The 56175-nt window shown below is 48.1% G+C and carries 62 protein-coding genes (2 of these 62 cut by a window edge); 39 read left to right on the top strand and 23 right to left on the bottom strand.

Annotated elements, in window-relative coordinates; genetic code table 11:
- On the bottom strand, window positions 1-1047 hold the 5' portion of the coding sequence (locus ACNA6I_RS09350) for a cryptochrome/photolyase family protein (RefSeq protein WP_416313188.1). The gene continues 348 nt to the left of window position 1, outside the view; 1047 of the gene's 1395 nt are visible here — the first part of the coding sequence; its start codon is at window positions 1045-1047; the stop codon falls past the left edge of the window.
- Between the two features lie 130 nt (window positions 1048-1177).
- Window positions 1178-1702 carry a universal stress protein gene (locus ACNA6I_RS09345; RefSeq protein ID WP_048012917.1) on the bottom strand — a complete coding sequence of 175 codons (525 nt, stop codon included), beginning with the start codon at window positions 1700-1702 and terminating at the stop codon, window positions 1178-1180.
- 710 nt (window positions 1703-2412) lie between these two features.
- Between ACNA6I_RS09345 and ACNA6I_RS09340 the strand changes: the two genes are divergently transcribed.
- Both ACNA6I_RS09340 and ACNA6I_RS09335 read left to right on the top strand, forming a co-directional pair.
- Window positions 2413-4170 carry an ABC transporter ATP-binding protein gene (locus tag ACNA6I_RS09340; protein WP_252266347.1) on the top strand — a complete coding sequence of 586 codons (1758 nt, stop codon included), beginning with the start codon at window positions 2413-2415 and terminating at the stop codon, window positions 4168-4170.
- Complete coding sequence (locus tag ACNA6I_RS09335; RefSeq protein ID WP_251528720.1) at window positions 4167-6185, top strand: ABC transporter ATP-binding protein; 2019 nt, start codon at window positions 4167-4169, stop codon at window positions 6183-6185. Before ACNA6I_RS09340 ends, ACNA6I_RS09335 begins: the two co-directional genes overlap by 4 nt.
- Before the next feature lie 42 nt (window positions 6186-6227).
- On the opposite strand, the gene ACNA6I_RS09330 is transcribed toward ACNA6I_RS09335, so the two are convergent.
- Window positions 6228-6821, bottom strand: coding sequence for an NAD(P)-dependent oxidoreductase (locus ACNA6I_RS09330; RefSeq protein ID WP_048004431.1), 594 nt, complete (start codon window positions 6819-6821; stop codon window positions 6228-6230).
- Between the two features lie 171 nt (window positions 6822-6992).
- Here ACNA6I_RS09330 and ACNA6I_RS09325 point away from each other — a divergent pair, with 171 nt between their 5' ends.
- The 4 genes from ACNA6I_RS09325 (at window position 6993) to fumC (ending at window position 10769) form a co-directional block, all read left to right on the top strand.
- Window positions 6993-7799: an amino acid ABC transporter substrate-binding protein gene (locus ACNA6I_RS09325; RefSeq protein ID WP_048004430.1), complete on the top strand. Its 807-nt coding sequence runs from the start codon at window positions 6993-6995 to the stop codon at window positions 7797-7799.
- Window positions 7780-8478, top strand: a complete 699-nt coding sequence (locus ACNA6I_RS09320; protein ID WP_048004429.1) for an amino acid ABC transporter permease — start codon at window positions 7780-7782, stop codon at window positions 8476-8478. Before ACNA6I_RS09325 ends, ACNA6I_RS09320 begins: the two co-directional genes overlap by 20 nt.
- Window positions 8479-8501: 23 nt before the next feature.
- On the top strand, window positions 8502-9236 hold the full coding sequence (locus ACNA6I_RS09315) for an amino acid ABC transporter ATP-binding protein (protein WP_048012920.1): 735 nt from the start codon (window positions 8502-8504) through the stop codon (window positions 9234-9236).
- Between the two features lie 159 nt (window positions 9237-9395).
- Window positions 9396-10769: a class II fumarate hydratase gene (gene fumC / locus ACNA6I_RS09310; RefSeq protein WP_063191421.1), complete on the top strand. Its 1374-nt coding sequence runs from the start codon at window positions 9396-9398 to the stop codon at window positions 10767-10769.
- 33 nt (window positions 10770-10802) lie between these two features.
- Here fumC and ACNA6I_RS09305 read toward each other — a convergent pair whose 3' ends face one another.
- Window positions 10803-11012, bottom strand: a complete 210-nt coding sequence (locus tag ACNA6I_RS09305) for an alpha/beta-type small acid-soluble spore protein (RefSeq protein ID WP_142130215.1) — start codon at window positions 11010-11012, stop codon at window positions 10803-10805.
- Between the two features lie 340 nt (window positions 11013-11352).
- Here ACNA6I_RS09305 and ACNA6I_RS09300 point away from each other — a divergent pair, with 340 nt between their 5' ends.
- The gene (locus tag ACNA6I_RS09300; RefSeq protein ID WP_148794782.1) at window positions 11353-11532 is read left to right on the top strand and encodes a hypothetical protein; all 180 of its coding nucleotides are present in this window, start codon (window positions 11353-11355) and stop codon (window positions 11530-11532) included.
- Between the two features lie 48 nt (window positions 11533-11580).
- On the opposite strand, the gene ACNA6I_RS09295 is transcribed toward ACNA6I_RS09300, so the two are convergent.
- Both ACNA6I_RS09295 and ACNA6I_RS09290 read right to left on the bottom strand, forming a co-directional pair.
- Complete coding sequence (locus tag ACNA6I_RS09295; RefSeq protein ID WP_048004556.1) at window positions 11581-12678, bottom strand: ABC transporter ATP-binding protein; 1098 nt, start codon at window positions 12676-12678, stop codon at window positions 11581-11583.
- A gap of 93 nt (window positions 12679-12771) precedes the next feature.
- The gene (locus ACNA6I_RS09290; protein ID WP_063191419.1) at window positions 12772-13689 is read right to left on the bottom strand and encodes a PucR family transcriptional regulator; all 918 of its coding nucleotides are present in this window, start codon (window positions 13687-13689) and stop codon (window positions 12772-12774) included.
- 136 nt (window positions 13690-13825) lie between these two features.
- Here ACNA6I_RS09290 and ACNA6I_RS09285 point away from each other — a divergent pair, with 136 nt between their 5' ends.
- Window positions 13826-14086 (top strand): metal-sensitive transcriptional regulator, encoded by a 261-nt coding sequence (locus tag ACNA6I_RS09285; protein WP_048004425.1) that lies wholly within the window; start codon window positions 13826-13828, stop codon window positions 14084-14086.
- Window positions 14087-14126: 40 nt separating this feature from the next.
- Here the strand turns inward: ACNA6I_RS09285 and ACNA6I_RS09280 are convergent, their stop codons facing one another.
- Complete coding sequence (locus tag ACNA6I_RS09280; protein WP_416313187.1) at window positions 14127-14309, bottom strand: hypothetical protein; 183 nt, start codon at window positions 14307-14309, stop codon at window positions 14127-14129.
- A gap of 49 nt (window positions 14310-14358) precedes the next feature.
- Window positions 14359-14553: a DUF5342 family protein gene (locus tag ACNA6I_RS09275; protein WP_048004423.1), complete on the bottom strand. Its 195-nt coding sequence runs from the start codon at window positions 14551-14553 to the stop codon at window positions 14359-14361.
- A 207-nt stretch (window positions 14554-14760) separates the two neighbouring features.
- Between ACNA6I_RS09275 and ACNA6I_RS09270 the strand changes: the two genes are divergently transcribed.
- Window positions 14761-15159 carry a ferritin-like domain-containing protein gene (locus ACNA6I_RS09270; protein WP_048004422.1) on the top strand — a complete coding sequence of 133 codons (399 nt, stop codon included), beginning with the start codon at window positions 14761-14763 and terminating at the stop codon, window positions 15157-15159.
- Here ACNA6I_RS09270 and ACNA6I_RS09265 read toward each other — a convergent pair.
- From ACNA6I_RS09265 to ACNA6I_RS09250, 4 genes are read right to left on the bottom strand one after another with little or no spacing between them, the layout of a single operon-like run.
- Entirely contained in the window at window positions 15144-16337 is a 1194-nt protein-coding gene (locus ACNA6I_RS09265; RefSeq protein ID WP_048015440.1) for a YheC/YheD family protein, read from the bottom strand. The two genes, ACNA6I_RS09270 and ACNA6I_RS09265, sit on opposite strands and share 16 nt — an antisense overlap.
- Window positions 16334-17689 (bottom strand): YheC/YheD family protein, encoded by a 1356-nt coding sequence (locus ACNA6I_RS09260; RefSeq protein WP_048012926.1) that lies wholly within the window; start codon window positions 17687-17689, stop codon window positions 16334-16336. Before ACNA6I_RS09260 ends, ACNA6I_RS09265 begins: the two co-directional genes overlap by 4 nt.
- Window positions 17689-18762 carry a YheC/YheD family protein gene (locus tag ACNA6I_RS09255; RefSeq protein ID WP_063191417.1) on the bottom strand — a complete coding sequence of 358 codons (1074 nt, stop codon included), beginning with the start codon at window positions 18760-18762 and terminating at the stop codon, window positions 17689-17691. The genes ACNA6I_RS09260 and ACNA6I_RS09255 overlap by 1 nt, the downstream gene beginning before the upstream one ends.
- Window positions 18759-19976 (bottom strand): YheC/YheD family protein, encoded by a 1218-nt coding sequence (locus ACNA6I_RS09250; RefSeq protein ID WP_197470344.1) that lies wholly within the window; start codon window positions 19974-19976, stop codon window positions 18759-18761. Before ACNA6I_RS09250 ends, ACNA6I_RS09255 begins: the two co-directional genes overlap by 4 nt.
- Window positions 19977-20189: 213 nt before the next feature.
- Here ACNA6I_RS09250 and ACNA6I_RS09245 point away from each other — a divergent pair, with 213 nt between their 5' ends.
- From ACNA6I_RS09245 to ACNA6I_RS09220, 6 genes are all read left to right on the top strand, one after another.
- A complete protein-coding gene (locus tag ACNA6I_RS09245) occupies window positions 20190-21326 on the top strand; it encodes a DUF445 domain-containing protein (RefSeq protein ID WP_197470343.1) in 1137 nt (378 codons plus the stop codon).
- A gap of 90 nt (window positions 21327-21416) precedes the next feature.
- Entirely contained in the window at window positions 21417-21770 is a 354-nt protein-coding gene (locus tag ACNA6I_RS09240; protein WP_048004417.1) for a YlbF family regulator, read from the top strand.
- Window positions 21771-21914: 144 nt separating this feature from the next.
- Entirely contained in the window at window positions 21915-22787 is an 873-nt protein-coding gene (locus ACNA6I_RS09235; protein ID WP_249931580.1) for a Cof-type HAD-IIB family hydrolase, read from the top strand.
- A 119-nt stretch (window positions 22788-22906) separates the two neighbouring features.
- Window positions 22907-24394, top strand: a complete 1488-nt coding sequence (locus tag ACNA6I_RS09230) for a coproporphyrinogen III oxidase (protein WP_063191413.1) — start codon at window positions 22907-22909, stop codon at window positions 24392-24394.
- 404 nt (window positions 24395-24798) lie between these two features.
- Window positions 24799-26415: a long-chain fatty acid--CoA ligase gene (locus ACNA6I_RS09225; RefSeq protein ID WP_048012928.1), complete on the top strand. Its 1617-nt coding sequence runs from the start codon at window positions 24799-24801 to the stop codon at window positions 26413-26415.
- 2 nt (window positions 26416-26417) lie between these two features.
- Complete coding sequence (locus ACNA6I_RS09220; RefSeq protein ID WP_048004413.1) at window positions 26418-27212, top strand: enoyl-CoA hydratase; 795 nt, start codon at window positions 26418-26420, stop codon at window positions 27210-27212.
- A 35-nt stretch (window positions 27213-27247) separates the two neighbouring features.
- Here the strand turns inward: ACNA6I_RS09220 and ACNA6I_RS09215 are convergent, their stop codons facing one another.
- Window positions 27248-27433: a YhzD family protein gene (locus ACNA6I_RS09215; protein WP_048004412.1), complete on the bottom strand. Its 186-nt coding sequence runs from the start codon at window positions 27431-27433 to the stop codon at window positions 27248-27250.
- A gap of 167 nt (window positions 27434-27600) precedes the next feature.
- On the opposite strand from ACNA6I_RS09215, the gene ACNA6I_RS09210 reads away from it, so the two are divergent.
- The 4 genes from ACNA6I_RS09210 (at window position 27601) to ACNA6I_RS09195 (ending at window position 33026) form a co-directional block, all read left to right on the top strand.
- Entirely contained in the window at window positions 27601-28800 is a 1200-nt protein-coding gene (locus ACNA6I_RS09210; protein ID WP_048004411.1) for a metallophosphoesterase family protein, read from the top strand.
- On the top strand, window positions 28757-31750 hold the full coding sequence (locus ACNA6I_RS09205; RefSeq protein WP_063191412.1) for an ATP-binding protein: 2994 nt from the start codon (window positions 28757-28759) through the stop codon (window positions 31748-31750). Before ACNA6I_RS09210 ends, ACNA6I_RS09205 begins: the two co-directional genes overlap by 44 nt.
- A gap of 42 nt (window positions 31751-31792) precedes the next feature.
- Complete coding sequence (yhaM, locus tag ACNA6I_RS09200; RefSeq protein ID WP_048004409.1) at window positions 31793-32734, top strand: 3'-5' exoribonuclease YhaM; 942 nt, start codon at window positions 31793-31795, stop codon at window positions 32732-32734.
- Window positions 32735-32849: 115 nt separating this feature from the next.
- Window positions 32850-33026 carry a sporulation YhaL family protein gene (locus tag ACNA6I_RS09195; protein WP_082139209.1) on the top strand — a complete coding sequence of 59 codons (177 nt, stop codon included), beginning with the start codon at window positions 32850-32852 and terminating at the stop codon, window positions 33024-33026.
- Between the two features lie 57 nt (window positions 33027-33083).
- Here the strand turns inward: ACNA6I_RS09195 and ACNA6I_RS09190 are convergent, their stop codons facing one another.
- On the bottom strand, window positions 33084-34028 hold the full coding sequence (locus tag ACNA6I_RS09190; RefSeq protein ID WP_048012932.1) for a peptidylprolyl isomerase: 945 nt from the start codon (window positions 34026-34028) through the stop codon (window positions 33084-33086).
- Between the two features lie 185 nt (window positions 34029-34213).
- Between ACNA6I_RS09190 and ACNA6I_RS09185 the strand changes: the two genes are divergently transcribed.
- The 3 genes from ACNA6I_RS09185 (at window position 34214) to ACNA6I_RS09175 (ending at window position 34678) form a co-directional block, all read left to right on the top strand.
- A complete protein-coding gene (locus tag ACNA6I_RS09185) occupies window positions 34214-34300 on the top strand; it encodes a YjcZ family sporulation protein (protein WP_048004408.1) in 87 nt (28 codons plus the stop codon).
- An 81-nt stretch (window positions 34301-34381) separates the two neighbouring features.
- The gene (locus ACNA6I_RS09180; protein WP_032089274.1) at window positions 34382-34465 is read left to right on the top strand and encodes a YjcZ family sporulation protein; all 84 of its coding nucleotides are present in this window, start codon (window positions 34382-34384) and stop codon (window positions 34463-34465) included.
- Window positions 34466-34585: 120 nt separating this feature from the next.
- Window positions 34586-34678, top strand: coding sequence for a YjcZ family sporulation protein (locus ACNA6I_RS09175; protein ID WP_082139208.1), 93 nt, complete (start codon window positions 34586-34588; stop codon window positions 34676-34678).
- A gap of 590 nt (window positions 34679-35268) precedes the next feature.
- Here the strand turns inward: ACNA6I_RS09175 and ACNA6I_RS09170 are convergent.
- Window positions 35269-35457 (bottom strand): hypothetical protein, encoded by a 189-nt coding sequence (locus tag ACNA6I_RS09170; RefSeq protein WP_048004407.1) that lies wholly within the window; start codon window positions 35455-35457, stop codon window positions 35269-35271.
- 182 nt (window positions 35458-35639) lie between these two features.
- Window positions 35640-36176 carry a DUF3267 domain-containing protein gene (locus tag ACNA6I_RS09165; RefSeq protein ID WP_063191411.1) on the bottom strand — a complete coding sequence of 179 codons (537 nt, stop codon included), beginning with the start codon at window positions 36174-36176 and terminating at the stop codon, window positions 35640-35642.
- A gap of 224 nt (window positions 36177-36400) precedes the next feature.
- Here ACNA6I_RS09165 and ACNA6I_RS09160 point away from each other — a divergent pair, with 224 nt between their 5' ends.
- The gene (locus tag ACNA6I_RS09160) at window positions 36401-36730 is read left to right on the top strand and encodes a DUF1878 family protein (protein WP_048004553.1); all 330 of its coding nucleotides are present in this window, start codon (window positions 36401-36403) and stop codon (window positions 36728-36730) included.
- Here the strand turns inward: ACNA6I_RS09160 and ACNA6I_RS09155 are convergent.
- Both ACNA6I_RS09155 and ACNA6I_RS09150 read right to left on the bottom strand, forming a co-directional pair.
- On the bottom strand, window positions 36714-37307 hold the full coding sequence (locus tag ACNA6I_RS09155; protein WP_048004405.1) for an HTH-type transcriptional regulator Hpr: 594 nt from the start codon (window positions 37305-37307) through the stop codon (window positions 36714-36716). The genes ACNA6I_RS09160 and ACNA6I_RS09155 overlap by 17 nt on opposite strands.
- Window positions 37308-37535: 228 nt before the next feature.
- Window positions 37536-37910: a YtxH domain-containing protein gene (locus ACNA6I_RS09150; RefSeq protein ID WP_048004404.1), complete on the bottom strand. Its 375-nt coding sequence runs from the start codon at window positions 37908-37910 to the stop codon at window positions 37536-37538.
- A 141-nt stretch (window positions 37911-38051) separates the two neighbouring features.
- On the opposite strand from ACNA6I_RS09150, the gene ACNA6I_RS09145 reads away from it, so the two are divergent.
- Complete coding sequence (locus ACNA6I_RS09145; protein WP_048004403.1) at window positions 38052-38246, top strand: hypothetical protein; 195 nt, start codon at window positions 38052-38054, stop codon at window positions 38244-38246.
- Between the two features lie 26 nt (window positions 38247-38272).
- On the opposite strand, the gene ACNA6I_RS09140 is transcribed toward ACNA6I_RS09145, so the two are convergent.
- Entirely contained in the window at window positions 38273-38809 is a 537-nt protein-coding gene (locus ACNA6I_RS09140; protein ID WP_048004402.1) for a tryptophan transporter, read from the bottom strand.
- A gap of 122 nt (window positions 38810-38931) precedes the next feature.
- Entirely contained in the window at window positions 38932-39351 is a 420-nt protein-coding gene (locus ACNA6I_RS09135) for an HIT family protein (RefSeq protein ID WP_048004401.1), read from the bottom strand.
- Window positions 39352-39391: 40 nt separating this feature from the next.
- Here ACNA6I_RS09135 and ACNA6I_RS09130 point away from each other — a divergent pair, with 40 nt between their 5' ends.
- The 6 genes from ACNA6I_RS09130 to ACNA6I_RS09105 all read left to right on the top strand — a co-directional run bounded on the left by ACNA6I_RS09130 (window position 39392) and on the right by ACNA6I_RS09105 (window position 43677).
- Window positions 39392-39544, top strand: coding sequence for a hypothetical protein (locus ACNA6I_RS09130; RefSeq protein ID WP_156183352.1), 153 nt, complete (start codon window positions 39392-39394; stop codon window positions 39542-39544).
- A gap of 396 nt (window positions 39545-39940) precedes the next feature.
- A complete protein-coding gene (locus ACNA6I_RS09125; protein ID WP_048004400.1) occupies window positions 39941-40684 on the top strand; it encodes an ABC transporter ATP-binding protein in 744 nt (247 codons plus the stop codon).
- The gene (locus ACNA6I_RS09120) at window positions 40674-41906 is read left to right on the top strand and encodes an ABC transporter permease (protein ID WP_416313186.1); all 1233 of its coding nucleotides are present in this window, start codon (window positions 40674-40676) and stop codon (window positions 41904-41906) included. Before ACNA6I_RS09125 ends, ACNA6I_RS09120 begins: the two co-directional genes overlap by 11 nt.
- A gap of 46 nt (window positions 41907-41952) precedes the next feature.
- Window positions 41953-42669, top strand: coding sequence for an EcsC family protein (locus ACNA6I_RS09115; protein WP_048012933.1), 717 nt, complete (start codon window positions 41953-41955; stop codon window positions 42667-42669).
- Window positions 42670-42676: 7 nt separating this feature from the next.
- The gene (locus ACNA6I_RS09110) at window positions 42677-43192 is read left to right on the top strand and encodes a GNAT family N-acetyltransferase (protein WP_048012934.1); all 516 of its coding nucleotides are present in this window, start codon (window positions 42677-42679) and stop codon (window positions 43190-43192) included.
- A gap of 74 nt (window positions 43193-43266) precedes the next feature.
- Entirely contained in the window at window positions 43267-43677 is a 411-nt protein-coding gene (locus ACNA6I_RS09105; protein ID WP_416313185.1) for a DoxX family protein, read from the top strand.
- Window positions 43678-43734: 57 nt separating this feature from the next.
- Here the strand turns inward: ACNA6I_RS09105 and ACNA6I_RS09100 are convergent, their stop codons facing one another.
- A complete protein-coding gene (locus ACNA6I_RS09100) occupies window positions 43735-45123 on the bottom strand; it encodes a hypothetical protein (RefSeq protein WP_048012935.1) in 1389 nt (462 codons plus the stop codon).
- Window positions 45124-45301: 178 nt separating this feature from the next.
- Complete coding sequence (locus ACNA6I_RS09095; RefSeq protein WP_048004396.1) at window positions 45302-45805, bottom strand: antibiotic biosynthesis monooxygenase family protein; 504 nt, start codon at window positions 45803-45805, stop codon at window positions 45302-45304.
- Window positions 45806-46092: 287 nt separating this feature from the next.
- Between ACNA6I_RS09095 and hemE the strand changes: the two genes are divergently transcribed.
- The 6 genes from hemE (at window position 46093) to ACNA6I_RS09065 (ending at window position 53709) form a co-directional block, all read left to right on the top strand.
- Entirely contained in the window at window positions 46093-47124 is a 1032-nt protein-coding gene (gene hemE, locus ACNA6I_RS09090) for a uroporphyrinogen decarboxylase (protein ID WP_048004395.1), read from the top strand.
- 88 nt (window positions 47125-47212) lie between these two features.
- The gene (hemH, locus tag ACNA6I_RS09085) at window positions 47213-48142 is read left to right on the top strand and encodes a ferrochelatase (RefSeq protein ID WP_048004394.1); all 930 of its coding nucleotides are present in this window, start codon (window positions 47213-47215) and stop codon (window positions 48140-48142) included.
- Between the two features lie 94 nt (window positions 48143-48236).
- On the top strand, window positions 48237-49628 hold the full coding sequence (hemY, locus tag ACNA6I_RS09080) for a protoporphyrinogen oxidase (protein WP_048004393.1): 1392 nt from the start codon (window positions 48237-48239) through the stop codon (window positions 49626-49628).
- Between the two features lie 132 nt (window positions 49629-49760).
- On the top strand, window positions 49761-50342 hold the full coding sequence (locus ACNA6I_RS09075) for a TetR/AcrR family transcriptional regulator (RefSeq protein ID WP_048004392.1): 582 nt from the start codon (window positions 49761-49763) through the stop codon (window positions 50340-50342).
- 110 nt (window positions 50343-50452) lie between these two features.
- The gene (locus tag ACNA6I_RS09070) at window positions 50453-52648 is read left to right on the top strand and encodes a YhgE/Pip domain-containing protein (protein ID WP_251526471.1); all 2196 of its coding nucleotides are present in this window, start codon (window positions 50453-50455) and stop codon (window positions 52646-52648) included.
- 344 nt (window positions 52649-52992) lie between these two features.
- Window positions 52993-53709 carry a FixH family protein gene (locus ACNA6I_RS09065; RefSeq protein ID WP_148794797.1) on the top strand — a complete coding sequence of 239 codons (717 nt, stop codon included), beginning with the start codon at window positions 52993-52995 and terminating at the stop codon, window positions 53707-53709.
- A gap of 63 nt (window positions 53710-53772) precedes the next feature.
- Here the strand turns inward: ACNA6I_RS09065 and yhfH are convergent, their stop codons facing one another.
- Entirely contained in the window at window positions 53773-53907 is a 135-nt protein-coding gene (gene yhfH / locus ACNA6I_RS09060) for a protein YhfH (RefSeq protein WP_079515781.1), read from the bottom strand.
- A 185-nt stretch (window positions 53908-54092) separates the two neighbouring features.
- Here yhfH and ACNA6I_RS09055 point away from each other — a divergent pair, with 185 nt between their 5' ends.
- The 3 genes from ACNA6I_RS09055 to ACNA6I_RS09045 all read left to right on the top strand — a co-directional run.
- A complete protein-coding gene (locus tag ACNA6I_RS09055) occupies window positions 54093-54824 on the top strand; it encodes an MBL fold metallo-hydrolase (protein WP_159129538.1) in 732 nt (243 codons plus the stop codon).
- A 16-nt stretch (window positions 54825-54840) separates the two neighbouring features.
- Window positions 54841-55827: a lipoate--protein ligase gene (locus ACNA6I_RS09050; RefSeq protein ID WP_063191407.1), complete on the top strand. Its 987-nt coding sequence runs from the start codon at window positions 54841-54843 to the stop codon at window positions 55825-55827.
- A 191-nt stretch (window positions 55828-56018) separates the two neighbouring features.
- Window positions 56019-56175, top strand: partial view of a fatty acid--CoA ligase family protein gene (locus ACNA6I_RS09045; protein ID WP_416313184.1) — the beginning only. Its footprint extends 1400 nt past the window's final position; 157 of the gene's 1557 nt are visible here — the first part of the coding sequence; it begins with the start codon at window positions 56019-56021; its stop codon lies off the right edge, out of view.

The following is a 56175-nucleotide window of genomic DNA, read 5'->3' as shown; positions in this document are numbered from 1 at the left end:
TTGCCAAGGAATCAGAAGATGCTTGGTCAGGAAGGAGGCCGCCACCATACGTACCCGGTTATGCATAAAACCGGTTGCCCATAATTCCCTCATCCCGGCATCAATGATGGGATACCCGGTGACTCCCTTTGTCCATCGCTCAAACGCTTCCTGGTCCGACTCCCATCTGAACGATTCGAAACGGGAGTCGAGCGGTGTCGATGTGGAGTCAGGTAAATGGAGGAGGACGGAATAAGAGAATTCCCTCCAGACCATCTGCCTGATGAACGGCTCGGGTGATCCGGTATTTTTCAGAAGTGAATGATAGATACTACGGGCCGAGATCACACCGAGGGATAGATATGGGGAAAGGGTGGAATGGGAGCCGTTCGCAGGATAATCACGACGATCGGTATACGTCGGAAGCCTCTTCTGCGTAAATGACCGGAATCTCTTGATCGCAGCCTTTTCCCCCGGATCCCAGATGGATTCCATGACATGATACCACTTCAGCTCAGGGAGGAGACCCAATTCTTCCAGCGTAGAACCTGCGTCGAGGTCCGGTACGTTCAATTCCTTCACTTTCGGTAGCGGCTTTGGAATGCTGTTCGTTCGGAACGATTTATAGAATGATGTGAACACTTTATAAGGGGTGTCATCTTCCTTTTTGACCGTCCAGGGAGGGAGCATCAAGGTTCCTTCAAATGTTTTCACTTCGATTCCTTCAGCATCGAGCTTCTTGGCAAGCTCGAGATCCCGTTCATAGATGCCTGGCTCATACACCCTGTTCCAGTACACGGCATCGGCTTTACACTCTTTTATCCACTGGAACATTGTCTTTTCCATATCCCCTTTGTCATACCACAGACGTCCGCCTATCGCTGAAAGGGCCGATTCGAGGGCTTGCAGATTACGATGGAGCCACCACTGCTTCGCCCCACCGAATGGACGATCGTTATCAAGGATATAGAGGGGGAGGACGGTTCCAGCGGAGGAGGCTTCATGGAGTGCGGGATGGTCATGAAGCCTCAGGTCATCCCTGAAGAGGACGATGATGCGTTTGTTCATATATCAAAACCTCCTGTTGAATCTTAGGGGATCCATTTTTCATTCAGTATAGTGAAGAATTCATGTGTAGACAAAGAACAATGCGCTATAACAAAAAGGGAATGGGCCGAAGCCCATTCCCTGAATTAGCCTATTTCACGACCAGCACATTGGTTTCGCAGTTCTTAACAACCTTTTCACTGACGCTCCCCAGCATGAGCTTCTTCATTCCGCTTTTGCCACTCCTGCCCATTATGACAAGGTCCACTTCGTTCTCGGCTGCATACTCGCAAATCCGCTTCTCTTCTGAACCGGCGAGGTGGATATATTCCGCTTCGATTTTGTGGGGATCAAGTTTTTCCTGTACGTGCTGCAGTACCGGATGGATTTCTCCTATTTCATGTATCGATTGTCTTTCCTCGGCACCATCATACACGTGGGGATCCCGCTGCAGGGCGGTATCTCCTACGATCTGCTGATCCACGCCAGGGGAAGTGGCCGCCATGGCATGTGGAGGAGTGAAGTGATCAACTGCCTGATTTGGCATCTTCTCATCGGTTACATATAAGATGGTCATTTTTGTGTCGAGTGATTGATTTTTAAGCTTCAATGCTTCATCAAGCGCTTTCCTGCTTCCGTCTGTGTCGTCATATGCCACTAAGATATGTTGGTACATCGATAATCACCTCTAGTAATGGAATAGTACCCTTTACCCTTTTCAGAATATTTTAATCCTTTGGGTCAGGCAAAAAAAGAAGCAGGGTGAGTTTCACCTGCTTCTTCCTGAGACTTATAGAAGGCTGATGATCCAGCCGATTACGACGATTGCCCCGATGACCATTAAGATAGTACGTACCATGGATGTTCACCTCTTCATATGTGTTTTTATCCTATCGCTTACCGTTAAGATACCCCAACGTGTACAAATGAAACATAAAGGATACATCAAATAAGAACAAAAATAATATTGACATTATTCTGAAAATGGAGTAGTTTATAGTAAGGTTTGAAAATGAAGAGTATCTGTCTGTAAAGACTGAACTGAGAAGGGAGTGGCAGTGATGAAGAAGTATCCGATCGATTTCGTTAAGAACATGAGTAAGCGATCTTCATCACATATCTGCTGATCCCGTTTCCATAATACGAGAGAGGGCACAGGTGATGGTCGATCACCTGTGCTTTTTTGTCCCCGGATGGACGACTGAAAGGCGCATCGCCTTTTGTCGTCCATCTTTTTGTTGTTTTCAGGGTGAACCCTGTGACATAGATTCACATTTTAAAAAGGAGGAGATTGTAATGATTCATGATCACCAACCGGTAGTCCCATCCCTGGCGGAGACCGAAGGAGGCTAGATAGGGATTAAAAGCAAGAATGGAGGCAGGAGCATGTTCATCATTTTTAAGAAATTATCATGGTTTTTCAAAGAAAACTGGAAGAGATATACCGTCGCCATCATTTTATTAACCATTGTCGGTGTTTTAGATGTGATCCCGCCTAAGCTGGTGGGCGATGTCATCGATGAAATCCAGGTCGGTACACTCACGAGGGAAGTAATCGTGCATTATTTGTTGCTGTTGACAGGCACCACGGTTGTTTCGTATGGCATGACCTATATTTGGATGTATCAGCTCTTCGGAGGAGCGTTCCTTGTTGAACGGAAGCTCCGATCCCGTTTTGTCGGTCACCTTATGAAGATGACGCCCACTTTCTTCGAAAAGAATCGTACAGGTGATCTCATGGCCAGGGCAACGAACGATCTGCAGGCCATTTCGGTGACAGCGGGCTTCGGTGTATTGACGCTTATCGATTCGAGCATCTTCATGTTGACGATCCTTTTTACGATGGGCTTCCTCGTCAGCTGGAAGCTAACACTGGCTGCAATCGCACCCCTTCCCCTGATGGCCCTGCTTATGAAAATCTACGGGGCAAGGATCCATACGCGCTTCACGGAAGCACAGGATGCTTTCGGGGAGCTGAATGATAAAGTCCTTGAGTCGGTCTCAGGAGTACGGGTCATCAGGGCATATGTGCAGGAGAGGGCGGATGAGAAGCGATTCTCCGATATGACAGAGGATGTGTACAGCAAGAACATTGCCGTAGCGAGAATCGATTCATTGTTCGATCCCACCATCAAGGTGCTGGTGGGCTTGAGTTATCTGATCGGCCTTGGGTATGGCGCGTATCTTGTATTCCATCAATCCATCACCCTAGGTCAGCTTGTCTCATTCAATGTCTACCTCGGAATGTTGATCTGGCCGATGTTTGCCATCGGTGAGCTCATCAATATCATGCAACGTGGGAACGCTTCACTTGATCGCGTCCAGGAAACCCTTGCTTATGAGCAGGATGTGAAAGATGGAGATGTCGAAGAAGCGATCTCTGAGCCGGATGGGATCGGATTCCATCAACTTTCTTTCCGCTATCCATCTTCTGAAGGGATGAATCTTAAGAAGGTGGATGTACGGGTGCCCAAAGGGGCCACTCTCGGACTCGTTGGGAAAACGGGGAGTGGAAAGACGACGTTTATCAAACAGATTTTAAGGGAGTATCCAGTTGGGGAAGGAGTCCTGGAGATCGGGGGCCATCCGATCCAACACCTGCCGATGGACCGTGTAAGGGAATGGATCGGGTATGTCCCTCAGGATCATATCCTCTTCTCCAAGACGGTGAAGGAAAACATCCTTTATGGGAAAGAAGGAGCAACAGATGAAGAACTTGAAAGAGCGATGATCCAGGCAGATTTCATGAAGGATCTCAGCACCCTGCCACAAGGACTCGAAACGATTGTGGGTGAGAAGGGTGTGGCGCTCTCGGGAGGACAGAAACAAAGGATTTCCATCGCCCGGGCCCTGATCAAAGACCCCGACATCCTCCTTCTTGATGATGCTCTGTCGGCGGTGGATGCCAAGACGGAAGCGACCATCATACAGAACCTCAGGAATGAACGGGCCGGGAAGACGACCATTCTGGCAACCCACCGCATTTCAGCCGTTGAGGAAGCAGATTGGATCTTGGTGTTGGAAGGAGGGAAGGTCATCGAAGAGGGTACGCACTCGGACCTTCTCAGCACAAAAGGATGGTATAGACAGCAATATGATCGTCAGCAGGCTGCAGATCCTGCACGGAAGGAGGTGGGGGCATGAGCGTAGGGAGACGATTGGTTCAGTATGCCTTACTATATAAAAGCATGATCATTGCGGCCCTTCTCATGCTCACTGTTTCAGTAGGAGCAGAGCTGGCAGGTCCTTTCATCGCCAAGAAGATGATCGATGACCACATACTTGGAATCGAAGACCGGTGGGTGGAGACCGGCAAGCAGGAAAATGCCGTAGCATATAAGGGAAAGTGGTATATCCGTGAAGAATATCGGTCAGATGGAGCAAGCGGAGGGAATGAGGTAAGGGTCTTCCAGGTGGGGAGGTCTTTCTACTTCATCCCTGGAGATGTCCCGAGTGATGGGGAACGATCCATTAAGGAAGGAAAGCTTTCCATCCGTAAAAATGGAGAAACGTCCACATATGATGCCGAAAAATTATCCGGTTCCGAGCTGTTGGCATTCTATGAGCCGGAAATACCAAGGATCATCAAACTAATTGCCTTTTACTTCGGATTGCTGCTTTTCGCTTCATTTTTCCAATATGGGCAGCACTTCTACCTTCAGAAAGCGGCAAACCGGGTCATTCAGAAGATGAGGAATGACGTTTTCAACCATATTCAGCGTTTGCCCATCCAGTACTTCGATAATCTGCCTGCCGGGAAGGTCGTGGCACGGATCACCAACGATACGGAAGCGATCCGGAACCTGTATGTGACGGTTCTGTCGACCTTTTTCACCAGTGCCATTTATATTGTCGGGATTTATATCGCCCTTTTCATTCTGGATCCATCGCTCGCTGCGATGTGTCTTATCCTCATACCTCTCCTTGTCTTGTGGACTTACCTTTATAGAAGGTACGCCTCTTCCTATAATAAGGTGATCAGGAGCAAGGTGAGTGAGATCAATGCCATCATCAATGAATCGATTCAGGGTATGCCCATCATCCAGGCGTTCCGGAGGGAAAAGAAAACAAAAGAAGAATTCGAAGAACTGAATGAGATGCACTATCGTTATCAAAACAAGCTCCTCAGTTTGAATTCCCTTACGTCCCACAATCTTTCTGGTGTGCTGCGTAACATTGTATTCGTCGCTTTCATTTGGCATTTCGGCGGCGGGTCGCTCGAAGTGGGCTCGGTGATTTCCCTTGGTGTCCTCTATGCGTTTGTCGATTATATCAATCGGCTTTTCCAGCCTATCACAGGGATTGTCAATCAGCTGTCCAACCTGGAGCAGGCCCTGGTGGCAGGGGAGCGGGTATTCAAGCTCCTCGAAGAGCAAGGGACGGACGTTGAAGATGAACGGGTGGAGCGCTACCGGGGGGATGTGAGCTTCGAGCATGTGTCATTCGGGTACAAGAAGGATGAATATGTGCTGAAGGATATCCACTTCTCAGCAACACGCGGGGAGACAGTGGCCCTTGTCGGACATACGGGCTCCGGCAAGAGCTCCATCATGAATCTGCTATTCAGGTTCTACGATGTAGACGAAGGGTGTATCACGATCGATGGAAAGGATATCCGGGAGCTGCCGATTCAAGCAGTCCGGGAGCATATGGGGATCGTCCTTCAGGATCCATACCTTTTTACAGGGACCATCGCATCCAATGTCAGTCTTGGCCAAGAAGAGATATCACGTGAAAAGGTAGAGGCGTCACTCAAAGCCGTCGGAGCTGAAAAAGCATTCGCGGGGCTTCCGAAGGGATATGATGAGCCGGTGATCGAAAAGGGGAGCACCCTGTCCTCAGGTCAGAGGCAGCTCATCTCATTCGCGCGGGCCCTTGCCTTCGACCCTGCCATCCTGATTCTCGATGAAGCGACATCCAGTATCGATACCGAGACGGAATCAATCATTCAGGAAGCGATGGAAGTAGTGAAGAAAGGGAGAACCACATTCATCATTGCCCACCGGCTTTCTACTATAAAAAATGCAGATCAGATCCTGGTACTAGATCGCGGGTCCATTGCCGAAATGGGGAATCATGAGCAGTTGATGGAGCGGAAGGGTAAGTATTATCATATGTACCACCTTCAAACCGGCGCAGCCGGGGAGGAGGCTGGATAAGATAAAAAGGCATCTGGAATCCATCCAGGTGCCTTTTGGTCGTCAATAGCAGATCCCGACGCGCTTCCGTATATGGAGGCTTTCATCCAGGACTTTCAGGATGTAGTCTGCCGTGTCGTGTGTCGAGATGCTCCTGCCACCTTCCGGCAGGACCTGTTCTGACGTCCGGAAGACGCCGGTGCGCTCACCGTCGGGAAGGTACGTAGGGCAGACGATCGTCCATTCCATTTCAGAAGCTTTGAGCATGAGGTAAGCGGATAGGTGGTCCTCCGCAGCCGTCGTGCTCCTCCGCTTGGATTCATCAGATTGAAAGCGATAGAGCCCATTGGAATGTGAGGCATCCAGGATGCCTGCCGTTCCACATGTGATGATACGCTTGATGCCGTGTCTCCGCATCCCGTTCAGGATGAGGGGCATGCTTCTTGACAACACATCCGCCTTATCGGTGTTGAGCGTGCTGATGACCGCATCGCATCCCTCCAGTACGGAATCAATATCCTTTTGGTTCAAAACGTTTCCTGTGATTTCCAACCCGTTTCCCGTGGATGATCGTACAAGGAGCTTTGCTCGTTGCCCGAGCTGATCGGCAACGATGCTTCCGACTCTTCCGGTCGCTCCGAATAGTGCAGTAATCATTCCATCTCCTCCTGATCCTTCAATGTAAATATTGTTACATGATAAACCATGCCGCGTCCAATACTAAGAAGGGACGAATGCCTGAAACATTTCCGTTGACTTTTCTGTCAGAGCGTTTTATGATGACATTCGTACAGAAGTAAATCCGATAAGATTAGTGGGGGTTATCACATGAAAAAATGGAGAATTTCCATTGCCTTGATCGCCATGCTCAGCCTTGTGCTGACAGCGTGTTCAAGCGGTGGTTCGAACAGCGGTTCAGACGAAGAAGCGCTTTATAACAAAGTGAAGGAAGATGGGAAAATCCTCATCGGGACAGAGGGTACATATCCGCCGTTCACCTTCCATGATGATTCAGGCAAGCTGACAGGCTTCGACGTCGAACTGGCACGTGAAGTGGCAAAACGCCTTGGTGTAAAAGCAGAATTCCAGGAAACACAATGGGATGCCATGTTTGAAGGTCTCAACAGTAAACGTTTCGATATGATTGCGAACCAAGTGGGAGTCCGGGAAGATCGTCAGAAGAAATACGATTTCTCCACTCCGTACATCGAATCAAGTGCTGTAGTGGTTGCCAAAAAAGATAACAAAAACGTAAAGTCATTTGAAGATATCAAAGGGTTGAAATCGGCTCAGTCCCTTACAAGCAACTATCGTGACATTGCCGAGAAAAACGGTGCCGAGATCCAAGGGGTCGAAGGTCTTTCCCAATCCATCGAGTTGATCGAGCAGGGCCGGGTGGACGTAACAGTGAATGACAAAATCTCAGTTCTTGACTACTTGAATAAGAAGAAAGGCGCCAATGTGAAAATTGTTGCTGAAGCGGCAGAAGCAAGCGAAAGTGCCTTCATGTTCCGCAAAGGCGACGACAAATTGGTGAAAGAAGTAAATAAAGCGTTAGAGGATATGAAAGAAGACGGAACATACAAGAAAATCTCTGAGAAATGGTTCGGAGAAGATGTATCTCCTAAGCACTAGCATCTATCAGGATCCTCAGGCAATGATTGATATACTGCAAAGCTCCCTGCTTCCTTTGATCAAGGGAGCTTTGTATTATTCCATCCCTCTGACGCTCATATCATTTGCCGTGGGTATGATCCTGGCCATCTTGACTGCATTAGCGAGACTTTCAAAGTACAAAGTGCTCCAAATCATCGCAAGGATCTATGTATCTGCGATCCGGGGTACGCCTCTATTGGTGCAATTATTCATTATATTCTACGGGCTGCCGAACCTTGGAATCAGATTCCCTGCTTTCCTTGCTGCGGTCATCGCCTTTTCCCTGAATAAAGGGGCTTACTCATCGGAAATCATCCGTGCTGCCATCCAGTCGATTCCGAAGGGACAATGGGAAGCTGGGTCGTCCATCGGCATGACCTATGGTCAGACGTTGTGGCGCATCATTCTTCCACAGGCAGCGAGGGTTTCCATACCGCCGCTAGCCAATTCATTCATTTCCCTTGTGAAAGATACATCCCTTGCATCATTGATCCTCGTGACCGAGATGTTCAGGATCGCACAGCAGATTGCAGCCACGAACTATGAGTTCCTGCTGATTTATATGGAAGCGGCACTCCTATACTGGGTCATGTGCTTCATCCTGTCCATCATACAGGGCCGCATAGAGAATAGACTCGATCGATATATCGCGAAATAATTGTTAGATAAAGGAGATTTATCATGATTTCCATTAAAGGATTAACCAAACGATTCGATGATCTCGAGGTGCTGAAGGGCATGAGCGCCGAGATTAACAAGGGTGAAGTGGTCGTCCTGGTTGGCCCATCAGGGTCAGGGAAGACAACATTCCTACGCTGCCTCAATGCCCTTGAGATTCCGAACGAAGGAGTCGTCTCCATCGGGGAGACCACCATCGACTTCAAAGGTCGCGTGGCTAAAAACGAACTCCTTGAAATGAGAAGAAGGACCGGTATGGTCTTTCAGAGCTACAATCTTTTCCCTCATAAAACCGCCTTGGAAAACGTAATGGAAGGTCCGGTGGTCGTTCAGGGGAAAAGCCGTGAAGAAGCAAGAGCACAGGCTGTGAAGCTGCTTGAGAAGGTGGGCTTGGGGGATAAGGTCGACTTCTATCCTTACCAACTTTCTGGAGGTCAACAGCAGAGGGTCGGGATTGCAAGGGCCCTTGCGATTGAACCCGAGGTCATGCTTTTCGATGAACCGACATCGGCCCTCGATCCGGAGCTCGTAGCCGACGTTCTTGCTGTCATGAAGGAGCTTGCTGAAGAAGGGATGACCATGGTGGTCGTCACGCATGAAATGCGTTTTGCTAAAGATGTGGCTGACCGGGTCATCTTCATGGACGGTGGGCATATCCTTGAAGAAGGTCCTCCGGAGCAGGTACTCGACAATCCGAAGAACGAACGGACACGACAGTTCTTAAATTTGATACACTGACAATCATCCCCCTTCCCGCCGATATGGACCGGGAGGGGGATTTTTTTGTGGCATTTTTTATGACGGTCGGAATGAATTTTTATCATCCTTGCACTTAATAGGTTAGTTCGATGAATTTAGTGGAAATATGAAGGTATGACCAGAGAAGGAGGAATCATGATGGACTACCGGATCGAGAAGGATACAATCGGGGAAATGAAGGTGCCTGCTGATAAATACTGGGGGGCTCAAACCCAACGGAGCAAGGAGAACTTCCCTATCGGGGGAGAGAAGATGCCCCTTGAGGTTACATACGCATTCGCCCATCTGAAAAAAGCTGCTGCGAGGGCGAATCAGGCATTGGGGAAGCTATCGGCCACGAAGGCTGATGCCATTGCACGGGCATGCGAAGACATCCTTTCAGGGGATCTTGATGATCACTTCCCCCTTGTGGTTTGGCAGACGGGAAGCGGTACCCAGTCGAATATGAATGTCAATGAAGTGGTGGCATACAGGGCGAATGAAACCCTGGCAGGAGAAGAAAGGGTGCATCCCAATGATGATGTCAACATGTCTCAAAGTTCCAATGATACGTTCCCGACAGCCATGCATGTTGCTGCATTAAAGGAACTGGATAAACACCTCCTGCCATCCCTGGATGAATTGATTGCAATTCTTAGGGGAAAAGAAGAGAGGTTCCAGGATATCATCAAGATCGGGCGGACCCATCTCCAGGACGCGACTCCCCTGACCCTGGGACAGGAGATCAGCGGCTGGAGGGCCATGATGGAGAAATCCAGAGGGATGATTGTGGAGTCATCGCGTCATCTATTGCCCCTCGCAATAGGGGGGACCGCAGTTGGAACCGGCATCAATGCAGATCCGACATTCGGAAGCCGGGTCGCACAGGAACTTGAATCCCAAACAGGGTATGCCTTTCAGTCGTCGGATAATAAATTCCATGCCCTCACATCCCATGATGAGCTCGTCTTCGTGCACGGAGCATTGAAGGCACTCGCTGCAGATCTCATGAAAGTGGCCAATGATGTGCGGTGGCTTTCAAGCGGTCCGAGGAGCGGAATCGGGGAATTGACCATCCCTGCGAATGAACCGGGGAGTTCCATCATGCCTGGCAAGGTGAATCCGACTCAAAGTGAAGCCGTCACCATGGTGGCAACACAGGTATTCGGAAATGATGCGGCCATCGGCTTTGCCGCAAGTCAGGGAAACTTTGAGTTGAATGTATTCAAGCCGGTCATCATCTATAATGCACTGCAGTCCATCCGTCTATTGGGAGATGGGATCCGCTCGTTCAATGATCGGTGTGTCAAAGGGTTGGAGGCAAATCTTGATGTGATTGAAGGGTTCGTATCCCGTTCCCTGATGCTTGTGACCGCGCTCAACCCCCATATCGGATATGAGAAGGCGGCAGAGATCGCCAAAAAGGCCCACCAGGAAGGATGGACCTTGAAAGAATCGGCTCTTGAGAGCGGATATGTGACGGAAGAGCAGTATGATGAATGGATCAATCCTGAAGATATGGTGAACAAATAAAAAAACCCCCCGGAAAATCCGGGGGGCTGTGCATTATTTGTAGCTTCCGCCAAGTTGTTGTTCAGCCATTTGAACAAGGCGTTTCGTGATTTCTCCACCTACAGAACCGTTAGCGCGTGCAGTAGTGTCTGCTCCTAATTGTACGCCGAATTCTGAAGCGATTTCGTACTTCATTTGGTCGATTGCTTGCTGAGCTCCAGGAGCAACCAGTTGGTTAGATGAGTTGTTACGAGATTGTGCCATGTTGTTCATCTCCTTAAAGTATAAGAATTTTATTGGCTGGGTCAGCTGGGTTTGCACCAGCTCGCATTCCATGAGCGACCATCTTGTATGGTTTAACCCAATGAAGTAATTCATCCCGTTACTTGTATTATGGTTCAATCTGCATTTTCTATACGAAAAATATAAAAAGAAATCTTTTCCTTTTAAACTCCCTTTAATTTCTCCTCATAAAAGCATGCTTTTGTTTGAAGGCTAACAGTATACGAAGATTGAAAGTATGGTGAACCACATGAAAGCTTGTGCTTTATGTAATGGAATTGTCTCCTATAAGGGAATGTGTGCAAAATGCGGTGATACAACGGTGGATCAAGGCAGATATCATGACTACTATGATGAATACAGCCCTTATATGGACATTCATGAGATCCAGCTTGCTGACGGGATTCCGAATAGCAGCTGTACGGACACATGCCTGCATCTTTTCACTTGCAAAAGGTGCGGGGAAGAGGAAGGAAGAAGTATTGATATGGTGGAGTTTTGACCATTGAAAAAGGAGTCCCTGATAAAGGGGACTCCTTTTGTTTTGTCATTATCGAATGCGTTCTTCAGATTCTGCATCGAAGAAATGGGCTTTATTCATATCGAGTGCTAGGGTGATCGTTTCTCCAGCCTGGATATCGGTGCGTGAATCCACACGTGCAACAAAATCCTGTCCTTCAAGCTGGGAATAGAGCATCGTTTCGGCACCGGTCAGCTCCGATACTTCAATCTTGACTGAAATCTTTGCACCCTCTGCAGTATCGAGGAAAAGGGGCTCATCATGGATATCTTCAGGACGGACACCCAGGGTGATGGCCTTTCCTACTTGACCCTGTTCCCGGAGGACTTTCATTTTTCCTTCTGGCACGAGGACCTTTGTTTTGCCGCAAACGAAGTAGTTTTCTTCTAATGTCCCTTGGAAGAAGTTCATGGCCGGGGAGCCGATGAAGCCGCCTACGAATACGTTCTCCGGCTTGTCATACACTTCTTTAGGTGAACCGACCTGCTGGATTACCCCATCTTTCATGACAACGATCCGTGTCGCCATGGTCATGGCCTCTGTCTGATCATGCGTTACATAAATGGTAGTCGTTTGGAGACGCTGATGGAGCTTGGCGATTTCTGCACGCATCTGCACACGCAGTTTGGCATCAAGATTGGATAGCGGTTCATCCATGAGGAAGACCTTGGCATCACGGACGATGGCGCGACCCAATGCGACACGCTGACGCTGACCACCGGACAATGCCTTCGGCTTACGGTCGAGGAGGGCCTCGAGGCCGAGGATCTTGGCAGCTTCCTGGACGCGCCTGTCAATTTCTTTCTTGTCGAACTTCCTAAGTTTAAGGCCGAACGCCATATTATCATACACGCTCATATGAGGGTAGAGCGCATAGTTCTGGAATACCATGGCAATATCGCGATCCTTTGGTGCAACGTCATTCACCCGTTTCCCGTCAATGGAGAAATCTCCTTGAGAAATCTCCTCCAGACCTGCAATCATGCGCAGGGTCGTCGACTTTCCGCAGCCTGATGGTCCGACGAAAACGATGAACTCCTTATCCTTGATATGTAGATTGAAGTCTGTGACAGCGGTCACCTTTTTATCATAAATTTTATAGATATTGTCGAGTTTCAATTCAGCCATATTCAATCTCCCCTTTTCTTTGTAATCGTTTTCAACTTTATAATCATTGTAGAGGAATTGAAAAAGGACCGATATGGTCAATGTGCACAAAATTCACTCTTCTTCCTTGTTCACCTTGTCATGAAGATGGTCCAGACAGGCAAGATAGGCCAGGATGGCGCCCTGAAAGCTGCGTATATCGATACCTGTCTTATCAATAAAACGTTCGATCCGGTACTGAACTGAATTGCGGTGCATGAAGAGCTGCTTTGCAGTTTGACTTACATTGGCCTGATTTTCGAGAAAGACCTTGATGATCTGAGTCCAGTCGGGATCCTCTTCCAGTATGGTGATCACATGCCCGAGAAGATGTGTTTTCCACTCCGACGGAAGGCAGTGAAGCAGGAAAGATGGCAGGAGTGATTCAACCGAATGAATGGTGGAATGACTGAGGGATCCAGGCATGGAAAACAGCTTCCGTTCGAAGGAAAACGCTTCAGGAAGGTGTGGACCTAGCTTATGGAACTGCCCCGTGAAGAATAAGGTCGAAACGAAAAAATCCGACTCAATGACATGGGAAATCGTGAAGAGCTGCTCATGATCCAGCACTTCATTGCTTTTTCGTTCAATGAACAGACCCGTCCCGTCACTGAACAAGACAGACTGGACGTCTTCAGGGAGCAGGTGCTGAAACGCTTCCTTCATCATGGAGTGCTCGATCTCGCCGTTCATGGAAAATTGGATGATGCGGTATTCATCCTGAGCGATTTGAGGTTGGTGCCCCCCTTCATAGAGGAAGGAAAACCATTCCCGGGCTTCGAATGAGCCGTTCAGAATGGTAATGGGGGAACCGACTTCTATGAACAGACATTTCAGGAGCTCCACTTCTTCTTCTGTGATTTTATTTCGATCGATTCCGATGAAGGTGTCTTCCTCTTCATTTGTGAACCAGGCCTTCCCGAGATCGAGGGTACCCGGTCGGGAGGACCTGACAGAAGCTTCTGGATACTTTTTGAGCAGGGATGTCAGCATGGGGTATGTACCGTCCTTTATTCAGTATATTCCCATTGTACTGAATAAAGATGACGATGCAAAGAGTCGTGAATTGCAAATATTGTTTGATTGGAATACTATTGTAAGAGGAATTTATCGTGATGAGGTGTGCACAATGGAATATACAAAAGAAGTCACAAATCGAATGAAGCGCTTGGAAGGACAAGTACGTGGTGTATTGAAGATGATGGATGAAGGAAAGGATTGCAAAGAAGTCGTCACCCAGCTTTCCGCCGTCAGGACTGCCGTAGACCGTACGATCGGACTTGTCGTCGCGAAGAATCTTGAAGCATGCATCAAGGATTCAGAAGAGAAAGGCATGAACACTGAAGAGGCCATTCAGGAGGCAGTCAATCTTTTGGTGCGAAGCCGCTGATCATAATGAAAGCTGCCGGTAAGATACCGGCAGCTTTTCTTTATGGTCTCGGAGGTTCTTCATGGCTGGGCATATCGATTGCTTCTTCAATGTTTGCAATCTGATCGCGCAGGTGAACAAATCCTCCGGACATCCCCTCATTGATGAAGCGGTCCACATCTACGAATGCTTTATCGCGTCCTTCATTGGTGCTATCCGGAAGAAATTCGTATTTTTTATCCATTTGATCGCCTCCTATGGATAGTGTTCAAAAAACGACTGCGAATTATGCATCATTCATAGACATGGAAAAGCATGAGATCGTGGATCTGTTTGGCACTTTTTTCATCCAGAGCAGGCTTGCAGTCGATTCGGCCGTCTTTGTGGTAGATCCCTTCATGCTTGACACCGCCGTAGAAAAATGAAATATACCAGCCCGGTAACTCTTTGTTTTCATACATGCTCCTGTATTGAAAATGTTGAATCATGCAGTATCACTCCTTATGGATATTGTAAACGGTTTCTGTTATGTGCGAAAGAGCGAATTGAAAACACGTACAGTAAACACCCAATCAGGGAAAAGGGAGCCTGTCCCTACCATTTACAGCGGATTTGATGTCTTGAGGTTTACCCTACTCATAAATACCTCTGTGTCTTAATACACTTTATGGAATGGACAAAGGAGGTACGGAGGTATGAATGAATTTCTCCGGGATATACAAAAAGCCATAAGCGACGAATGGACAGCCTATCATTTCTATAAAGAATTGCAGAGTCGGACCAACAATCCATTATTTGTAGAGTTCATCAGCTCAGCCCGGCAAGATGAGAAAAAGCATTATGATCTATTCCAGTATCTGCATTACCTGCTCACAGGAGAATATTACGAACATAAAAAAGAAAAGGTCGAGTTCACAACCTTTAAAGAAGGAATCCTTCGTGCGCTGAAAGACGAGCTTGCCTGTGCCTCTTATTATCGGGATCTCCTGATGGATATACCGAACCAGCAGGCGTATAAACCGCTGTTTATAGCCATGACTGATGAGACGGCACATTCCACCCGTTTTCAAACGATCTATCAGTCCCTGCGCTGAGGACGGGAGGAGGCAAGGGAGAAAAATGTATCCACAAGCTTTTTGCGCCGGGTGGTCTCAATCTCTGATTCATCGAATATCATCGGCTTGGAGTTGATTTCGAATAAAACGAAGCCCTCTTCTTTTCTTGGAGCGATATCGACAGAAAACTCCCCTATGAACCCCAGTGAATCAGTGAGGGTTTCCCCGCAGATCTTCATGATGGAAGAAAGTATTTGCTTTGTATCCCCCTGGGCAACATCCTCCAGGGAAATGATCGTTCCGCCTGATGGGACGTGGGTGGTCACTTCCTGTCGTTGTGACATCCGTACTCCGATCCCCGTCACATTGAATTCATCCCCCGAGGTGAGGACAAGCACTCTGTAATCATATCGGTGTCCGTTCAAAGATCGGCATTGAATGGCTTCCTGGACGATCCAGTCTTTCTCTTGGAACCATTCGGGGTAAGCGTGTGCCAACCGCTCTGCAGAGGAGAAGTGCTCCATTTTTTTGATGCTGCGGCAACTTACTCTTCCGTCATCATGCACTTCGACCTTACGGATGCCTTTTCCCTTGGAAGAAAGGGAATGTTTAATATAGATCTGTTTATGTTGCATCAAAAATGTCTTCAGATGGGTGGGATCCTGGATCTGTTCGGTGACAGGGAGATGCGGCCGTAATTCCTCTCTCTCCCGTAATAGCCGATAAATGTCCCATTTATTGAAAAAATGCGGGTTGAAGAAGGGGATCTTGTGATTTTGACACCACGAGGTCAAGCGACGAAACGCTTCATTCTGTTCGCCTGCCGGGGTGGGGATCCTGTTGTAAATGACGTTTGGAAGGGGAAAGTGGCAGGTCACCCACCTGGAAAGAGTATCACTATAGACGATGCCTGCAACCGTGTTGCCCTCGATATCAACGGGTGAAAAAACAAAACAGATGCCGCCTGCATCCTGGATCATTCCCTGAAGGGCCCTAAAGAGTTCGAAGTTTCCCCGGTAACGATTCGCCCGGTCCTTATCCGCCAGGATGCCAATCAGTGGGATGATACCACCTGTGGGAGCGCTTATGGGAAAGGGGTAGGTATCTTCGGATTTTTCAGATTGCAGAAGAAAGGAATCAAGACCGAACGCATACGTGGATATACTCCTTTCATCGTGGCCGAAGATTCTTCTCCTCCGATCATACAGGATTCTCATGGCACCAATTCCTCAATCGTTTTGCGAGAGAGAAATACTCCAAATGAGAGGGCGAGCTTGCGTGTTAGGATATCTTCAGCTTTAAGGGACGGATGGGTGAAGATTGAGCGGCCTGGTTTTGAATTGGCTTCAAACATCCAGATCTTCCCGCTCTCGTCGGCTCCGAGGTCGAATCCGATTTCTCCGACATATCCCTCCATATTCGCCTCGATGGAATGCGACAGCAGTATTGCCGCTTCCTTGAGACGGGCCTCCATCACATGCCTGTCATCTTCCGAAAAGAGCTCGCTCAGTACCTTCACTTCGCCGCCTGCTTTTGCATGGGTGGTCACACTTCCTGAACCTGCGACTTTGGCAGCGATGGCTGATACGTGCCACCGGCCTTCTTCATCTTTATTCGTGTGGACCCTGAAGTCAAGTGGGCGATGGTCGTCTTCAATCAGATCGATTCCCTGCTGGATGATGAAGGTATCGAATTTGCGGCCTTTAAGTACGGACTGTACAAGGGATTCCAGGCTTTTAAACCTTAGGAGGCGGACCTTCTGATCGCCGTCCTTGAATCTGCAATAATATCCATCCTTCCCCCGGTCATACGTGATTTTATGAATCCCGTTCCCAAGGCTTCCATTGGCGGGCTTTACGTACACATGCCGATATGTTGCAAGCATCCGCTCAAGATCACTGATGGATTGGAACTGATGGGTTTCCGGGAGGAAGATGGCGGCTTCTTCATCTCCTGCCAATCGCTCGAACAGATCAAGCTTGTTGAAAAAACCTGGGTTATACCAGGGAATGCCGTACTCTCCCTGAAGCCGTTCCTTAAGTGAAAGGATGGAGCGTTTTTTTTCGCTCCTGCGATTCGGGAGGCGGTCATAGATGACGGTAGGAAACGGGATGAAGTGACGCTCCCACTGATCACCAAAGTGAAAAAGACCATGAATGAGTCCGTCCTCCCAATGGATGTCTTGCTCCCCGAACACAAACGGGATGACTCCGAGCGTCCCCTGTACGGCAAGTAAACGTTGGAACATCCGCGAGCGTTCGCCGACGGGATTCATCTTGAACTGAGTGAATCCGGACGTGAATATGCCGATCAATGCGCCAAGGTAAAGCTCCTCCTCCACTTGGTGAAGGTGGAGGCTGCCCACTCCGCGAGGAAGGTGCAGGCCATCGGAAAGAGAGGAGCTGATGCCGATTACATTTCTTCCATTGGGGTGTGTCCTGCACTCCGCTTCGACCTTGCGTGTTCCGAGCGTGATGATTCCCGGCAATGGACCCTTACTGAAGGAAGCTGGAAGGTAGAGGAGGGGACGTTCATCTTCAAAAACTTCAACTGCAAAAGGTTTCAACATCAGTGATCACTCCTCGTAGGTGCAGACTGTGATGATAGATTCATGCAGTGGTCCAGGGGGATACGGCATATGCCGGGGGAATCGATCCCTCCTGCCTGCAAGAGTTTATGTCCCGGCTTTGAGTTGATATCGAGAAGCCAAATGGAATGATCGGTACCGATTGTAATGTCGATGCCCAGTTCAAGCAGCGGGGAAAACCGGCTTTCCAGTTCCAACGGAAGAATCGACAGAATTTCTTTCAGCTCCTCTTCTATCACTGCCCAGGGAGCCCCGGGATGCGTGGCTTTCCACTCGTCATAGGGAATATACATGGCTCCGGACGATACGTTGGTCAGGATGCCATCTTGGTTGCCGTACCTGAAGGCGCGGTGATGCTCCTTCCAATTCCCTCTTGTATCTTTCGCCATGTGGATCCGAAGGTCATATGGACGGTCTTGAACTGTATTGTCCAAGCGCCTTTGGATAAGAAAGGTATGCTTCTTCATTAAACGAAGGGCGAACCGCTTAAATTCATCACGGTTGTGGAATGTATGGGAAAGGATCCCATCCTTTTTCGTCGTCCTGACGATAATCGAAGGCCCGTTTGTACGAAGATGATAGATACCGAATCCATGTGCACCGTCCACAGGCTTGATGATGGCTTCTTCTTCACGATTCAGGAAAGAGGTAAGGTCCTCTACTTTCTTTAGAAGACGGGTACCTGGGAGATAAGGTGCCAGAGGCCCTTTTAGAAGCTCTTCATAAAGTACCCATTTGTTTGGCAAACCGTAGCCGAGGAATGTAACATGAGGCTGCTGCTTCAACCATTGAACCACAGCCTTTGCCTGCTGCTGCTTTCCTGCCTGGTAGTAGGTGCGGTCATATAAGTAGTCCGGGATCCGAAAGGCATCTTCCTTCCATGTCCCGGATTCCCGGCAGTACGTATAGCCTTCAATTCCTTCTGTAAAAGGAGAGAGGTCCTCCGGGGAAAACAAGTGCAGGTGAATCGGATACGACAGGGACTCCTTGCCGAGCCCTGAATAAAATGGATTCGCGGGATCGGGGTTCAACGTCAGGATGCCAAGATGATTCATTTTTCTTCCTCCTCCTCTTTCCATACGGAAACGCTATGATGATACAACCCACGGACCGATGGTCTGATGGACTCAGAATGCTGGCTGGTGAGTTTACTTGGTTTGGAGTTCACTTCTATGATCCATGGTTTACCATCGGCATCGATCCCGAGATCAATGCCGAACTCGGAAAATCGGCCTTCGAGCACCTCGGAAAGATAGACAGCTGCACTCAGGCTGAGGGCCTTCATATTCTCATGAATGCCTTTAGAAACAGGCAGAATCTTGTTAAGGATGGTACGTGGTTTCGCCGTTTGTCCCCCACGATCGACATTTGAGACGAATTCGCCATCTCCGGCAATCCGTGCCACCGATGAGAGGACCGTCCACTCCTGACCGATGCGGTGACACAGGATCCGAAAGTCCAGGGGCCGGCCTTCATACAGACAGAAAGGAATCGTCTCCTGGATGAGGTAGGTGGAATCCCTGCACCATGCACGCACTTTCTTCTCCAGTGACCGGTAGTCCCTGAAGGTCTGGTGATCGTTTCCCGGAAATGAATTCTGTCGCACTTCCCACCGATCACCGGAGGTCGCCCTGATGATGTTCCTTCCTTTGCTGCCATGGATGTCCTTGATGAACACATCTTCAAATGATGAGAGCATCCCTTCCAGATGTTCGAGACCGCTGGCAGAGACGGGGATGTGTTCCTTTAGGAGCGGATGATTTTTCAGAGCTTGATCCACTTCGGACTTTGAGAGGAAACGGGTATTGAAAACAGTGGCCCCCGCTTCTTCCAAAAAAGTGACAGCGTGCTTGAAATGATCTGTCGTCTCCAGTTTCCTGGAGGGAATGCGATTGTATAGGACCCCTGGGGAAGGAACGGAACCAGCCTCCCATCTACCTTCTGAAAAGAGGAGTCCGGTCCCCTCCCTTTGGAAGAAAGAAGAAACAGGAAGCAAATAAAGCAAGCCTCCATTTTGATGGAAGAATTGGTGGCACTCATGGGCATAGTCACCGAGGGATCCTGGTGTCTTGTTGATGAGGATCGCCGTAATGGGGCCAATACAGATCTCGGCACGTAGCCGATCGACGTGGATATGAAAGTCCCGATCATGTAATGCCTGCAGCCAGGGCAAGAAAGTCGTCAGAATCAGGTCATCCGTCGGGGAGAGGAGGCACTCAACCCTTGCGGAAGTAGCACCAACCGACAGGGTGACACCCCCTTTGAGCATCCAGTCCTCCAAAAGGATGTCAGGGATGTATATATGAGGTTCCTTACTTTTTTCGCATGCAATGTGGCATTTCATCCATATCACCCATTCCTCGTTTGCATAACACGTCAAAATACCCCTATAATGACTTATTGGGCTATTGCTGATATAGCATACTATGTAGGCAGTCATAAAAGGTTCAAATGAACAGGAAAAGGCAGGTGCATGTATGAGATGAATGCGTTCATCCTCATTCTTTTCATGGTGGCAGTAGGGGCCCTGATTGGCGGAGTTACGAACCATCTGGCCATCAAGATGCTCTTCAGACCGTATCGGGCTTATTATATCGGGAAATTCCGTATTCCTTTTACTCCAGGTCTCATTCCCCGGAGAAGGGATGAACTGGCTGTATCAATGGGGAAAACCGTGGTGGATCATCTTCTCACACCGGATAGTCTACAAAAAAAGCTTCTCAATCCGGCTTTTAAGGGAGAAACGGTCAAGTGGTTGAAAGCTGAACTCACCCCGATCTTCCAATCGGAGACACCCATTGAAGAATGGCTTGAAGAATTGAATATTCCCGTGAACACGATGATGATCCATGATTACCTTGATAAATGGATTGAAACGAAAGTGATCGAAACCAGGCTAAGCTATGCAAACCGTTCCTTAGGGGAGACCATCCCCCTTGATTGGAAGGAGAAAGCAGAAGAGAAGATTCCTGAGATCGTGACGATGATCGCAGGAAAGGCCGAAGACTATTTTACGAGTCCAGAAGGAAAAGCAAAGGTCAAGGTGATGATCGATGACTTCCTGAAAGAAAGGGGAATGCTCGGGAATATGCTCGGGATGTTCCTTGGGAATACGTCGGTTGCAGATAAAGTGCAGCCTGAGATCGTGAAGTTCATCAAGCATCCGGGAACACAGGAAATCCTCTTGAATCTGATAAGAAGTGAATGGGAGAAGCTCCAGGAAAAAACCGTCGGTGAATTGACCGGAAGCTTCTCGGACGAGGCGCTGGTCTCATCGGTTCAAAGCTATGCAAAAAGGACCCTGAAGATAGGTGAGTTCTTTGCTCGCCCCCTTGGAAGCGTCCTGTCTCGTCATGAAGAGACATTTTTCAATAAGCTCCTTCCAGCATGGGTGGATCGTGGCACCGATCTTCTCGGACGCAAGCTCCCAGGGGTGATGGAGAAGATGAATCTTCAGGAGATTGTCCAGGAACAGGTGTCATCCTTCTCTGTGGGAAGGCTTGAGGAACTGGTCCTAGGCATTTCCAAGCGCGAGTTCAAGATGATCACGTACCTCGGTGCCCTGTTGGGTGGGATCATCGGGATCATCCAGGGGATCTTTGCTCTTATGATCGGTTGAGTAAAGAAAGGGTCATTCCTAGTATTCGGACACATAGTTTGTTATAGTGGGGATGAAGAAATACAGACAGATATTTTAGGAGGCTAAACCTTGGCTATCAACTTATATGATCAAGCAAACGAACTGGAGCGCGCACTCCGTCAAAGTGACGAGTTCCAACAGCTGAAAAACATGTATGATGAAGTGAACAATGACGAATCTGCCAGCAAGATGTTCGAGAACTTCCGCAACATCCAGATGCAGCTTCAACAAAAACAAATGAGCGGTGAAGAAATTACTCAGGAAGAAGTCGAGCAGGCTCAAAAGGCCGCCCAGCTTGTACAGCAACACGACAAAATCTCCAAACTCATGGAAGCAGAGCAGCGCATGAGCATGGTGATCACGGATTTGAATAAAGTCATCATGAAACCATTGGAAGAACTATACGGTTCCGTACAGCAATAACATACATGAGATCCCGCCGGCAGACCTGGCGGGATTTTTCTGTGAGTGGATGCAAATTTCTGGCCTCCTTGACCTCCTTGTCATAATTGTCTATTCCTTTTCATAAATGTAAAGAAAGCAGTAGACAACACTTAGGAGGACATCATGATGATCTATAGAATGCTTGCCCTGAATATCGACGGTACAATCGTGAATCGAAGCGGAAAGATTGCGAAGGAAACGAAGGAGGCAATTGAATACGTTCAACATAAAGGGGTTCCTGTCACACTCGTGACGAGCAGGAGCTTCAACTCTGCGAAGAAAGTGGCAAAATCTCTGAATCTAACTGGCCCCATCATCACTCATGGGGGTGCCTATATCGCCTCCGAACTCGAAAAGCCACTCTATGTCAAAAAGATATCCGAAACCATCACCTATGAAATCGCCCATTTCCTTGAAGGATTCCCCTGTCAAATCCAGATGGCCCACGAAAGGCAGTCCATCATCGGGAAAACCAATTCCCCGTCCAAGGAGCTTGCCCGCTTATCGTGGCAGCGGGAATCCCGTCTTCTCTACAGTAAACAATATGTCGACTCCATCAGTGAGCATCTCACAGCAAATCCGATGACCGTACCGAAAATTTCCGTGATCCTGGAGAGGAAGGAAGATGTGTGGGATATCATCGCAGCACTCACAGCCATGTACGATGAGGTAGATGCCATCCCGACTTCTGAAAACAGTCTGGACATCGTTCCGAAAGGCGTGTCAAAACTTCGCGGTCTCATGTATCTGACGGAACGCTATGCGTTGAAGAAGGAGCAGGTCGTCATGGTCGGGGCGGGAGTTGACGATATGGATGCCATGAGGTGCTGCGGTCTAGGTGTGGCCATGGGAGGGGCACCTGCAGAAGTGAGGAAGGCAGCGGACTGGGTGACGAGGAGCCAGCATGAAAAGGGGATCCCGTACTTCATCAGTGAAGTGTTCAGGAAACAGCATCCGATCCCTTTCCTTAAGAAGATGAACATCATTAAATCTTGATTGCCAAGGCCGGTTCCGATAGGGATCGGTCTTTTTCGTACCGTCATGGACATTGACCATTCCCATCCCGTTCTTGTACACTTATAAATGCTTATCCAATTGTGAAAGGTGATTACAACGTGAATGTGTTAATTAGAGGCATAGAAGACGAACGATTTGAACGACCTCTTCGCTTGATTGCCAATTTATTCTTTGAAGAAACCAAGATCCATTTTGGCGAGTGCGATAATGCCGATCTGGAAATCCATATACATGTATCCGACACCGAGTCAATCCAGGCCCGTGCGGAAATCAAATCAGAACAGTCTCAGAAAGCGTTTTATGAAAAAGACTGGTTACCGTATGAATCGGAGAAGGAGCGATTCAGACAGCTGAAGACCGCCGTTTCCCATGTGTACCTGAACGTCCTGCAGGAGCTGACGGGCATTCAACAGAAATGGGGGATCCTGACGGGAATCAGACCGACGAAATTGATTCACAAACAGAACATGCTCGGACTTCAGGCAGAAGAGATCCACCATAAGCTCAAAGAGGAGTATTTGATCACCGATGAAAAGATCGATCTCATGCAAAACATCGTGGATCGCCAGCTGTCCGTCGTGCCCGACCTGTACGATGTGAGGGATGAAGTAAGCATCTACATCGGGATTCCATTTTGTCCGACGAAATGCGCCTACTGTACTTTCCCTGCCTACGCCATCCAGGGCAAGCAGGGCAGGGTGGATTCGTTCCTCGCCGGCTTGCATTATGAAATCCGGGAAATGGGACGGTGGATGAAGGAAAAGGGCGTGAAAATTACGACCATTTACTTTGGAGGCGGCACTCCGACTTCGATCACAGCGGAAGAGATGGATGCCTTGTATGAAGAAATGTACGACTCCTTCCCGGATGTGGACAAGGTGAGGGAAGTGACGGTGGAAGCAGGAAGACCCGATACCATCACGCCTGATAAATTGAAGGTATTGAACAAATGGAATATCGACCGGATCTCCATCAACCCTCAATCCTACACGCAGGAAACGCTGAAGGCGATCGGAAGGCATCATACGGTGGAAGAGACGATCGATAAGTTCCATCTTGCCAGGGAAATGGGCATGAATAATATCAATATGGATCTCATCATCGGACTTCCGGGCGAAGAACTTCCTGAACTGCAGCATTCCCTTGATGAAACCGAGAAGCTGATGCCGGAATCCTTGACGGTCCACACCCTTTCATTCAAACGTGCATCAGAAATGACGAAGAATAAGGATAAATATAAGGTGGCCGATCGTCACGAGATCGGACGGATGATGAATCTTGCAGAGGAGTGGACTTCTGCTCACGGATACGAGCCCTATTACCTGTACCGCCAGAAGAACATCCTTGGAAACCTTGAGAACGTCGGTTATGCCCTGCCGGGTCAGGATAGTATCTATAACATCATGATCATGGAAGAAGTGCAGACCATCATCGGGATCGGCTGCGGGGCAGCAAGTAAATTCATCGACCCTGAAACGGGGAAGATCACCCACTTTGCCAATCCGAAGGAACCGAATGCGTATAATCTGACATTCAAAGAGTACACAGACAAAAAAATCGACATCCTCGATGGATTGTTTTCTTGAGAGGCTGTGACGAAAGTGAGTTAGTCATAGTAAAACCCGAATTCATTTGCCTACGATCAGGCAAAATGGTTCGGGTTTTAATTTGTTTCATGGCCATCATTGTTTCCAGCGGTTGCTTGGAGTGCAAGACGAAGGCTCCAGCGGGAAGAGTAGCTTATCACGGAAAGCGAACATCATGAGCGGTATAAAGAACCGATACTGAACGGGTTCGGCTACCTTTTCAGTTTTATCCCACCCTCTTTGATTTTTAGATGATTGTCGAAATCATGGGAGAGAAAGAGGATTCGGAATAAGAAAATCGAATAAGTAAGGAGGATGGTTTTGTAAGCGATTACTTCGTCGTGACAATCGTGCCTGCGCTTCACCTGTACCAGTCCATATAAAGACAAAGGGGAGATACGTTTATGATGCAGACGCCTTTACTTCTAACAGCGATGATGGAACGAGCAGAAAAGTTTTACCCTGAAAAGCACATCGTTTCAAGGACCGAATCCGGCATTCACCGCTTCACCTATAAAGAATGGGGAAAAAGGACGAGGAGACTCGGGAGCGTCCTGAAGGACCTCGGGGTCGAGGAAGGGGATAAGGTTGGGACCCTTGCGTGGAATCACCACCGTCACCTTGAAGCCTATTTCGCAATCCCATGCATCGGCGCAGTCCTTCATACCATCAATATCAGGCTGTCCCCTCAGCATATCGTGTATATCATCAATCATGCAAAAGACAGGGTGCTCCTCGTGGATCCCGATCTTCTACCACTGGTGGAAAAGATCAGGGATCAGATTCCCCATGTCGAGTCCATCATCGTCATGACGGACGGTGGAATGCCTGAATCGCCCATTGAAGGCCTGCATCATTATGAAGAGCTGCTGGAGAAAGGTGATCCGACCTTTTCCTTCAGACATGATCTCGACGAAAATGCCCCTGCCGGGATGTGCTATACTTCTGCGACAACAGGGAATCCGAAAGGGGTCGTATACTCCCATCGGGGCATCGTCCTCCATGCCATGGCCCTTGGGCTTGCCGATACAACCGGTCTCATGGAGAGGGATGTGGCCCTCCCTGTCGTACCGATGTTCCATGTGAACGCTTGGGGTCTCCCGTTCGCATCCGTCTGGTTCGGTACGACACAGGTACTGCCGGGACCTTATTTCACCCCTGGATTGCTCGCTCAACTGATGGAAAAGGAGAAGGTGACCGTGGCTGCCGGAGTACCGACCATTTGGCTTGGGCTCTTAAGGGAACTTGAAGAGAATACCTATGATTTATCTTCGGTCCGGTATCTCCTTTGCGGCGGATCTGCAGCTCCGAGGGGGATGATCAAAGCATTTGAAGAGAAGCACGGGATTCCTTTCATGCATGCCTACGGAATGACGGAAACAAGTCCCCTTGCCGTCGTGGCATCAATGAAGAGTCAGCACGACGTGTTATCAGACGAAGAAAGGTTTGACGTCAAAGCCAAACAAGGCATCCTTGTTCCGGGTCTTGAAATGAAGGTCATCGGGAAGGACGGGGAAGTGGAGTGGAATGGCAGGGAAATGGGCGAGCTTGCCTTAAGGGGACCATGGATTGCGTCAGAGTACTACCAGGATGACCGGACAGAGGATGCTTTCCGTGACGGCTGGCTCCACACCGGTGATGTGGTGACGATTGATGAGGAAGGGTATATCAAGATCGTGGATCGGACGAAGGACCTGATCAAGTCAGGAGGAGAGTGGATCTCATCTGTTGACCTGGAAAATGCCCTGATGTCCCACGAAGACGTCTTTGAAGCTGCAGTTGTTGCAGTGCCTCACGAGGAATGGCAGGAACGTCCTGTCGCATGTGTCGTTCTGAAAGATGCCGAGAAACGGGCGGTCACAGAGGACGAAATCATCGACTTCCTGCGTCCGCAGTTTGCGAAGTGGTGGTTGCCAGACAAGGTGATCTTCATGAAGGAGATTCCGAAGACATCGGTCGGTAAATTCCTGAAGATGGCCCTGAGAGATGAAATACACAATAAAATAAGCCAGGAGGACTAATCATGAGCGTACAAAAACAGGATGAATTAGTGAAGGTTCGAATAGAAGGGAAAGTGGCGAGGGTCGTATTGAATCGGCCGGAATCGTTGAATGCCCTCGACCTTGGCCTGATGAACGGGCTGTTGTCTGCACTTAAGGAGATCAGGAGGGACCCCGATTTGGCGATTGTCGTATTGACCGGGGAAGGAAAAGGCTTTTCATCTGGAGGAGACATCAAATCCATGCTGTCCTTGGGGAATGAGGGGGATTTCTCCGAGGTGATGGATGTGATCAATGAGCTTGCAATGACCCTCTACACGCTTCCTAAGATTGTCGTGGCGGGTATCCACGGTGCAGCCGCGGGCCTCGGGTTCAGCTTGGCGCTGACGGCCGATTATATCCTTTGCGAGGAAGACAGCAAGCTTGCCATGAATTTCATCGGGATCGGACTCATCCCCGATGGCGGCAGCCACTTCCTCCTTCAAGAGAGGCTCGGCACCCATAAAGCGAAAAGGATGATCTGGAATGGAAAAGTGATGCTCGGTCAAGAGGCCCTCATGAAAGGACTGGTAGACGAAGCACTTCCTTCAGGAAAACTGGCAGAAGGACTGGAACGATATATCGAACAGTGTCTTCAATCTCCTGTAAAGGCCCTACTGAAAACAAAAGAAATCTATACCGAGTTGAATAAAGATAGGCTTCAGGAAGCATTGCTCAAAGAAAAAGATGGTCAATGGCTTATGAGACAGACATCAGATCACCAAGAAGGAATCAAGGCATTCATCGAAAAGAGAAGGCCGTCATTCAAAGGGGAATAACGGAAAAGAGGGTGCCGCATGGCGCCCTCTTTTGTTTATACGTGGAATAATAGAAGCTTTCCCAGTGGGGAAGTGAAACGATGGGTGTGATCAAGATACCCCTTCTCTGCCAACATACTTTCCCCAACCTTCTTCGCTTCCTCGTCCGATGCAGCCTGAACACTCTCATCCAGAAGCTTTGACCCGTTCTTCTCGAATACCGTAAGCTTATACGTTTTCATCTCTCTACCCCTTTGCATCATGATCACTTTTTATTTTTTCATATTTTTCAAATAATGAAAAGTGGAATATTCCTATTCCTATAAATAATTCACAGATGAAATGATAGCGGCCGTTGGGGTATAATGGGTAGTATTAGAACATATATTCGTAATTTTGGAGGGGAACCATGAAGAAAATCCGGTTTCTGCACGCTGCCGATCTGCATCTGGACAGTCCGTTCAAAGGGCTGAAGAACTTGCCTGCAGCACGGTTCAAAAACATACAGGGAAGCACTTTTGCTTCTTTTGAAAGACTGATTGACGAAGCCCTAAAAAGGGAGGTCGACTTCGTGCTCATCAGCGGGGATCTCTTTGATGAAGAGGATCGAAGTATCCGGGCGCAGGCAAGGCTTGTGCAACAGTTCGATCGTCTGGAAGGGAAAGGGATCCCCGTTTTCATCATCCATGGGAATCATGATCACCTTGGGGGATTCAGGGTTCAGCTGGATATGCCACCCCATGTACATATCTTCTCAGATAAGCCCGAGTGGAAACACCTAAGGACGAAGGAGGGTGCCGATGTCTCCATTGCCGGGTTCAGCTATGGAAGCCGGCATATCCATGAGAGGATGATCCCCCATTACCCAACGGCTGTGGGCGACGGGTATAGGATCGCTCTGCTACATGGAAGTGAAGGGAGCATCGAAGCGGACCATGAACCCTATGCCCCCTTCACCATCAAGGAACTGCTCGGGAAGGGATATCATTACTGGGCGCTGGGTCATATACACAAGCGGCAGATCCTCCATAAGGACCCTTACATTGTATATCCGGGGAATATACAGGGAAGGCACAGGAAAGAAACCGGCCCTAAAGGCTGTTACGAAGTCGAGATGGAAGGGGACCGTACCGAGCTGACCTTCATACCCGTACAGGAAGTCGAATGGGTGCAAAAATCCGTATCACTCGATGGGGTCACCCGTTTTGGCGAACTGTACAATCGGATCAGGGAGGCTGTGGATTCGTGCGGGGAAGCCATGATTGAACTCCGTTTGGAAGGAAAGGGCAGCATGGGGGAAGAGGAATGGAGGAGGATCCAGAACGGTGAAGTTTTGGACACGATTCAATCGGCAATGGAAGATGAGCAGGGGATCAAGTGGGTGCATCGTGTGTCCTTTGAAGAAGAGAAACTAATTCTTGACGAGCACGATCCATTCAGCAAAGTCATGTTTGAAATGCTTGATGAGCTGGAGCAGGGGGACTGGTCATCATCCCTTTCAGAGCTGATGGACCATCCGCTGATCTATAAGCATGGTCTTCAGGTGGATCAAGAGGTCTTTCACGATGTCAGAAAGCTCCTCGGCACCCCGATCAAGGAAGGAAGGTGAGCGCATGAAAGTGACGGGAATCCATATCTATGCATATGGGAAACTGATAAATCGCCGCTATACCATGAAAGAATTGCAAGTGATCTTTGGAGAGAACGAGGCGGGTAAATCGACGATCATGTCGTTCATCCATAGCGTCCTCTTCGGCTTTCCCACCAAGCAGCAGTCACTCCCACGGTATGAACCGAAAACCTCCTCGGAATATGGAGGCTTTCTCCTGGTGAGCACTCCTTCCGAAGGGGAGATCCGGATTGAAAGGAAGAGGGGTGGGCCTGCCGCAGGAACCGTTACCCTTCAATATGAAGATGGAAGAGTAGAAGGGGAGGAAGGTCTTCACCGGTTACTCGGTACCATTGACCGAAGAACCTACGGAAACATTTTTTCTTTTGACCTCGAGGGTCTTCAGGGGATCCACCGATTGAAAAAGGAAGACCTTAACCGCTTCTTATTCTCTGCAGGATCCACCGGGACGGATTCACTCATGCAGATGGAGCAGGCCTGGAAGAAAGAACAGGAACAGCTTTTTAAACGATCCGGGCGCAAACCTGTGATCAACGCCCTCTTCGCTGAACTCACGTCACTCGAAAAAAAACTGAAGGAAGCGAAAGGGCGCAATGACCGCTATGCCCCCCTCCATGTGGAAAAAGAAGAAGCCGGCACAAGGATTGAACAACTTGATCAAAAGCTGAAGGTACTGCAGGAAAGAAAACATGCCCTTGTGCAGATCCGGGAAAACTGGGATGCCCTCAGCGAAAGAGTGTACACATCGGAGAGGCTCGAGCAAATTGATGACTTCCCATTCCCTGAAAAGGGTCTCCACCGCCTAGATGAGTGCAAGCGGGAGATCAGGAAGGTGGAAGCCCAGATTGAAACCCTGCAGCACAAGAGGGATATCTTCCTGGAAAGGCTGGAAGGAGACCCGATCGTCGGTGAGGGAGAAAGAAGCTTCCTGGAAGAGAAGGTGGCATCACAGACGAGTTTCCAAAAATGGATCCATGATCTTGAGGATCACCGAAGGGAAGTCGCGGCGATTGAAAGCGGGATCCGCGAAATCAGGAGGGAGCTCTCCTTGAGTATGGAAGTCGAGGAGGCTGCTTCCATCAACATCAGCTTCTCGATGAATGAGAGAATCAATGATGCAATCGAAGAAAAGACGGAGATCCTCCATGAACGGGAGCATAATCGGAAGAAAAGGGCGGAGGCACAAGCGATCAGAGAACGGATTGAGCGTGATTGCGACGCCGCAGAGAGTCGATTGATGGAGGAGGAGGCCTTTCAGGATCTCCAGCGGAAAATGAAGAAAGGGCTGTCCGAGGGGCAGAGAACTTGGCTCAGGGACCGATTGGGAGAAGAGGAGAGGATGCTGGCGGGCGATCGGAAGACATATGTGGGACAGAAAAAGATCACGTTTTCCCTTCTTTTCATCGGACTGATTCTGACGCTATGGGGGATGTGGTCGGGAAGCTGGATCATGTTCCTTGCCTTGCTGCCGGGCTTCATGAGCATGTTTTCCCTGAAGCAGTCCAGATCGCGCATCATTGCACGCGAAAAAAGGCTTCAGTCCATGGAACGACCCGAGGGAGAGGCATCTTCCGACTCGCAACGACTCTATGATGAACAGCTTGAGTACCGCAGTCAATGGAAGCAGCTCATACTGAAGCTTGAAGAGACGGAAGGTTCGCTTGCAGGCATCATGGAAGAAGAACGGTACCTGGAAGACAGGCTGAAGAAAGTCGATGACGGGCTTGCAGCTATCGTTTCGGAGCTTCGACTCCCTGTTGACTTTCAATGGAAATGGCTAAGGGAAGCTTATACAAGGCTGAAGGAACTTGTGACCCTCCATGACCGGATGACGATCCTCCATGACGAAATCCGAGGGGCTGAATCCAGAATAGAAGCTTATACAGGGGAATGCAGAGAGTGGTTCAACCGTCACGGAATCGAAGCTGTACCATTGGAAGAGATCCACGGGAAGATGAAGGAGCTCTTGAAGCAGATGGACAAAGAAGAGCTGAAGAGGAATCACGCCAAAGAAGAGATTGCCCAGATCCGGATGGATATGCAAAGCCTCGAAATCGAACGGAGCAAACTGGAAGAAGAAGTGCGGGATCTTTTCTCATATGCGGGAACTGAGACGGAGGAAGCCTACAGGAGGACCGGTCAGCTTGCCGAAGAAAAACGGGAACTGTTGCAGGCCTACAGATTTATGGAAAAACGATTCCAACCTGATATCCTGTCCGCTTTTACGGAATTCGCATCAAAAGACGTCGTCGAAAAAGAAATCCTGCTCGTTTCCAATGAGATCGACGAATGTTCCCGCAGCATTTCTACCCTGCAGGAGAAGGCAGCGACACTTGCATATGAACTTCAAGTTCTAGAGGAAGGAACCGAGTATTCCGTCCTCTTGCAACAGTTCGAAGGGAAAAAGGCCGAAATCCTAGAGAAGATCCAGAGATGGTCGGCTGTCACCTTGGCGAGGACGGCATTGGAAAATACGATGGAGCATTACCAGCAGACGAAGATGCCGAGGCTGATCGGGGAGGCAGAGCAATACTTCCTTAAGCTCACTAATGGACGATATAGGAAGATCCATGTGACCGATGAGGAAATGATTACGGTTGCCAGGGAAGACGGCCAGGTGTTTCAGGCCGTGGAACTCAGTCAGGGAACGAAGGAGCAACTGTATATCGCCATCCGTTTCGCGCTGATATCTTCCCTGAAAGAAATCTATGATCTTCCCGTCATCATCGATGATGCAGCAGTGAACTTTGACGAAGGCAGAACCACTGCATTCATTGAAGCGCTGGTCAAGCTGTCAAAGAACCATCAAGTACTGTATTTTACCTGTCATCAGGCAGTAGTGGAAACATTCGAGACGGCAGAAGTCATAAAATTGGATGAGAAGACAATTGAGGTGGGTCTCGACGAGTCAAGGCGGGTGCCACTGTGATATACTTGAAACAGTAGACTGAAAGAGAACGGGGGAACAACTATGTCTGGAATTACGACCTATGCAGTCGGTGAAACCATCGATTTGCATTTATTGATCAAACAGATGACAAAAGGCACAACAAATACAGGAAAGCCCTTCCTGACCATCATTCTGCAGGATAAGAGCGGAGATATCGAAGCGAAGCTGTGGGATGCCTCTGAACAGGATGAAAAAGCCTATCAGCCTGAGACGATTGTAAAGGTAGTCGGGGATATCCACAACTATCGAGGGAAGAACCAGCTGAAAATCAAACAGATTCGCCCGGTGTCACCGGGAGATGGTTTTTCCATTGCTGATTTCCTTGAGACTGCCCCGGTAAGCATTGATGAAATGAGCAGCAAGATCACCCAATACATCTTCGAAATGCGCAATCCAAATATTCAGCGGATCACCCGCCATCTCATCAAAAAATATCAGAAGGACTTCCTTGAATATCCTGCGGCAACGAAGAATCACCATGAGTTCGTATCAGGTCTTGCCTATCATGTGGTCTCCATGCTTGATCTGTCAAAAGCCATCGCAGGGTTATACCCGACGCTTGATTCCGACCTGTTATATGCAGGTGTGATCCTTCACGATCTTGGTAAGGTGATTGAACTGTCCGGCCCGACTTCAACCACCTACACAATCGAGGGGAACCTGATCGGGCATATCTCCATCATGGTGAATGAAATCGGCAAAGCGGCCGATGAGCTGGGCATAGAAGGAGAAGAGGTCATGATCCTTCAACATATGGTCCTCAGCCACCATGGTAAGGCAGAATGGGGCAGCCCGAAACCTCCATTGATCCGTGAAGCAGAAATCCTTCACTATATCGATAACGTGGATGCGAAGATGAACATGCTCGACAGGGTCCTATCAAGGACGAAACCAGGTGAGTATACGGAGAGGGTCTTTGCCCTAGACAACCGATCCTTCTATAAACCAACATTCCATGAATGAACATGAAGCCCGGTCCTGCGACCGGGCTTTTTGCTGTCTGAAAAATTTATCGTCATAAGCAGGCAATCCTCTTCATATGGTGAAGTAAGGACAAACCTATAAGGAGATGAAGCAGATGACATTACCGATTTGGATGTACTTCATTGTGGCAGGGATCTTCGTCAGTGCGTTCATGACCATCAGGTCGGCCAGGCAGGAAAAGGCCCAGGAGGATGAGTGGATCGCGAAAGAGGGCGAGGTGTACATCACCCGCATGGAAGAGGAAAAAGAGCGGAGGCGCATGTCCTCCTGATATGATATCAAAGAAAAAAGACAGTCGGAGAATCTCCTGACTGTCTTTTTTTGTAGGTTATTCTTTTGTATCGGAATCGGTCGTTCCATTGCCTTCAGGAGCGGCAGCGTCCGGTGCTGGAGTACCGTTCAGTACTTGTTCGAATGCATCTTTAAGATCTTTGTCTTTGATCTTAAGGTCTGCTTTTTCGATTTCGTCCTTCATGGATTCCTGAATTTTAGCCTGATCCACTTTTGAAAGTTTAAGCTCCTGTTCAAGATCTTTTTTCATATCGTTGAATGGTTTCTTTTCTTTCGTATCTGTCACTTCAATGATGTGGTAGCCATAATCTGTTTTCACAGGTTCACTGACCTCACCTTTTTTCAGGGAGTCAAGGGCTTTGGAGAACTCAGGTACAAAGCTTTGACGTCCTGCATTATCAACCCATCCGAGGCTGCCTCCGTTAGCGGCAGAAGCGGTGTCGGTTGAATACTCGCTTGCAAGGTCTTCGAATTTATCACCGTCGGCCAACTTCTTTTTGACTTCTTTCGCGGTCTTTTCGTCTTCCACGAGGATGTGTCTCACTTCGATCGGAGCTTTCCAGTTTTCGTAATATTCCTTGAGTTCTTTGTCAGTGACTTTGACATCTGAAGTAGCGGCCTTCTCTTGAAGGAGCTGAAGCTTCAAATACTCTTTAAAGGATTTCTCATCAAGATTGTACTGTTGAAGGAACATATCGAATTGGTCACCGAGTTGTTCTTTCGCTTCGTCCATTTTTTTGTTGATTTCATCTTTCGATACATCATACTTCTCATCGAGCACTTTTGTATAGACAAGTTCTTGTAGGGCTTGTTCCATTTGTGGGGTGAACTTTTGTTTCGCTGAATCATACAGTTCTTCCTTGGTGATATCCCCGGCTTTGGTTGTTGCAACTACATCTTTATCATCTGCCCCATTACCGCTGCAACCTGCTAGTCCCACGGCACCGGCAACAAGTGATACGGAAAGGATCCACTTCTTCATGGTGATCAACTCCTAAGCTATTTTCAGTCGTGCTTGGCTAAAATCTACAACCCATACTATATCACACTTTTTGGATGAAAAAAAATAATTTCCAAACTATTCTTGAGAAAAATAGGCAGATAACATACCCAATTCCCAGATTCGTTCATATGATATCAGCGAAGAGAGAAAAGGAGGTAATGATCATGAGCTGTGGATACAATTCAGGATTTGCATTGCTTGTTGTATTGTTCATCTTATTAATCATCGTTGGTGCCGCGTTTATTTGCTAATAAGAAATATGACAATAGCCTAAAACCATTAGACGTCTACTTGAATATAATGCATTAGCGCTTCAAAGGAGGTGGAACGTAATGGGTAACGCATACGGCGGAGGTTTCGCGTTAATTGTTGTACTGTTCATCTTGTTGATCATTGTAGGTGCAGCTTGGCTATAAGATAGCCAAAAATACCAGGAATTGACGGATCAGGATCAAAGAGGGGGCATTACCTGCAGCAAAGTCCCCTTTTTGCCTATCTCATCCGATGCTTCTCATACATGAAAGGAGGAAGCGCATATGTCAGGTGCTTACGGGTATGGCGGAGGTTTCGCTCTAATCGTTGTTCTATTCATCTTGCTTATCATCATCGGTGCAGCATACGTTTGCTAATTAAGTGAATAGGATCGAAATAGCTTGTTAGGCTGCTGTGAGTATTCACGGCAGTTTTTCATTAGAAGGGAAGCACGCAGAAGGAAAGATGATTCCTTCTGCAGGCTTCCGGTTTTCATCTGAAATGAAGTAAACCCCCCGAAGAGTCGTTTATGACGATCCGGGGGGTTTGTCTTTTAGTTGGCTTGGTAAAGAAGTTCGCTTCTTTTTTTGTCCAGCTCCGGCGGGTTGACCCTCGAGGTCATAAGCTAAAGACCTCAAAAAGGCCAAGAACGCCTTTCCGAGGTCTTTATCTTATGCTTGTCGGGTCGGTGCAACCCGCCTCCGCTTTTCTTTCTGTCCAGCTCCAGGGGCTTGAGGCTCGAGGTCATAAGCAAAGCCACCCAAAAAGGCCAAGAACGCCTTTCCGGGTGGCTCGTCTTATGCTTGTCGCCTCAGGGCGAGCCCCTTCCGCATTTCTATGTGTCCAGCTCCGGCGGGTTGACCCTCGAGGTCATAAGCAAAGCCACCCATAAAGGCAAGGAACGCCTTTCCGGGTGGCTTTGCTTATGCTTGTCGGGTCAGGGCGACCCGCCTCCGCTTTTCTTTGTCTATGTAAATAAAATTTCCACATAAGATGAAATCAGCAGTATGGTGATGAGGATGTTGATGGTTCTGTATACTTTCGGCTGACGTTCTTCGGGTATTTCCTTTTGTGCACAGAGTGCGAAGGTCATTCTGTTGATATTGAACAGAATGAACAGTGCGAATACGATAAACATGATAAATACGGTGATCATCCAGGTCCCTCCCCGTTCTCTCCTATATGCTATACAATACCAAATTAATGGGGTGATTGGTAGGGCGAGTATTGACGAAAGGTTGGAAACTAAGCTCTTTTCGTATTCGTGTTCGTGCATAAAGCCTCTGTTTTCGATGAAGAGCAGGAATACGAAAATAGCCTAGTGAGGGGGACGACCCCTCATTGTTCAATCAATATCTCATATCCATCCTCATTTTCCTCGATTATCGCCCTCCTTGGAGAAAAGAGCAGTGTCCTTACACAGAGAAAATCGATTAAGCAGATGCCCGTATGGAAGGCAGTCAGCATGATGAAGTAATGGGAGTAATGAGGAAAATGGAAGCAACCGAACATCAGGAATGAATTGAGTACAAAGAATGGGGCGGTCAATGCCATCCCGTATCTCCATTTGGTGATGGGCACATTCAATCTGAGCGTCACGGTCGGTAAGATCCCTATCTGTCTTCTCAGCGTGCATGTCATATTCCGTGCACAGTGCAAGACCGGCAGTGCGTGGCAGATCTTATGCAAGGGATAGATGCTCAACAACCCTGCAAAAAAGAGCAGGATATGATGATCATAAAATACACGATGGTTCAATACATTAATCGGCACGTATATAAATGAGAATACCATCATCATCACGATGGATGAAAGTAAAAAGACTCGATGATATCCGAAATGCTTTTCTTTATCAACAGATTTCCAGCAGTGCATAGCATGTATCCTCCAGCAGGTGTTCAATATGGTGAAAAGCGCCTTACATACTTTATTATGATTGGTGCTGAAAATCAATACTTTTTTACAGGAGGACGGGTGCTGTCGTTCTTGAAGATAAGATGGAGTTGTTCAGAAGGGAGTCTAAGGATTATTAAGAGACAGTGTGCGGAATGTTTTGTACAATGGAAAAGAGAAACTATGCATATGGATTGGTGATTGGAATGGATGATCTGTTAAGAAGAGTGGAGAAGCTGGAATACTATCAAAGGCTCATGTTGGAGCTTATGCCGGGGCATACGATTTTATTTTACCGGGAGGTCATGATGGCAGGCCTTGATGAAGGGGATGTGAAGGCATTCTTCCAGTTATGTGAGGGATTGAACAATAAATGTCAAAAACAAAAAGCGGAAGGGTTTGTTTATTTTACTCCGCTTTTTAAAGAATTTGAACGTCGGATCGATCACAGGCTTACGATCGAGAGGGTCATCGAGGGGTGCCTCAACCAAGGAATATATCCTTCACTCATGACCCAGCTCAGGAAATGTCTTTAGAACTTTCTAAGTCATCTTCTTCCTGAAAAAGTTCAGTCAGTTTTCCATTATCATCGGAGAAATCATTTTTGATGTTGTCGAATGACTTCTCGAAGATCTCCATGAAATCATTCCCGTAGATGTTACGCACCACACTCATCATTTCGATCATTTCCGGGAATTTTCCGTATAGCTCCCTCAGTGGGGATACCCCTTGGAAAATCGCGTGATGGTCCGGATCGTAATTCTTCATGGAATCGAGGAGAATGCGTTCTCCCTTCTCAGTCAGCCGGATATACGTGTTCCGTTTATCGTTTTCCCTTTTTGAAAACTCCAGCAGTTCCCGCTCCTCTAATTTCTTGGAAAAATTAAATGCCGTGGATACATGCATGACACCGAATTTGGCTACATCTGATATGGAAGCACCTTTTAGATGGTAAGCGATCCAGAGAATATGGTGTTCATTGATGTTGAGATCATACGGCTTGATCCATTGCTGCCAGTCCTTTTCGATGGCTTTCCACAGCGCTTTACTGAGCTGTGCCATCCGCTGGCTGAAGAGCATTGCCTCTTTTAATGTGAATTCTCTTTCCTTCATCTCTTTCACCCACTTTACTAAAAAATCTTTTCCCCATTTCTTTATCCTTTGAAGCACCAGGATGTTAAAAAGAAAGCGCTTATATTTTATTATGCCAATAAAGTAATGAATAATAAAGTCTAAATTCACAAAATTTTTAGAAGTACATGCAGGAAATTGAAAAACCCGCATCTCAAACTCCTTCATGTTTTTGGAACATACAAGGTGGATACGGGCTTTCCCTATGGATTACTTTGGTTGGGAGGAACCTGGGAGATCGATGGATTTTTCGAGATCTTCAATCGTTTGCCTCACGGTTTCGATTTCTTTTTGCAGGCGCTCGTTATTTGGAGCGGTCGATATTTGCCACTCTTTAATAGAAGCCTGCAGATCTTTCGAAAGCTGAAGAACGGTTTCCTTGCTTTCCTGAGAAAGCGTTCCGATAGATTCCTTCAGTTCATTGGCGCGCTCTTTTAAGTCTTCCAGTGTCAGCTTCCATTCATTCTGCTTATCTTTCAGTTTCCCCCTCAATTCCTTCCCTGAAGAAGGGGCTGAAAGAAGGGAGCCGGCACCTGCGACGATGCCACCAACGATCAAACCGTACATCAATGATTTCACTTTCATGCTCTTCACCTCTGATTGCTTGGTAGTATTATTATTCTACAAAAGATGTAGATATCCTTTTCCCTATTGTAACAGTTTGAAACGGGATTGTTCATAAGTATTCGAATGGGCGCATACGAATAAGGGAGAGGAGGGGGAAGAATGGACGGGATCATTTTCGGTTTCTTTGCTCTCAGTGTGATTTTGGTGATCAGTATGGTGTACAATATTATGAGTTTTCAAAGACCGGGAATCTATCCCCCTAAGAGTATTTTGAAGAAGAGGGCGGGGATGATGGGAACGGCGGGAGCGGCTTCCTTAGTGATCGGAAGCATCCTTTGGTGGATTGCTTCATAAAAAAAAGGCCCAAAGGGGGCCTTTTTTTATTGAAGCTGATCTGATGTGACCGCTTCGCTTATGGAAGAACGCTTTAAGATTCCGTTGATGATCGGGTATACGACGAACATTGCACCGGCATTGACGACGGTAGCAGGCAGTACGACTGCTGCGAACAGGGCGATGAATGCTCCAGGAAGTCCGACGATGACTGAAGCTGAACCAAGGAAGATGGCTCCGGAAACGAGTGTTCCGATGGCTGTCAGTACGATTGCTCCCAAAATGGATCGGGAGTACTTTCTTGTAAGCAAGAATAATCCGTAAAAAACAAAAGCAGTCACGGGCTTGTCGATCAGGTTCGGGAGGAATCCTCCAGGGAACTGGGTGGTTAATCCGGAAATGACACCGGTCAACAGTCCCACAAGCAGTACATTCTTCTTGGCAGGGAACAGCATGATCCCTAAAAACATCATCGTAAGCATCATGTCCGGCTTCATCCCGAGGAAGATCCCTGGGATTACGGCATGCAGTGCAGTTCCGATCCCGATCAATAGTGATAGGGATACCAGCGTTTTTGTATTCATTTTCATCTCTCCTCAACTCGTCTATGCTTTCTCTGCTCCTCCTGATGTGCACTATTGCCATCAGCGAAAAGTTAGGACTATTATAACACAACGGGCCCTTATGTCAACGGACCTGTTCCTTCTCAAATATGGCCAGAGATGGATGCGGCAATTTCCTTCAGGTCATGGGAGGTGTAGTCGTCTGTATGGGTCTTCCATACGGCGCCGAATCCGTCGCCTTCACCGTAGCGCGGGATGAGATGCAGGTGGAAATGAAACACGGATTGGCCTGCTGCTTCCCCTGTGTTGCTGAGGAGGTTCAGCCCGATGGGTTGGAACGCTTCCTTGATGGCAGACGCCACTTTCGGAGCCGCCTGGAACACGTGCCCGGCCGCTTCCGGGGAGAGCTCATAGACGTTTTCCATATGTTGCTTCGGGATGATCAGTGTGTGACCTTTCGTCACTTGACTGATATCAAGGAAGGCAAGCACGTTTTCATCTTCATATACTTTTGTGGATGGGATTTCCCCATCGATGATCTTGCAAAAAATACAATCGCTCATTGTATATCCACCCTTCAATATGTAGTAGTTGTATTTTATCATGGGTGCAGATATAAATGAAGAAGAGACGGGAACGAATGTCCCGCCTCTCCACGTAGGGGTTGTGCTTCCTGATGCTTTTCGTAAAGTCGGCGATTCCATTCAGCAGGTGAACGGAACGATCCTATCGCAATTGATTTTTATAAAATCTTGAGCGTCTTGGACAACCACCTCATTTGACGGTTTGCATACATACGAATGACTCGTGCAATGTGACCATCTCCATCTCCTTATATCACGTAAAGCGAATAAGTTTTTGGGTATACGTCAACTTGTTCTTTAACAAACACCTCATTTGTCTGAATGAATGGTGAATGAATGTCATTCACTAAAGAAGAGCATAAATGCTGCAACAATTAGTGAAATTCGGATCCTGGTCTTTAACAACCACCCCGTTTTTCTTATTGCCTTACCCCTACAACTATAGGATGACCCGTTTGAAGGTATTTATTTGTACTAGATAATGGAAAAGTTATTGATCAAACATGCCTTCATAACGGAATTTTGATAAAATGAAGCAAAGACTGTGAAGAGAAAGGACGTTTTAGCCTTGGCATTATTGGAAATCAACCATTTGATTGGTGGATATACACGTAAGCCTGTATTAAAAGATATTTCCTTCTCAATCGGATCCAATGAAATCGTAGGACTGATCGGATTGAACGGGGCAGGGAAAAGTACGACGATCAAGCATATCATCGGACTGATGGAAGCGAAGCAGGGAGAGGTGTCCATCAACGGGAAGACCCTGAAGAAAGATCCCGAGCTGTATCGTAAACAATTTTCCTACATTCCAGAGACACCGATCCTCTATGACGAGCTCACCCTTGAAGAGCATTTAAGGTTGACTGCCATGGCATACGGATTGACCGAAGAGGAGTATTCCGAGCGTCTACCCGGGTTGCTGAGAGCCTACAGGATGGAAAAGAAACTGAAGTGGTTCCCTGCCCATTTCTCCAAGGGGATGAAGCAAAAGGTGATGATCATGTGTGCGTTCCTGATCCAACCGAGTCTGTACATCATTGATGAGCCATTCGTAGGGCTGGACCCGCTCGGCATCCAGTCACTTCTCGATTCCATGGAGGAGATGAAAGCGACAGGAGCCGGCATCCTCATGTCCACTCACATCCTGGCGACGGCCGAACGATATTGTGATTCGTTCGTCATCCTGCACGAAGGGAAGATCCGTGCAAAAGGGACCCTTGAAGATTTACGGAGGGAATTCACGATGCCCGGAGCAACACTTGACGATATTTACATTCAACTGACAAAGGAAGAATCGGATGATGAATAATGTAAATGGGATTTGGAAGCAACGGGTGACGGAATATACCCTTGAGCTTCAAAAATATCTGAAGTACATGTTCAATGATCACCTTTTGTTTGTCTTGATCTTCGCATTCGGCGGTGGGGCCTATACATACAACCAATGGGTCAAGACATTGGATCCGTCATTCCCTGCCCCCATGATCATGGCTCTCTTGTTGGGACTGGTTCTGGCATGGAGCCCGGTATATACCTTCCTGCGCGAAGCAGATGCAGTGTTCCTTCTGCCCCTTGAAAAGAAATTGAAGGGCTACTTCACGAAAAGTCTCTGGGTCAGCTTTGGTTTCCAATCCTATATCCAGCTTCTCGTGCTCGCTGCCATGATGCCCATGTATGTGGCCGTGACGGGAAAGGGGTTCGGCACCTTTTTCCCTCTGTTGATCATCGTCCTTGCTGTGAAATGGTGGAACCTCCTCATGAGGTGGCAGATTCTCCGCTTCCAAGAGAGGGGTGTCCATTTCACCGATTCGTTCTTCCGTTTTCTATTGAGTGGCACCATCATGTATCTCATCCTATCTGGGGCTCACCTGTGGGTCATTGCAACGATTGCCGTCATCCAGTTGCTGTATGTGGGGTATTTCATGCAGATTGCCAAAGGCAAAAACCTGAAATGGGATCTGCTGATCACCCTTGAGCAGCAGCGGATGCTTGTGTTCTACCGCATGGCGAATATGTTTACAGATGTCCCAAAATTAAAAGGAAAGGTCCATCGGAGGAAATGGCTCGATGCCCTATTGCCGGACACAATGGACCAGCGGAAGTCATACCGCTATCTGTATATCAGATCGTTGGTCAGGACAAGTGAATATTCTGGCCTTTATATCAGGTTGACCCTCATCGGCGCCATTTTGATCTATAGCAATCCGTCCTTGATCTTCGGACCAATTGCCGGCCTCCTTTTCATGTATTTGACCGGTTTCCAGCTCATCCCTCTGTTCAAGAGATTTGACTATAAGATATGGGTGCTTCTTTATCCGGTACCCCGGGAGCTGAAGGAGTCATCGTTTCAAACCGTCATCTCACAGACGCTCTTCATCCAGGCGTTCATCTTCTCTATCCCATTATTGGCAAGGGGGGAATGGATGGGGGGAGTGATCCTGCTCGCTGCGGGATGTGTCTTTTCGCTTCTGTTCAGCCGTCACTATCTGGTGGGAAGGTTGAAAAAAATGCAGGATCCCCTTCACTCGTGAAACCATCTTCATGACCCGACCGTATAGTTAACCATCATGAGGAGGGATGAACGTGGAAAAAGAACGGGAAGAGCTCGATATGTGGAAACGCCGATTCACCCGTAAATCATCCAGGTTCCAGAGAGTATCAAAGAAGGCTCAGACGAAAATGAATACGTGGATCCCAGAGAAGGCCCATAACCTGATAACCGAAAGCATCAGGCGCATGGTGGAAATCACGCTGAACAACGGAGGCTGGTTGCCGATGAATCCCGTGACTGAAAAAGGGAATCTTCAGGAAAGGGAAGAAAGCATGAAAGCGCGCCTTGAGTTTTACAGGAAGACGGCAACCGTTGAAGGTGCAGGTACCGGTGCAGGCGGGCTCTTCCTGGGCATGGCGGATTTCCCACTGTTACTATCAATAAAGATGAAGTTCCTTACAGAATGCTCCATCATTCATGGCTACGATGCAAAAGCCTATGAAGAGAGAATGTTCCTCCTGTATGTATTCCAACTGGCGTTTTCGAGTGACGAGCATAAGCGGGAGACCTTGAGCGTGATCGAAGGCTGGGATACTGAGAAGGAAAGGGTCAAAGACTTGGACTGGCGTATATTCCAGCAGGAATACAGGGACCACATCGATTTAATCAAAATGCTCCAGCTTGTACCCGGGATCGGTGCAGTGGTCGGCGCTTACGCAAATTATCAGCTTCTCGATCAGCTTGGGGAGACGGCGAAATTTGCTTATCGGATCCGTTATTTCAGCGAGCTTGAAAAGGGGTGAGGAACAGATGACAGTCAGTTTGCGCCCTTTTCAGCCTGAAGATGTGTCAATCATCAAGAGACTTGCCGGAGATAAGGTGCTGGCAGATACAATCGGTTTGCCGCATCCATATGAACTCTTTCATGCAAAGGAGTGGATCAACACCCATCCATCCCTGGTTGAAGCCGGTAAGGAGTATAACTTTGCAATCGTCTTTCAATCCGAGATCGTTGGTACGATTGTGATCAGACGGAATAATGAGCACAATGCAGGAGAATTGGGGTACTGGGTCGGCAGGGAATTCTGGGGACGGGGCCATGCCACTTCAGCGATGGAGACGATCCTGTCATTCGGTTTCCGTGACCTTGCCCTGAATCGTATGTGGGCGATGGTACGTGACTCCAATAAAGGTTCGAGGAATGTCCTGGAGAAAACGGGATTCGTGGAAGAGGCAAGGCTGCGCCAGGCACGCAGGCGTGGCTGCGATTTCGAAGACTGCCTGCTTTATGCAATCACCAGAAGGGATTACCATTCAATTGAATGAATGGTAATCCCTTCTTTTGTCTTTCGCTGAGCGAAATACATATAGTATGATGGAGGGGAAAGGTGGGGAAACGTGTGTCACGTCGAAAAAAAGTATTGAGATGGTTCGGTCTCGTTCTATTCTCTTTCTTCTTCATTGCAGCGGGAGTATTCCATTTCATAGAGGCCCAAGGCTTTGCGCGGATGATCCCTTCGTTCCTTCCTCTGAAGGAGGAGGCGGTCTACCTGACGGGGATACTCGAGTTCATACTCGCCATCCTCCTTCTCATTCCGAAGATGAGGAGAAAAACCGGTATCGTAACGGCCGTCTATTTGGTCTTGATCTTTCCTGCCAATATCTATGCTGCCGTCAAAGGCATTCCCGCCCCCGGATCGGAAGAAGCAAACGCTCCCCTGCTTTGGGTGAGGCTCCTCTTCCAGCCGCTCTTGATCTGGTGGGTTCTAGCTGTCAGCAAGGTGGAAAAGAATCGCAGCTTTTATTCATAAGAAGATATCAAAAATGCGCCCCGGGAGCACAATCTGCTTTCCGGGGCGCATTTCGTATTACATAAAGAACATGGCTGCAATCGTTGTTACGACTAACCCGATGGTGACCGGGAGAAGGTTGCGACGTGCGAGTTCGAAAGGGTCAACCCCGCAAATCGCCGCTGCAGGAATCAGAGCCCATGGAACAAGTGTCCCGCCACCGACCCAGATGGCTGCAATCTGTCCAAGGGCTGTGAGGGTCGCAATGCCAGATCCAATACTGTCGGCAAATAGGGAGGCAATGGACCCAACGAGGGAAATACCCGAAAACCCCGAACCATCAAGACCGGTTATGGCACCTACGGCTGTCAGTGTAACGGCACCTATTGCTTGAGAAATCGGTACGACAGCTGACAACGCAGCCCCCAAATCATTGACGATACCGTGTGAGGTTTGCGGCAGGTGATTACCGATGATGGCATTAAACCCTGAGTCACCGAGGTAAAAGAACGCTGCGATGGGAATGACGGGACCGAACACTTTGAAACCGAACTGGAATCCGTCAATGAGGAACCCGGTGGTTCTTGACAAACCTTCTCCTTTGAATGCTGCAAGGGAGATGATAAGAACGATGAACATGGCGGTACCGCCAATCAATGCAGTGGCATCTCCTCCTTGAAGATTGAAAACAGACATCGCCACCACATTCAGGATGAAAGCAGCGGGAATCAGGATGGCGATGATCCGTCTCAAGACGGGAGAGAGAGAGGATGACGTGTCCGTTTCGTTAAACAGCAACGGTGAAGTCTCCACCTTCAGTTTTCCCTGTTTCATATCCCTCTTCAGGAAAATGAAGGCCGTCACGGTCGTGACCACCCCCATGATCATGACCAGAGGGATACTGGCAGAAATGACATCTCCGATGGGGATGCCTGCTGCATCCGAAGTGAGTTTCGGTGCGGCCTGTATGACAAAGTCCCCGGAAAGGGCAATCCCGTGTCCGAAAAGGTTCATGGCCATGGCAATTCCGAGAGCCGGAAGCCCCACCCTGAGGGCGACAGGAACAAGTACGGCTCCGAGTAGGGCGACAGCCGGAGATGGCCAAAAAAACCAGGATATGAACATCATGACGAGACCGATCGTCCAGTAGGCAAGGGTTGGGGTACGGATGAATGAAGCGAATGGTTTGATCATCACGTCATTGATACCGGTTGAGGTCAAACTCCTGCTCATGGCGACAATGATGGAGATGACCAGTATGGTGGGAAGCAGTTCCGTGATCGCATAGATGAAGCTTGAGAAGATCGAACTGATCGACCCGGTCAATGAGCCGGTGGCGACTGCGGCAATGGTGAAGATCCCAAGGATGCAAATGATGGTTGTGTCCTTCCTGAACACCATGAAGGCAATGATCAATCCAATAAATGATAAATAGATCCAATGCAGGGAGGTCAAATCGATCCCCATTAGGAAAACCCCTTTCCATTCTTTCAGGGCAAAAGCCCTGATTTGTAGTAATAAGATATGAAAGGGTAAACCTGTTCGTGCCAGACGTGGTGTCATTTCCTGGGTAATAGGGAGGGATATCGTCCATGCCTGCGCAAATATAAGGAGCCGCCGAAAATCGGCGGCTCCACTTGCACCATCAGATGGTCGTCACATGATATTTTGTCACATAGGATGAACGCGGGAAGATATCTTTCTTATTGTCGATTCCGGATTCAGTGCCGCGTTTGGCATGAGCCTTTTTATACTGATTGGATTCCTGCCAACCAAGGAAGCTCTTTTCATCCTTCCACTGTGTCATGACCACATATGTATCAGAACTTTGGGGTCTCAACACCCTGATTGAGATAAATCCTTCCACTTCTTCCACAAGACCGGCACGATTGGTGAAGCGGTATTCGAATAGAGGGCGCCCTTCGTCCGTTACAGGTATATTGTTGCAAACCACAAAGCCTTCTTCCGTGAGTTCCCCGGATGAATCGAGGATGTCATAGGTGCGGGGGGAACTGAAGACGCTGTCCCCTTCGCTTTCGTGGATCAAAAGTCCATCTTCTCCCTGCATGAGGACCATCTTCTCCCCTGGATGATCGTCTTTGATCGTCTTAAGGAAATCGTGGGTCCCTGTCGTCATATAAATCTTCATGTCCATCACCTCTAGCGATATAGTTACCTTCTATTATACCCTTCCCTAAAACCGTTTGCATGTAACATGAAGAGGGAAATGTTTTATAACACGATGGTGTAGGCGTGAAAATCGGCAATTTTATGACAGTTGGCACGTAAATCTATACTTTCAGACTGAAAACGTCTATAGTAGTGAGGTTGAGAACATCTGCACTTATGAAAACTCTTACATAATCGTTGGAATCAATCTTATTTAGGCTACACTATACATAATGGATGTACGAGGAAAGGTGGACGAACAAGGGTATGAAAGCAATGAATGATACGCTGCTGCGTGCAGCAAGGGGAGAAGAAACGGAGCATACTCCGGTATGGTTCATGAGACAGGCTGGACGTTCCCAGCCAGAATACAGGGCAATCAAAGAGAAATATTCTCTGTTTGAGATCACGCATCAGCCTGAACTCTGCGCATATGTGACGAGACTTCCGGTCGAGCAATATGATGTGGATGCGGCCATCCTTTACAAGGATATCATGTCACCACTGCCATCGATCGGGGTGGATGTAGAGATCAAGACGGGAATCGGTCCAGTCATCGACCAACCGATCCGCTCCATGTCGGATGTGGAGAAACTCGGTGAAATCCATCCGGAAGAGGACGTTCCGTACGTTCTTGATACGATCCGACTGCTGACAACCGAGCAGCTGTCGGTTCCCCTGATCGGATTTGCAGGGGCGCCGTTCACCATGGCAAGCTACATGATCGAGGGAGGTCCATCAAAAAATTATAATAAGACGAAGGCCTTCATGTATGAACAGCCTCAAAGCTGGTTCGCCCTCATGGACAAACTGTCTGACATGACGATCACGTATGGGAAATCACAGATCAAGGCAGGAGCATCGGCGTTCCAGATTTTTGATTCCTGGGTCGGTGCACTGAATGTACAGGATTACCGTTATTTCATAAAGCCTTATATGGAGCGCATCTTCAATGAATTGAAAGAATCCGGTGTTCCCCTAATCCTCTTCGGGGTGGGTGCGAGTCATCTGGCAAGGGAATGGCATGACCTGCCGGTGGACGTCGTCGGTCTGGACTGGAGACTATCCATCAAGGAAGCAAGGGGAATGGGGCTTACGAAGACCCTTATGGGTAATCTTGATCCTGCGATCCTCCTTGCACCATGGGAAGTCATCGAAGAGCGTACAAAAGCGATACTGGATCAAGGCATGGAACTGCCTGGCCATATCTTCAACCTGGGGCACGGAGTGTTCCCTCAGGTGAATCCGGACACATTGAAGAGGCTCGCTGCCTTTGTGCACGACTATAGTTCGAGATAACCGATCTGCCAAGCACTATTTTTGGTATTAATGATACAAACATGGCACAATATTCACAGATAAGTTATCAACTAAGAGGTGAAGAAGTATGTCAAAGAAAAAAATGGGTCTCCTCGTCATGGCCTACGGGACCCCATATAAAGAAGAAGATCTAGAACGGTATTACACGCATATCCGTCACGGAAGGACTCCATCAAGTGAACTTCTTGAAGACCTCCGCAGTCGATATGAAGCAATCGGGGGAATCTCCCCTTTGGCGAAGATCACCCTGGATCAGGCCAAAAGCCTTGAAGAACATTTGAATGGTATTCAGGACAAGATCGAATTCAAGATGTATCTCGGCTTGAAGCATATCGAACCGTTCGTGGAAGATGCTGTCGAACAGATGCATCAAGATGGAATTGAAGAAGCGGTGTCCATCGTACTTGCCCCTCATTTCTCAACCTTCAGTGTGAAGTCCTATAACGGCCGGGCGAAAGAAGCTGCAGAGAAACTTGGAGGACCGGTCATCACTTCTGTTGAAAGCTGGTATGATGAACCGAAATTCATTCAGTACTGGGTGGACCGCGTGAAGGAGACCTATGCAGGCATGTCACCGGAGGAACGTGAATCGGCCGTGCTGATCGTCTCGGCACACAGCCTTCCCCAGCGCATCCTTCAATCAGGGGATCCGTATCCGCAGCAGCTTGAAGACACGGCACGTATGATTGCAGAAGGTGCCGGAGTGAAGGAGTATGCGGTCGGATGGCAGAGTGAAGGCAACACACCGGATCCTTGGATAGGCCCGGATGTACAGGATCTGACAAGGGATCTTCATAAAGAAAAAGGGTACAAAACCTTTGTCTACACTCCCGTCGGATTTGTGTCCGACCACTTGGAAGTACTATACGATAATGACTATGAATGTAAAGTGGTGACGGAAGAAATCGGTGCTGCTTACTATCGCCCGGAAATGCCGAATAGTAAGCCGGAATTCATCGACGCCCTTGCAGACGTTGTAATGAAGCACATTCAGTAGCTCAGGCAGTTGGACTGAGGCAGAAGGAAACCATTCCCGCAGCCCAGTCCTTCTCTGTGTTTTATGATCTTTGAATAAAAGAAGGCGATGAAGTATGGCAGACAGAACGAATAAGCGGGTCGTCGTGATCGGCGGGGGCATCACCGGATTGGCGGCAACCTTTTATCTTCAAAAAGAAGCACGCGAAAAGGGGCTTCCTTATGATGTAAAACTTGTGGAGTCGACGCACAGGGTCGGCGGCAAGGTGCAGACCGTCAAAAGGGATGGGTATGTGATTGAAAAAGGCCCTGATTCTGTTTTCACGACCAATGACTCGATCCTGAAGCTGGCCGGGGAACTGGGGATCAGCGATACATTAGTGACGAATGAGAAAGGGAAGTCCTTTGTGATTGCCGGGGGGGAATTATACCCGATCCCGGGAGGTTCGATCGTAGGGATCCCTACCCAGATCGCGCCTTTTGTAACCACCAATCTTTTCTCCCTCACCGGTAAGATGAGGGCAGCAGCAGATTTCCTCCTGCCACGGTCTCAAATGACAGAGGATCAATCACTCGGTACTTTTTTCAGGAGGAGAATGGGGGATGAAGTGGTGGATCATCTCATTGAACCCCTTCTGACGGGCATTTTTGCAGGGGATATTGATCAGATGAGCCTGATGTCAACCTTTCCCCAATTCTATGAACTAGAACAAAAACATCGCAGTTTGATAGCAGGAATCAAGAAAAACAGCCAGAAAGAGACGTCAGAAGGCGGATTTCTAACCTTTACCGGCGGACTGCAGTCCATGATCGACGCCCTGGAGGCGAAGATTGAACCTGGGACGGTGTACAAGAGCATGAAGGCGACCCATATCCGGAAAGAAGACAAAGGATATTCCGTCACCTTTGCCAATGGAAGCATCGAGTGCGATGCGATCATACTGGCTGCCCCTCACCATGTGGTCCAAAGACTTCTTCCCCAGGAAGAGTATCTGGAGTTTCTGAAAGAAATGCCTGCCACTTCTGTCGCCACCGTTGCCATGGGCTTCGACAATGATGCAATCAAGCAGAAAAGGGACGGCACTGAGTTCCTTGTGTCTAGAAACAGTGATTTTTCCCTCACGGCAGCCGCATGGACGCATCGAAAGTGGCCGCATACGGCACCGACGGGGAAAGCACTGATCAGGAGCTACTTAGGGAAACCAGGGGATGAAGCGATCGTGGACCTTTCAGATGATCAGATCGAGCAGATAGTCATCGAGGATCTGAACAAAATCGTGGAGTTGAAGGCGAAGCCGGAATTCACCATTGTGTCGAGATATAAACAATCCATGCCTCAATATACGGTCGGACACAGGGACCGCATCAGGGAAATGGCAAGAAAGGCGGAGGAATCCATTCCCGGTATCTTCATCACCGGAAGCTCCTTCGAGGGACTGAGCATACCTGACTGTGTTGTGCAGGGGGAAGCGGCAGTGGAAAAGACCCTGCAATTTCTTCAAGATTGATGCGTTAGCCCGAAAGGCCAAATCATGTCGATTTGGCCTTTTTTCTTTTCCTTCTTGCTAATGGTGGGCGTATATGGTAAGGTAATTAACGGCAAGAAATTGACCAAAAATCAAATTTAGTCATTCAGTCATATGGAGGTGAAAACCATCGACCGTAAAAAACAGATCGTGGATGCAGCTACTAAATCTTTTTCGCTATTCGGGTATAAGGCAACGACCATGGACCAGGTTGCAAAGCTTGCGAATGTAGGGAAAGGGACCATCTATACGTTTTTCAGCAACAAAGAAGAGCTGTTCGATGAAATAGCGTTTTCCCTAATGGATGAAATGAAAGGCAGAGCTGAGAAAGCCATCTCTCCTACCGTCACTTTTTCCGAGAATGTTCATAATGCCCTGTTCTCTATGCTAGAATATCGGAAAGAGCATAAGCTCACCATCAAACTTTATCAGGAAGCAAGGGAAATGGGCACGCCTGCTGTCTCCGATGCCCTGCAGAAGTTGGAACAGATGGTGGTGGAGTTCCTGAGTGAGCGGATATCAAGGGCCATCGAGTCAAAAGCGATCAAACCGTGCAACCCCGAGATGACGGCTTTCGTTATGCTGAAGCTTTATGTGGCTCTTATCTTCGATTGGGAGCGCGAACGGGGAGAACTCGATAAAGATGAAATCGCCAATCTTTTTAAGCTTTATTTGATTGAAGGGTTATCTATTTGATAGTCCCTTTCTTTTGGAGTGCAATGACCAAATGAATAATATGGTCATTTATTTTGCGGCCGATATGACCAAATGAATAAAATAGTCAATATGAATGAGAGGGAAGCTACATGTTTAAATCTGCGGGCTCAGAATTTAAAGCCATTTTCAAAAATAAAAAATTATTGATACCGATCATCGCGGTCCTCCTCATACCGGTCATGTACAGCGGTATGTTCCTATGGGCCTTCTGGGATCCATATGAACAGCTGAGCGATCTGCCGGTTGCCATCGTGAATAACGATGAAGGCGCCGACTTCGAGGGGCAGTCACTTGAAATCGGTTCTGAGCTGGTCAAGAAGCTGAAAGACAGTGATCAGTTCGACTTTCACTTTGTAAATGAGAAGGATGGATACAAAAATCTCGAGAAACAGAAATACTATATGCTGGTGGAGATTCCGAAGGACTTCTCAAAGAACGGGACGACATTGCTTGAGGAGCATCCCACAAAGCTTGCGTTGAAGTATGTACCGAATGAAAGCTTCAACTTTTTGTCCGCCCAGATCGGCGAGACTGCAATGAAAGAAATCAAAGCGAGTCTGTCCAAGTCTGTTTCTGAAACATATGCAGAAACGATGTTCGATAAAATCGGAGAGCTTGGAGACGGGTTCAAAACGGCGAGTGATTCCGCCTCTGACATTAATAAGGGGGCAGGAGATCTGGCAAAAGGGGCAGGAAGCCTCAAGGAAAACCTGACAACCCTTGCTGAAAAAAATGTGGAAATGAATAATGGTGTCGAGAAGACCCGCTCAGGTGCCAAGTCTCTGGCTGACGGTTCAAGCGAGCTGTTGGGAGGCATGGGGCAGCTTTCTGAAAACTACGGAAAACTATATAACGGATCCGAGGATATTCAGGCCGGAATCAACAGCCTGTCCTCCGGTTTGGTCCAGAGCAGTGAGGGATTGACCCAGGTGGACCAAGGCCTTCAATCCGCTATCGACAATACGGGAAAACTCCAAACGGGTGCCCAGGAACTAACAGGTAAAATCGGTGAACTGCAGGAAGGGGCGGGCAAGGTGAATACAGGTGCTGAGCAGGTTAACGCCGGTTCGAAGCAGCTGAAGGAACAGTTGACACCACTCCTTGCCACTCTCCCTGCTGAACAGAGAGCCGCTTTGGAAGGGGCATTGAACCAACTGACCGAGGGTACAGCATCCCTTCAACAAGGAACAGGTGCCCTCCAAGAAGGAGCAGGTGCCCTTAAGACGGGAGCGGGTACGCTTGCTTCAGGACTCGGTGCCTTGAATGAAGGACAAAATTCATTGCTTTCTGGGGTGAATCAGCTTGAAAGTGGATCGGCAGCCCTCCAAGAGGGAGCGGGCAAACTTCAGGCCGGCCAAGGCGAGATCATGAGCAATTTCGCGCTCCTCAACGGAAAGCTGAATGAAGCCAAAGACGGGACTCAGCGTCTTGCTGCAGGTGCCGGAGAGTTAAGTGCCGGTATGGATCAGCTGTATGATGGATCAAGCCAACTGACGGAAGGATCCAGACAGCTCGCAGATGGATCAGCTAAGCTGGCGGATGGATCGACTAAACTTTCTGAAGGAACCGGTGAGTACGATGAAAAACTGAAGGAAGCATCGGAAAAAGCCAACAGCGTCAAACCGAATGAAGAAACCGCCGACATGATGGCGGCTCCAGTCGATGTGAAAAATGAAAAGATCAATCATGTACCGAACTATGGTACAGGGTTTACACCTTATTTCCTTTCACTTGGACTATTCGTCGGTGCATTGCTGATCTCAATCGTCTACCCGTTAAGGGAACCTGCAGGCATTCCTTCCAATGGAGGAAGCTGGTTCTTCGGTAAACTCATGGTCCTTGCAACCGTAGGGATCATCCAATCGATTGTAGCAGTCGCCATTCTCCTTTGGGGACTCGGGCTTGAAGTGGAAAGTGTACCGCTGTTCCTTCTATTCTCAGTGGTGACAAGTTTCACATTCCTTGCTCTTATCCAGATGCTTGTGACGATCCTTGGAGATCCGGGACGCTTCGTTGCCATCGTGATCCTGATTCTTCAATTGACTACGAGTGCAGGAACATTCCCGCTGGAACTGATTCCTACCGCTCTTCAGCCGATCAGTGCACTATTGCCGATGACCTATTCGGTGGCAGGGTTCAAGGCGGTCATCTCAAGCGGAGATATGACGGTCATGTGGAATAATCTCGGCATCCTTTGTGGATATGCAGCAGTATTTGCCCTGATCACGTTGACTTTCTTCATCGTGAAGTTCAAAAAACAGGGAGATCAACCTGCAGAAGCATAATAGATAAAGAGTAGGACACATGTGTTCCTGACAAAAAATATCCGGACAATCATTCGCCTTTCTATTGAAATCGAATGAGTTCGGATTTTTTTGTCAATATGTATATGTATCCGATTCAGACTGTTGAATGCCCAAGGCGAACAGAACGACTTTGTCAAACCTATAGGGGAGTATGAAAAATCTCAGATTTTCCTTGATTGAAGCAACAGGGTGCAGGTATGTGAAAGCCTCACTTTCTGACCTTCATAAAATGGACAAATACAGTCCTCCCACTCGGGTGTATACTAGTGGAAGGATCGATTAATACTAGAATGGAAACTATGAAGTAAAGGAGCGGATCGACCATGAAAAAAGCATGGATGATTCTGATTGGTGCTGCCATTATGTTGGCCGCATGCGGTCAAGGAAATGACACGTCGTCGGACGGCGGAGAAATGCAAAAGCCGATCGATGCCCAAATCGATATTCCTAAAGAAGCAGATAAAGGGGAGAAGGTGACCCTAGCCGTTACGGTGACCCAAGATGGTAAAGCAGTGGATGATGCAGGGGAACTTGAATTTGAAGTATGGCCGAAAGACAAAAAAGAAGATAGTAAAATGGTAGAAGCGAAACATGATAAAGAAGGACTTTATAAAGGGGAAACGACATTCGACCAGGATGGTACATATGTTGTGCAGGCCCACGTGACCGCCCGGGATATGCATACAATGCCAAAGGAAGAAATCACGATCGGCAATGGGGGAAATCATGAGCATCACCATGAAGGAAGCGACACCTCCATCCATTTCATGGCACCGGACGAACTGAAGGCATCGTCGGATGAAGTCTTTGCCGTCCATGTGGAAAATGACAAAAAACCATTGACTGGTGCGGATGTAAGGCTTGAGATTTCCCAGGAAGGCGTCGAAAAACATGAATGGATTGACGGAACGGAAAAAGGGAATGGGGAATACGAAGTGAAACACACATTCCCTGAAGCTGGGGAATACATGGTGAAGGTCCATGTAACCAAAGGGGACGAGGTCCACGACCACATCATGGAAACCGTACAGGTCGATTAAGCTCTTGGATAGAACAGAATACATTGAAAGTGGCGCCCATCCAGGGACGCCACTTTTTTTATATCAATACTCGTAGTCCGTCGTACACTTCTCGCAGTATATACCGTAGCATTCGTGCTGTTCTTCAATTTCGTCCCCGCATTGGGCACAAGACTTAGGTGGCAGGTTCCTGAAAAACTCCATAATGTTTTTTACCATGTTCATCATCACCTTCCAGGTTAGTATCCATCCTTATTGTTATATAACTGATGGATCGATTTGTTTTATTGTATTATAACAGTATGAAAAACGTCAACCATTTATTCAAAAATAGGCTGAAAAAATGAAAAACTAGGCACAATGAAGTATAGTATGAGTAGCGCACAACAGAATGGAGGTACACGATGAAACTTACTGTTATCGGGCATTGGGGAGGTTACCCGAAAGCCGGGGAGGCAAGCTCCGGATACATAGTGGAACATGACGGATTCCGATTACTGATCGACTGTGGCAGTGGGGTGCTCTCAAGGCTTCAGACCCATTTCCCTGTCAGTCAGCTTGATGCCGCCATCCTTTCACACTATCACCCCGATCATGTGGCGGATATCGGTGTTCTTCAGCATGCTCTCCTGATCCAGTCTTTTCTTGGAACGAAGAAAAAACTGCCGGTCTATGGACATCGCGAAGACGAGCAGGGATTCCGCTCCCTTGCATATCGGGATGTGATGGAGGGGATCGAATATAAAGGGGACTCAAGCGTTTCAGTCGGCCCCTTTACCATCACCTTCGTGAAGACGCGTCATCCTGCCCCGTGCTATGCCATGAGGATCGAGGCTGGAGGGAAGGTCCTGTATTATACGGGAGACACATCTTTTACTGAATCCCTTATCCCTCTTGCCCATCAGGCTGATCTACTGCTGTGTGAATGTAATTTCTATGGTGGGATGGATGGTTCGGGAGCCGGTCACATGACGAGCATCGATGCAGGGCGACTCGCCCATCATGCCGGTGCTACACGACTTGTCCTGACTCACCTCCCGCATTTCGGAAATCTTCAGCAACTGGTGGATGAAGCAGGAACAGTCTTCAACGGGACCATCGAACTTGCCGCCATGAATAAAGAATGGATCATATAGAGGAGGAATCATCAACATGCAATTCATCGACAATAAAGGCATCACCGATCCGCGGATCAATCTGGCCATAGAGGAATACGCCCTTAAGAATCTTGATATCAATGAGAGCTATCTGTTGTTCTATATTAATGAGCCTTCCATCATCATCGGGAAAAACCAGAATACCATTGAAGAAATCAACACAGACTATGTGGAAAAGCAAGGTCTGCATGTTGTCCGTCGCCTCTCGGGCGGAGGGGCCGTCTATCATGATCTCGGCAATCTGAACTTCAGCTTCATCACAAAGGACGATGGTGACAGCTTCCACAACTTCAAGAAGTTCACCGAACCGGTGATCGAAGCATTGAATAAACTGGGCGTCAAAGCGGAGCTGAGTGGAAGGAATGATATCCTTGCAGAAGGAAGGAAGATTTCCGGAAATGCCCAGTTCTCTACGAGGGGCCGCATGTTCAGCCACGGTACACTGCTGTTCGATTCGGAAATGGAAAACGTTGTATCTGCCCTCCGGGTGAAAAAGGACAAGATAGAATCGAAAGGCATCAAATCAATCCGGAGCCGGGTAGCAAACATTTCCGAGTTCCTGGAAGAAAAAATGACGATCGAAGAATTCAGGTCCACCCTTCTCAAGTACATTTTCAATGACAGCGATGTAGAGGAGTATGTCTTGACCGATGAGGACTGGGATCGCATTCACGCCTTGTCCAAGGAACGCTATCAGAACTGGGATTGGAATTATGGGAAATCTCCTTCGTTCAATCTGCAGCACTCCCATCGCTTCCCTGTCGGTCAGATCGATGTGAGATTGGAAGTGAAGAAGGGCACCATTGAAAACTGCAAGATATACGGGGATTTCTTCGGAGTCGGCAATGTGGATGAAATTGAAGAAAAGCTCACCGGTATCCGCTATGAGCGCAACGAAATTGAACGGGTTCTAGAAGCTGTGGATATCCAGCATTACTTCGGAAAAGTGACGAAAGAGGAATTTATCGATTTAGTGTACTGAGTGTCGCGAGGCAGGCCATTATGGTCTGCCTTTTTCAATGTACATACGTGATGCGCAATGACAAAGGTAGCGGGGGATGGATCGTTTAAATCTTGCAATCTGACTTTTCTTTTAATAGAATATATTTTGAATACTTCAACTAGTTTTATGAATGACCATTCATTCATTTCGAGAAAAGGGGAGGGATAGGAATGAATATTGCTTCACGATTAAAGGAGGTTTCACAGGACAAAGGGGAGAAGATCGCGTATCATTTCCTGGATGCATCGGTCTCATATAGGGAGCTTGATGATTCGGTTTCCCGCTTTGCCGGGGGTCTAGAGAGTCTCGGTTTGGAGAAGGGGGATC

This window comes from Rossellomorea sp. FS2 (genome assembly GCF_047915635.1).
Lineage (GTDB): Bacteria > Bacillota > Bacilli > Bacillales > Bacillaceae_B > Rossellomorea > Rossellomorea marisflavi_A.
The sequence above is the reverse complement of the archived record's forward strand: the minus strand, read 5'-3'. Positions and strand labels throughout refer to the sequence as shown.

Bases quoted from the DNA above. Each gene is read 5' to 3' on its own strand.
- ACNA6I_RS09095 (WP_048004396.1), bottom strand. From the start codon at position 45,805: ATGAAGATTTATATGACGACAGGGACCCACGATTTCCTTAAGACGATC.
- ACNA6I_RS09055 (WP_159129538.1), top strand. From the start codon at position 54,093: ATGAAACTTACTGTTATCGGGCATTGGGGAGGTTACCCGAAAGCCGGG.
- ACNA6I_RS09155 (WP_048004405.1), bottom strand. From the start codon at position 37,307: ATGAAGGAAAGAGAATTCACATTAAAAGAGGCAATGCTCTTCAGCCAG.
- ACNA6I_RS09050 (WP_063191407.1), top strand. From the start codon at position 54,841: ATGCAATTCATCGACAATAAAGGCATCACCGATCCGCGGATCAATCTG.
- ACNA6I_RS09195 (WP_082139209.1), top strand. From the start codon at position 32,850: ATGACATTACCGATTTGGATGTACTTCATTGTGGCAGGGATCTTCGTC.
- ACNA6I_RS09225 (WP_048012928.1), top strand. From the start codon at position 24,799: ATGATGCAGACGCCTTTACTTCTAACAGCGATGATGGAACGAGCAGAA.
- ACNA6I_RS09270 (WP_048004422.1), top strand. From the start codon at position 14,761: ATGAATGAATTTCTCCGGGATATACAAAAAGCCATAAGCGACGAATGG.
- ACNA6I_RS09165 (WP_063191411.1), bottom strand. From the start codon at position 36,176: ATGCACTGCTGGAAATCTGTTGATAAAGAAAAGCATTTCGGATATCAT.
- ACNA6I_RS09320 (WP_048004429.1), top strand. From the start codon at position 7,780: ATGTATCTCCTAAGCACTAGCATCTATCAGGATCCTCAGGCAATGATT.
- ACNA6I_RS09315 (WP_048012920.1), top strand. From the start codon at position 8,502: ATGATTTCCATTAAAGGATTAACCAAACGATTCGATGATCTCGAGGTG.
- ACNA6I_RS09115 (WP_048012933.1), top strand. From the start codon at position 41,953: ATGAACGTGGAAAAAGAACGGGAAGAGCTCGATATGTGGAAACGCCGA.
- ACNA6I_RS09185 (WP_048004408.1), top strand. From the start codon at position 34,214: ATGAGCTGTGGATACAATTCAGGATTTGCATTGCTTGTTGTATTGTTC.
- ACNA6I_RS09275 (WP_048004423.1), bottom strand. From the start codon at position 14,553: ATGATTCAACATTTTCAATACAGGAGCATGTATGAAAACAAAGAGTTA.
- hemY (WP_048004393.1), top strand. From the start codon at position 48,237: ATGGCAGACAGAACGAATAAGCGGGTCGTCGTGATCGGCGGGGGCATC.
- ACNA6I_RS09170 (WP_048004407.1), bottom strand. From the start codon at position 35,457: ATGATCACCGTATTTATCATGTTTATCGTATTCGCACTGTTCATTCTG.
- ACNA6I_RS09100 (WP_048012935.1), bottom strand. From the start codon at position 45,123: ATGGGGATCGATTTGACCTCCCTGCATTGGATCTATTTATCATTTATT.
- ACNA6I_RS09205 (WP_063191412.1), top strand. From the start codon at position 28,757: ATGTCAGAAAGCTCCTCGGCACCCCGATCAAGGAAGGAAGGTGAGCGC.
- ACNA6I_RS09120 (WP_416313186.1), top strand. From the start codon at position 40,674: ATGATGAATAATGTAAATGGGATTTGGAAGCAACGGGTGACGGAATAT.
- ACNA6I_RS09345 (WP_048012917.1), bottom strand. From the start codon at position 1,702: ATGTACCAACATATCTTAGTGGCATATGACGACACAGACGGAAGCAGG.
- ACNA6I_RS09175 (WP_082139208.1), top strand. From the start codon at position 34,586: ATGTCAGGTGCTTACGGGTATGGCGGAGGTTTCGCTCTAATCGTTGTT.
- ACNA6I_RS09145 (WP_048004403.1), top strand. From the start codon at position 38,052: ATGGACGGGATCATTTTCGGTTTCTTTGCTCTCAGTGTGATTTTGGTG.
- ACNA6I_RS09220 (WP_048004413.1), top strand. From the start codon at position 26,418: ATGAGCGTACAAAAACAGGATGAATTAGTGAAGGTTCGAATAGAAGGG.
- fumC (WP_063191421.1), top strand. From the start codon at position 9,396: ATGGACTACCGGATCGAGAAGGATACAATCGGGGAAATGAAGGTGCCT.
- ACNA6I_RS09110 (WP_048012934.1), top strand. From the start codon at position 42,677: ATGACAGTCAGTTTGCGCCCTTTTCAGCCTGAAGATGTGTCAATCATC.
- ACNA6I_RS09245 (WP_197470343.1), top strand. From the start codon at position 20,190: ATGAATGCGTTCATCCTCATTCTTTTCATGGTGGCAGTAGGGGCCCTG.
- ACNA6I_RS09135 (WP_048004401.1), bottom strand. From the start codon at position 39,351: ATGAGCGATTGTATTTTTTGCAAGATCATCGATGGGGAAATCCCATCC.
- yhfH (WP_079515781.1), bottom strand. From the start codon at position 53,907: ATGGTAAAAAACATTATGGAGTTTTTCAGGAACCTGCCACCTAAGTCT.
- ACNA6I_RS09265 (WP_048015440.1), bottom strand. From the start codon at position 16,337: ATGAGAATCCTGTATGATCGGAGGAGAAGAATCTTCGGCCACGATGAA.
- ACNA6I_RS09160 (WP_048004553.1), top strand. From the start codon at position 36,401: ATGGATGATCTGTTAAGAAGAGTGGAGAAGCTGGAATACTATCAAAGG.
- ACNA6I_RS09325 (WP_048004430.1), top strand. From the start codon at position 6,993: ATGAAAAAATGGAGAATTTCCATTGCCTTGATCGCCATGCTCAGCCTT.
- ACNA6I_RS09305 (WP_142130215.1), bottom strand. From the start codon at position 11,012: ATGGCACAATCTCGTAACAACTCATCTAACCAACTGGTTGCTCCTGGA.
- hemH (WP_048004394.1), top strand. From the start codon at position 47,213: ATGTCAAAGAAAAAAATGGGTCTCCTCGTCATGGCCTACGGGACCCCA.
- ACNA6I_RS09280 (WP_416313187.1), bottom strand. From the start codon at position 14,309: ATGGATAAAAAATACGAATTTCTTCCGGATAGCACCAATGAAGGACGC.
- ACNA6I_RS09180 (WP_032089274.1), top strand. From the start codon at position 34,382: ATGGGTAACGCATACGGCGGAGGTTTCGCGTTAATTGTTGTACTGTTC.
- ACNA6I_RS09235 (WP_249931580.1), top strand. From the start codon at position 21,915: ATGATGATCTATAGAATGCTTGCCCTGAATATCGACGGTACAATCGTG.
- ACNA6I_RS09335 (WP_251528720.1), top strand. From the start codon at position 4,167: ATGAGCGTAGGGAGACGATTGGTTCAGTATGCCTTACTATATAAAAGC.
- ACNA6I_RS09260 (WP_048012926.1), bottom strand. From the start codon at position 17,689: ATGTTGAAACCTTTTGCAGTTGAAGTTTTTGAAGATGAACGTCCCCTC.
- yhaM (WP_048004409.1), top strand. From the start codon at position 31,793: ATGTCTGGAATTACGACCTATGCAGTCGGTGAAACCATCGATTTGCAT.
- ACNA6I_RS09215 (WP_048004412.1), bottom strand. From the start codon at position 27,433: ATGAAAACGTATAAGCTTACGGTATTCGAGAAGAACGGGTCAAAGCTT.
- ACNA6I_RS09255 (WP_063191417.1), bottom strand. From the start codon at position 18,762: ATGAATCATCTTGGCATCCTGACGTTGAACCCCGATCCCGCGAATCCA.
- ACNA6I_RS09210 (WP_048004411.1), top strand. From the start codon at position 27,601: ATGAAGAAAATCCGGTTTCTGCACGCTGCCGATCTGCATCTGGACAGT.
- ACNA6I_RS09065 (WP_148794797.1), top strand. From the start codon at position 52,993: ATGAAAAAAGCATGGATGATTCTGATTGGTGCTGCCATTATGTTGGCC.
- ACNA6I_RS09285 (WP_048004425.1), top strand. From the start codon at position 13,826: ATGGAATATACAAAAGAAGTCACAAATCGAATGAAGCGCTTGGAAGGA.
- ACNA6I_RS09330 (WP_048004431.1), bottom strand. From the start codon at position 6,821: ATGATTACTGCACTATTCGGAGCGACCGGAAGAGTCGGAAGCATCGTT.
- ACNA6I_RS09140 (WP_048004402.1), bottom strand. From the start codon at position 38,809: ATGAATACAAAAACGCTGGTATCCCTATCACTATTGATCGGGATCGGA.
- ACNA6I_RS09130 (WP_156183352.1), top strand. From the start codon at position 39,392: ATGGGTGCAGATATAAATGAAGAAGAGACGGGAACGAATGTCCCGCCT.
- ACNA6I_RS09290 (WP_063191419.1), bottom strand. From the start codon at position 13,689: ATGCTGACATCCCTGCTCAAAAAGTATCCAGAAGCTTCTGTCAGGTCC.
- ACNA6I_RS09295 (WP_048004556.1), bottom strand. From the start codon at position 12,678: ATGGCTGAATTGAAACTCGACAATATCTATAAAATTTATGATAAAAAG.
- ACNA6I_RS09340 (WP_252266347.1), top strand. From the start codon at position 2,413: ATGTTCATCATTTTTAAGAAATTATCATGGTTTTTCAAAGAAAACTGG.
- hemE (WP_048004395.1), top strand. From the start codon at position 46,093: ATGAAAGCAATGAATGATACGCTGCTGCGTGCAGCAAGGGGAGAAGAA.
- ACNA6I_RS09190 (WP_048012932.1), bottom strand. From the start codon at position 34,028: ATGAAGAAGTGGATCCTTTCCGTATCACTTGTTGCCGGTGCCGTGGGA.
- ACNA6I_RS09150 (WP_048004404.1), bottom strand. From the start codon at position 37,910: ATGAAAGTGAAATCATTGATGTACGGTTTGATCGTTGGTGGCATCGTC.
- ACNA6I_RS09250 (WP_197470344.1), bottom strand. From the start codon at position 19,976: ATGCTCAAAGGGGGTGTCACCCTGTCGGTTGGTGCTACTTCCGCAAGG.
- ACNA6I_RS09070 (WP_251526471.1), top strand. From the start codon at position 50,453: ATGTTTAAATCTGCGGGCTCAGAATTTAAAGCCATTTTCAAAAATAAA.
- ACNA6I_RS09075 (WP_048004392.1), top strand. From the start codon at position 49,761: ATGGAGGTGAAAACCATCGACCGTAAAAAACAGATCGTGGATGCAGCT.